Here is a 57,671-nt window from a genome sequence, read left to right as displayed (position 1 = left end):
CACAAATATTTATGGCATCTCTCCAGGAGCTGCTGCAACCATGTTTCTTGTTGTACGCTTAATTGATGCGATAAGTGACCCATTGGTCGGCTCATTAGTCGATCGGACAAATACAAGGTTTGGCCGATTTAGACCGTATTTGTTGTTTTGGGCAATTCCGTTTGCAGGATTAGCTTTTCTTTGTTTTACGACACCGGATTTCACTGAAGGTGGAAAATTAATTTATGCTTATGTAACCTATATCGGGCTATCGATTGTTTATACTTTCGTTAATGTTCCGTATGCAGCATTGACACCGGCACTCACAAAAAATAGTAATGAAATCGTTAGTTTAACATCAGTACGTATGATCTTTGCGAATCTAGGGGGCGTCATTGTCGCTTATTTTGTACCATTTCTATCAAACTACTTTGGTGAAATAGCAAGTCCTACTAGAAGTTGGCAATTAACAATGGGAATCATCGGGCTAGTGGGTGCCTTATTACTACTCTTTTGCTTTTTTAGTACAAAAGAACGAGTGAAACCAGTAAACAATGATGCAAAAATTAAGTTCACTGATATCTTTGAGCAATTTGCAAAAAACCGACCACTAGTCGTCTTAAGTATTTTCTTTGTTCTCATTTTCGGTGTGAACTCTATAAGTAACTCAATTGGTGTTTATTATGTCACGTATAACCTTGGTAGAGAAGATCTTGTTGGGCTATATGCATTGTTAGGCTCTTTACCTGCTTTTCTATGTATTCCATTAATTCCATGGCTCAATAGAAAACTTGGAAAGAAAGCCTTGCTTAATCTCTCTCTTATCCTAAGTATTGTGGGAACGCTTTCGCTATTGCTGATTCCCCCAACCATGATCGAATTGATTTTAATTTCAAGAGTAGTAACAGCGATTGGAACATTAACTGCTGGAGCATTTATGTGGGCGCTTATTCCTGAAACGATTGAATACGGTGAGTATGTAACAGGAAAGAGATTAAGCGGTCTTATTTACTCACTCATAGGTTTCTTCTTTAAATGCGGAATGGCATTAGGAGGAGCGATTCCAGGTCTCGTACTGTCCCAATTTGGATTTGTTGCAAACCAAGCACAATCCTCACAAGCTTTGTTTGGGATATTAATTGGTACCGCTTTAATACCAGCAATTGTCTTAGCGTTAGCTTTAGTTAACATTAATTTTTATAATATTGATGATAAAAAACTTTCTCAAATACGAGCAGCACTAAAAGAACGAGCGGCTTAAAATGGAAGCGATTTATTGAAATTTGAATATCATTCCCTAACAGCCCATAGATAAACAGTTTTAACTGTAATCTATGGGTTTGTTAATTATACTCCTACTCCCTCTTTTGTACCTCAAACAAATAAACTACGATTAAGAAGCAATCAATTATCATGTTATGGGAAATGCAGATTTATGAAAAATAGTTGTTTACATATTTTTTTGCATTTGGTAAACTTTTTAATACAAAGGAAACATTCGACACTATACAGCATATAATTCATTAAAGTAAAAGCAAACTAAAAAACAAATCCTATAAACAAAGGACTTTAAGTAAATTTTTTTACACAAAAAGTTTCCCTAAGGCAAAATAAATTCCCTTAGGAAACAATAAAGCTAAGGAGGAGTAGTAAGTGAGTTTTTTAAAAAATATTGGAGTACTTCCAATTCTAATTGTTTTAATGCGTGTTCTTTTTGGAATAGGTTGGTTATTAGCAGGGGTAACGAAACTTATCGAAAAGTCTTGGTTTAAAGAACCAGGGTTATTTTTAAATGAATACTTAATAGATTCATTACAAAATCATAATGTCCCGACCTTTTATAAAATCTTCATAGAGAATGTGGTTTTAGAGCATGTGATGATTTTCAACTATGTTATACCAATTACTCAAATTATTCTGGGACTATTTCTTATAGTAGGTTTATTCACCATACCATCAATTCTTGTTTGTCTCTTTATGCACATTAACTTTATCCTTTCTGGAAATATGAATGTAATTAGCCTTATTCTTTACACAAATGCATTTACATTAATTATTTTCAGAAAAAATATATATCACTTTAGTCTTGATAAGTTTATTAGTTTAGATACTTTATTCACAATTAATCTAAACAAAAGAGAAAAAAACGTCTCTTCCCCTTCTAAACAAAAGCTTACTAGTAACTCCTAATCGTCTTATTGATTAAACATGTCTAATAACATTATAGTAATCCAATAAAGCAATCCAAAAATGTTCACAAACAAAAAAACATATAACAGACCTCTTCTAATCTTCAATATTATGACTCCCTTACTAATTAATTTTAACAATTTCATTGCAAAGCCATTTGTTTTTTATTTTATCAGCTTAGTACTTTTTATAGACATGAACAATAAAAAGGGGTGCCTCAAAAGGTCTTGTTTTTGACCTTTTAAGACACCCCTGACTGTGGGAAACTGCCCTCTTTGACTCTTATATTAGCATTTAGGGAAACTACATCCCACAATGATTAATAAAATAAACAGGACTACAATTAATATGAAGCCATGCCCACGAGTTGGAGCTGTATAACCATATCCATAAACAGGGGCAGCGGAATATGGCATAGGTGTATCCATTACTCCTGCCACCATGCTAGGAGGGATATTTGGTGGTACATTTGCTCCAGCCATCATATTAGGGGGGATATTTGCGTTACCATACATATCTCAACACTTCCTTTTCGGTTAGTATATTTACACTACATTATACTCACCTAGTTGAAATATGGACCTGTCAACCCAATAAATGGGTGGGTGTCCCGGTTCATTACAGTTGGCAAGGAATTAGTCATTATGGTTATCCAGATAAAACTGATAAACAAAACTCGAGATGGAACAATGATTATGGTGTATGACATTTTTTTGCTTCTTATAGAAATTACGATGACTTTGTAAAGTTAATATCAGCAACGTTGCAGGGGAAATTCTTGTGATTAAATTAGCTAAGTATGCAGGCTGCATACTTCCTGGCGATCTTTCCGAATTTAAAAATTCTATCATCTGTTCAGCTGTCACGATCCCAACCCCATGTCCAAAAAACGATCCATCGCTCAACACGACGGCGTTTACTCCTCGATACCATGGCGTATTGGGATGATAATCAGGGTTATTAAAATACACAACATCCCCAGGCAAAAAACGATTCGAGTTGAAGATGTGTAATTGTAAGTCAGGATCAGTATGCCAACTATATAAATAAAGGTTTTGAAAAATAGAATCAAAATGACGTCTCCCGACACTTTTTAAGATGGCCTGGTAAAAGATAATGATGATGGCCGTCGCGCATTCAAATCCATAAAGAGATCCGTTTCGGTAAATATCGACAATGGCATCAGATGGTCGCACACCAGGCCTTAACAAAAAGCCTCCAGCATTTGTTAAATCCCAGTATGTAGGATTACAATATGCGCTTTCAAAGATCGTAAATGTCACTTGACTCTCATTCATCTCTTTTGCACTTTCCATAATGTTTTTTCTAATGTTTATTTCAAATCTAAATTCATTCACGGAAGGATAGGAAAACATTTCAGGCGAATTGAGCATTTGTTGAATAGTAACTCTTTCTACCCTTCCGAAGTCCATTGTACTGTCTAGTGAAAATGGCCTTCCAGCTACATATATCATATCATTCCCCATTTCAATTAATTCGAAGAGATGGTTTCTTCGAAATATATGGATCTATATTTAAATTCATATGATAAGGAAGGGGAATACTTGCTACTCGTTTTACGATAGGTTCGGGCTATAGAGGAATACGTGGGAGAAAGGTATCCCCGTATAAAGTTGCTTCGGAGGTGTCTCAAAAGATCAAAAACAGACCTTTTGAGACTAACAGGTTCAACAGAGCAAAGAGTTGATTAAGCTAATACCCTTCATAAAGCTGATGAAGGGCAAACTAGTCCAAAGAAGCATGGGAGAAGGTCTTCATAAAGCCGATGACGACCCAATCAGCCTAACTAAGCAGGTGAAAGAGTTTTCAATAAGTCGTTGACGACCCAATTAGACAAAAAAGCATGGGAAAAAGTACTCATACAAACCAATGTATATGATTCTTCATCCATTGCCTGACTTATATGAGGTAAAACCCTTTTAATCATTAGTCAACCGCAAACAATATTCTCAATTGGAAAGGGAATAATTGATATCATCATCAACGAATACACCATAGATTCGCTAGACCAGGCTTAGGTTTTTTAGGAGGTCTTGTTACTGGTGCACTATTGGCCCCGGGACCTGGATTTGGTTACTATTACCTACAATATCCAAATTATGATATCCCATACTCTCCTTACTAAAACGAATAGATAACAGGAAAAACGGAGCTCCAATTTTTTGGAACTCCGTTTTTGCTTGAACTGAGTTTTTACGTTTGGATATAGCAGTCCCCTAGAGAAAACTCCAAGGGGCCTACTTTATCTATCTAAAAATTATAACTACTTGTGAGTTATTTCTTACTATTAATAAAGAATGTATCTGGAGGCATGATTAAAATCTTATCTTCCATCCCTGGATGGGATTTAAGAAAATTAAATACTGCTTTTCTGTAGGCACGATTGGATAATTCCAATTCTTCTGCCTTAATGGAGTGAGGCTCGTTATTAAAATATGTCTTAGGACCCATCAACCTAGCAACATCGCTGATAAAATTCCCACCATTTCTTCCATTTCTATAAGCAGGCTTCATATCATTATAATCAAGAATTATCTCAGCAACTTTGGAGGCAGGGACTGGTTTAACATAATAAGGATCAACACCCAAGTAGCCTTCCGGATCGGACACAGCGTAGAATGCGTCCTTCGGGGAGAAATCACTGTTCCACAGCAGCGGGTTGTGACCTCTTCTCCAACTTTGACTGTCGTTCAGACCCCAGAATGTTACGCGGTCGATACTAGCTGCGTAATTTTTATAGATTCTGAAGTATTCGGCGTAAACCTCGGCCTGGATCACTTCAATCTCAGAGCCATTGGTTATACCGCGATCAATCCAGTAATTTCTCTGTTCCTCTGTGCCTGTCGCACCGATTATATGTTCAATTCCACGATCCCTCAAATCCATGTAACCCGAAGATGAACCAGTAGGCTCAGCGTTCCAAGGAAACCAGCCGAATAGATCAAGTTCACTAATGATCAGATCGACTCCAGCGTCCAGGAGATTAAGGATGCCGTTTTCCACGCTGGAAGGCGGGGTATCCATAATGTAGTTGTGTGACTGCATACCGACACCCTCGATTAACTGGCGAGGATCGTTTGGATACTCATTCTTGTACCGCTTGTTGAGTTCTTTAACCATCATCGCGGTCAGCTTCGACTTGCCATCCTCATACATATTAAAGTCGTTGTAGAACAACTTAGCGTCAGTATATTTACGGGCAAACACGAAGGCATCATAGATGTAGTCGCTCGGATCTTCACCTTCTACCATACCGTTGCTGTAAGATTTATACCAGCCACTCTGGTTTCCTTCGCGAAGATAATCTTTCCAATTGGCGCCTTCTGGAATGCTTGGCACTTCATCAATGAATGCCTCGTTGACGACGTCCCAAGTTGTGACTACACCAGGATAATTTGTGTCGAAGTGCTCGACTACGGTTTTGATATAGCGCTCCATGTTTTCTCTGGCCTTTTCTCTCGTGTAGTTGCCACTAGTGCCACCGTTGACCCAGTTAGGAGACTGACTGTGCCATACCAACACGTGTCCGTGCACCACGATGCCGTTTTCTTGTGCTTCTCTAACTAACTGGTCAGAGATGTGGTTAGATCCCTCGTAAATATTAAAAGTACCCTCCTGTCCGGCGTCTCCAGAGGAAAGGAGGCTGGGCTTCATGTGATTTTCTGCGGTGAGTGCGTTGAAATGGGTAGATGTTAACAAGCCGCGAGTGTTACTCGGATCTAAGTTGCCACGGCTGCTATAAATGTTGCCTATTTCGAAGTAATCCTCATAGGTTTTCCATAGTGACTCAGAACCGTTTCGGACTCTCAGTGCTGCAATACGTTTGTTAAAAGCATTGATTGCATCGTTGATTTCGTCCGGCGTGGCGTTTTGACTCTCCATTAGTTCCTTTACTTTATCGTATTCCATTTTGGCTAATCGATAAGTGGCTGGGGTATAAACATTCTCATCAAGCGCCTCGAACTCATCGATGACCGTTTGCAAAGCGGTATCATCGGTGTTAGCCAAGGCCTGCATCGTAAAAGTGCCCGCCAGAAGAGCAGCCATCAAACAAATAAAAAATAACTTTTTCATGTTTTTTTATCCTTTCTCCTAACATATTTGTACACTTCTTGAAACCCACACTAAATCCTACTTTTCCAGCTATTAGTCTCTCTTTTAAATATTCGACTTAAATAGTTTGGACTTACGTTACACTATTCTACTTTTTACTTAGACTGTCTGAAGAGTATCGCCTCCCTTCTATATCACCACTTAGCTAATAGGTTCCCTTTGATACAAGCCTTGTTGCTAAGTTATAAATGAGAGATCATACCGGAGTAATCATCTTGATTGGCATTACCTGTTGGGGCCTCTACTTCAGGCCCCATTTAACAAAACTTAAACTCTATCAAAATCATCTGGATCCGCAAACATACGTTGATCCTGATTCAGGGCATTAATTTTGTCCATGTCCTCTTGTGAAAGTTCAAAATCAAAAACATCTGCATTTTCAGCAATTCGGTGAGACTTTACCGACTTTGGAATCGTTACTACTCCCGTTTGTATATCCCAGCGGATAATGACTTGGGCAGTTGATTTATTGTATTTATTTGCAATTTCAATCAAAGTTGGCTCATTAAGAAGTTCACCTTGCATTAATGGAGACCATGCTTCAAGCTGGATGCCGTGCTTTTTACAAAAGCCATGCAATTCTCGTTGATTAAATCGCGGATGATATTCCACCTGATTGACCATCGGTTTGATTTCACAGTTTGCGATGATCTCTTCAAGGTGATGATTTTTAAAATTACTTACACCAATGGCACGAACACGTCCATCCTTATACAGTTTCTCAAGTGCTTTCCATGTTTCTACATATTTGCCTTGAGAAGGAAGGGGCCAGTGAATTAAATAAAGGTCTAAATAGTCTAAACCTAGCTTCTCCATACTCTCATCAAAAGCTGCAAGAGTAGCTTCATAGCCATGATTTGCGTTCCAAACTTTTGTGGTGATAAATAATTCTTCTCTAGGGACATTTGATTCAGCAATTGCTTTACCGACTCCTGCTTCATTTCCATAAATGGCTGCAGTATCAATGCTTCTGTAGCCAATTTCTAGAGCCGTCTTTACTGAATTCACAACTTCTTCCCCGTCTTTAACCTTAAAAACACCAAAGCCCAACCATGGCATCTTTACACCGTTATGTAATGTGGTTGTATTTTGTATGCTATCCATATTGTTTATCTCTCCCTATATAAAAATTTTCAACATAGAATTATAGATTCACGTAATTTCTCCATTTATGAATAGGCTTCCAATTTAAGAGTTTCTTAGCCATTTCATTATTTAATAGAGGGTCAAAACCTGTTAAATCTTTTCTAAAGTCTTTTACATCAGGAAAGCATATTTCCATTAATTGTTTGCTCTCAATATCCATACTTGTCTCATCCGCCCCAATATTAAGGGCAACAGAACCAAGTCCGTCTGCTTCAACGGCTAAGCGATAAGCAGTCGCAGCATCTCGTGTATCAATATAACTCCATAAAATAGGTTTTCGCTGTTCAGGATTATGGATGAATTCAGGAAAATTCTTATACATTTCAGGAGATATGACATTTCCCAATCTGAAAGATACCACCTGCATCCCCGTTCTGCGGTGGATCATATCAGCGGTTTTCTCATTTACAATCTTAGATAAACCATAGCTTTCTTCTGGTAATTGCGGGTGGTCCTCATCTATTGGCACATATTGAGGTTTTAAATTTTGCTTTGAAAAACATATACCATATGAGGACTCACTTGAAGATGTTACCGCTTTCTTAATTCCTAAATTTCCTGCAGCTTCTAAGATGTTATAAGTGGACATGACATTATTTTGAAAGGTTACTTCGTTAGGATGTGAATATGCTACCGGAATAGCTGCAAGATGGACAACTGCATCAGCACCTGCTAATACCCCATAGACTTCACCTAAATTCGTTAAGTCTGTAATGACTGTCCTGCAAAGTGCTTCTTTTGGATGCTTAATATCTGCATTAATGACTTCATAACCATGTTCTAAAAATTCTTTTATCACTGCTGAACCAAGTAAACCACTTCCACCTGTTATTACTACCGTTTTCATTTTCAACCCTCCAAATTTTAATTAGTCATGACAAGACTCTCCACAATCCCTAAATAATGAGAATCAAGTTATTTTCTTACTTAGTTCATCCAACGAACTAAGTATATGTTAATAATTTAAAATTTTCAAGTAATTTCTAACTAATGGTACAAAGTAACTATTTATAAAGACGGATGGGTTGCAGCAAATGAAGCTGGGAAAGAAGTAGCTTTAAAAGTTGAGTACGAAACTTTGCTTGCAGATGTAGAAGGAGTAAACTCTTATGTTTCAACTGCTAACTTTGTAGCTGAAGAAGCTGGTACTTACACTCTTAAAGATTCAATTGATATGGCAGCAGGTAAAAGCCATGTAGTGTTTTCTGGAGATGCTGAAAGTGAAGAAATTGAAGTACAAGAGCAGGTAGAAGCTTATATTACTGGAGTTGAAGTTAAGAATTATAAGGTTACTTCACAAGGTGCAAACTTCAGAGCTGCTGGAGACATCTACTTTACTATGAGTGAAGGTGAAAATCAATTCGCTCACAGTTTCAGCAATGTTGTATTAAATAATGGAAATAAGCTATACAAACACTGTTGAAGTAGAAGCAGAGGGTCTAACCTATATTATTACCGTTACTAGAACAAGCCGGTCTTTGAACTAATAATTTTCAATGATAAAAAAAAACCCCCTCACAACTTTAACAGCTGTGAGGGGTTGCTTATGAGGTACATAGGAAACGCTCCTCCATTTACTCGTTATAAATAGCCTTAATTTTCTCACGTTAATTTATACATTCTAGTTCTTCCCATAAAAACTGTTTATATAAGTAGTTTTCTATGCTTCCATTGAAAGTAATTTTTCTTACTGTCTAACCTTAATTTTTGGGTACTAAAAAAACCTCATTTACTTATGATACGGTTCACCGTAATGTATCTAAATGAGGTTTTTGATTCGCTCTTTAAAATAAGGTATATTTGATACGCAGAAATAAACAATTATCAAACTTAAGGTCGTGATTAACATACGTATTAATAAATATATTAGTGAAGCTGGAAAAGCATCAAGGCGAGGTGCGGACAAATTAATTACTGAAGGAAGAGTCACAATTAATGGAAAACGTGCACAAATAGGCGATCAAGTCGAGCCTGGGGATGATGTCCTAGTAAACGGGTCACCGGTTCGGGTAGCTAGAAATAATGTCTATATTGCCTTAAATAAACCTGTAGGTATTACAAGTACAACAGAAAAGAAAGTAAAGGGAAATATTATTGATTTAGTCAATCATCCATTAAGAGTTTTTAATATAGGGCGACTAGATAAAGATTCAGAAGGCTTAATACTGCTAACAAATGATGGGGATATCGTTAATGAGATTTTACGTGCTGAAAATAAGCATGAAAAGGAATATATCGTTTCAGTAGATAAGCCGATCACTCCTGAATTTCTAAAGAATATGTCTGAGGGTGTAAAGATATTAGGTACAAAAACACTGCCTTGTGAAGTGAGACCGTTATCGAAATTTGATTTTCAAATTATTTTAACACAGGGGTTAAATCGCCAAATTCGTCGCATGTGCGAAGAGTTAGGCTACGAAGTCTATAGACTGCAAAGAACTCGGATTATGAATATCCATTTAGGGAATCTCCCCCCTGGACAATGGAGAGATTTATCAAAGAAAGAGCGCACACAGTTATTTAGAGAACTAAACTATGAACCAAAGGAATGGTAAAAAGGAGATCTGTGAGGATTGAAGTTGCTTTGCAGATAGAGGGCTATGCGTACCAATCTGCAAGCCCTTCTCTCTCTTTTTTTGGAAAAAGTATTAGTAATAAATCAATCCTTCTCAATTTTAAAGTACCTCATTTACTTATGGTACGGTTCTCCCCGATTAATTCGAAAAGCCCGATAAACCTGCTCCAGCAACACTAGCTTCATCAACTGATGGGGAAACGTCATTTTTGAAAACGACAAACTCTCATTTGCTCTTTTCAACACACCTTCACTTAATCCTAACGATCCACCGATAACAAAGGCTATCTTACTCTTTCCATACGTAGCTAGCTTATCAAGGTTATCTGCGAGCTGTTCTGATGTCATCATTTTCCCATCTATAGCTAGAGCAATTACGTGTGTATCAGGATGAATTTTTGCTAAAATCCGTTCTCCTTCTTTTTCCTTTATTTGCTTCATTTCTGCATCACTAGCTTGTTCTGGAGCTTTTTCATCTGCTACCTCTATCGCTTCTATTTTTGCGTAACCACCCAACCGCTTTGTGTATTCATCTATCCCCATCTTTAAATATTTCTCTTTTAATTTCCCAACCGTAACAACTTGGATATTCACAATGTGTATAACCTCCTAATAATTATCCACAGTAGTTATCCACATATCAACATAGTGGATAAACAATTATGTATCCACACTGTAGATGGCTGCGCTATCACAAAAACTGCAACTTGTGGATAATGGCTCATTACTTGTTTCTACTTTTTCAACAACTGGTGCCATTTCCTCCTCATCTACTACCATATCAATTGCCACTTCAATGTGTTCATTGCAAGCATAGTACATATATAACGTCCTTTCGTTTTGCATTTTCCATTATAGCATACCCTGTTTTTAAGCTGTGGATAAATGAAATAGAAAAAGAGCAGTGAGAAATGGAGTTCTCAATTGCTCTAACAAGACACTTACTGACGACTGCATGACTGTGCAGTCGGTCTCAAAAGGAAAACCGCTCTTTTGACAATCATAGTGCGAACATGGCGCCATAAAGAAAATAGGTCAAAGACCGACCTTTCACCATGAATAGTGCGAACATGGGGGGCACTGGCTTCGTTCGCTGCGCGCCTTCCTGCGAAGATCACTCAAAAGGCTTAAAACATGGCAGCGACTCCGCTCAGTGCTTCGCCATAAAGAAAAAAGGTCATAGACCGACCTTTTTTCTTGAATAGTGCGAACATGAGTTGCACTGGCTCCACTCGCCGTGCGCCTTTTGAGAAGACCGCTCAAAAGGCTTAAAACATTACGGCGGCTCCGCTCAGTGCTTCGCCATAAAGAAAATAGGTCAAAGACCGACCTTTTTTCTTTATGGCTTAAAAACTTTGTTGTTCTGCTAGTTGTACTTTGATGACTTCGCGGTTTCCGTTTCGGTAAACGGTGACGTCGACTTCATCGCCTATTTTCTTTTCTGTGTAAAGGAATTTTCGTAAGGCGTGTCCGTCTCCTATTTCCTCTCCGTCAATTTCTACAATGACGTCATACTCTTGCAGTCCTGCACGATCTGCTGGTGATGTTGGTGCAATACTTGTAATGACGACTCCACCTTTAATGTCTTCAGGAAGCTTTAATGTTTCTTGCCAATAGGCACTTGGAATTTCATTTAGTGATCGAATTCCAACCCCTAGCTGTGGTCGGCGTACTTCACCAATACTTTCTAAATCTTCTATAACTGGAAGAGCAATCGCTGTTGGAATTGCAAAGCCGATCCCTTCAACAGAGCTTTGCGCAATCTTCATTGAGTTGATACCGATAACCTGCCCCTCAATATTCACTAATGCACCGCCACTATTTCCTGGATTGATCGCTGCATCTGTTTGCAGTACCTCTGCGTACCAATCGATTTGGCCATTTCCAGTTAAGTCTACTGGAATACTACGCTCTGTTGCGCTAATAATTCCTTGTGTTACTGTACTAGAAAAACGAAGGCCTAATGGATTTCCAATTGCTAGAGCTGGTTCTCCTACACGTAACGTCTCTGAGCTACCGAACTCTGCTGTCGTTTCTACATTTTCACCATCAATTTCAAGAACAGCTAAATCTGTGATAACATCGGTTCCTAGTAATTTTGCTGGTACTCTAGTGCCATCTGCTAGGCTTACTTCAATTTCATTCGCACGTTCAATGACGTGGTGATTTGTCACAACATATGCTTTATCTCCACTCTTCTTATAGATCACACCTGAACCTGTTCCTTCGTTCGCCTCAGATGAAGAAAAGAAGTTGGATTGTTGCATGTTAATCACCCCAACAACGGCATCAGATACTCTGTCTACCGCCTGTGTGACGTTACTATTTACATCAAGACTCACCGATTGCAGTCCCTCTTGCGGTGTTTGTGAATCAAATACAGCTACCGACTCAGGCTCGGTGTTCAAATTATATGGTAATAGTCCAAAGTTAGATAAAATAGGAATCGAAAATAATACACACAACCCCCCAATGATGGATCCAATAAACGCTGCAATGATAGGAACTCCACGATTCCGATTGCGTCTACTTACTTGTTCTGTTACATGATCATCATAGTAACCCATTTTGTAACACCACCCTTTTTTCCTAATTAATTAGTCATATTTACTTCTTATTATAATAAGAATTTGCCTAAAAAATAGGGACTTAAACGTTTTTCATAAATTTTTTACACTTCTTCTATAATTCCCAACAAAATTGACGCATAGTCGTCGAAACTACTGCAGTACTCATCTTTTTTACAAAAAACAACAGAGAAAGAGGCCACTGAAAAAAAGGTAAAACCCATACCTTTTTCAGTGGCCTCTATAATGAATTCTGTTTTTCTCTACACTACTGCTAATGCAGTTGGGTTTTGTGGGTCCGTGTCATATAGCTCAAATTGCTCTCCTATGGCCATTCCTTGCTCTTTTAATACTTGTTCAACCGAGAGACGAGCTAAATCTTTCATATTATTATCAAGGCTTAAGTGGGCCAAATAAATACGGCTTGTATTGTCTCCAATCACATCTGATAGAGCAAGTGCTGCATCCTCATTTGACACGTGTCCTACGTCGCTTAAAATACGACGTTTAACACTCCACGGATACCGTCCCATTCGAAGCATATTCATGTCATGATTCGATTCAAAAATAAAAATATCTGCTTTATCAATTGTCCCTTTGATCCGGTCGCTTACATAGCCCATATCTGTTGCAAGAACGAGCTTTCTCCCTTCATGGTGAAACGTGAAAAACATCGGTTCTGCCGCATCATGCGAGACACCAAAAGACTCAACATCAATGTTGCCAAACGTCTTCACTTCTCCTGTTGCAAACGTGAATTTTTGATCAGTAGCAATCGTCCCAAGCTGACCTTCCATCGCTTTCCACGTTTTTTCATTCGCGTAAATAGGAAGCTTATGCTTTCTAGCAAAAATTCCTACCCCTTTAATATGGTCTGAATGTTCATGACTTACGAGAATTCCATTTAACTCTTTAGGATCGCGATTAATCCTTTGAAAGAGCTCGTCCATTTTCTTTCCACTTAAACCTGCATCTATAAGTAAACGCTGCTCTTCTGTCTCTACATAGACAGCATTGCCTGTACTGCCGCTTGCCAGTACACTAAAGCGTAATGTCATTTATATCATTCCCCTCACCAAAACTTATGTGAGCTGCTGTACAGACCCACCTATGGCATGAACTAAATATGTTTCTTCATCGACTGTAACACGCCACATTGGCGCAAACACTTGAACATCACCTGTTGGGCTAAAAAAGCTATAATAACCAAATTGGACATTCGTAATCGTTTGATTCGGTCGCACTAGTTGGTCATTTAATAGAACTTCAATCGCTTTTAAGCTTGAAAGCATTTCACGTTCTTCTCCGTCTTGTTCTTCAAACTGGAAATAGCGCTGCTGGTAGCTGACAATTTGCAGGTGTTCATCAAGCTGAAGAATAAGTGGTTCATCATCCAATGTGTAAGCAGTCTTATCTCCAAACACTTGGTACAAAAATACACGATTTTTCTCTGAATCAAATCCACCAAGACGGTACTCGTCTCCCTCAAATACATATGTTGATAAAAATGTACTCAGTTCTGATGAAAAATCCTCCCGAGATAATGCAAAAGGCTCTTCTAACTCTGATAAGATTGTGTGTTTATCAATTAATTCGAGTTCTTGTGCATCAAGACCTGGAACTTCTTCTTGCGATAAGTCGGCATGTTTTCCAACAACAAGTAGTCCCGAAGAATCTTCTTCTGGTAAATCTACTTCTATTTTGACATTATTTTCTCGTAATACTTCTTGAATGGTTGCTTCTGTTATCATACTAATCTGATTCATATTATGTGTTTCAATCAATTGCCACGATAAGAACACATTCAGAAGCAAGAAGGTGATAATGAAAATAGTTTTTGTTCTACTCCAATCCATTAGCGTCACCTTCTTCCTTATCAAAGGTTACCTTTTGCCATCTGTTGCCGTAGTAAATAAACCAATGCGGCTCAATCGTCACAAACGAGGTACTTCTTGTGACCATCTCATATCCAACTGTTACCTTTGTTAATCTTCTTTCATCAAAGAATTCTTGCTTCTTTAATTGGTCAAGTACTTCCTCCCCAGAAGGTAACTGTATTTGCTCTCTTGCATCAATCGGAAACGAATCCAACTCGAATAAGGGCCTCGTGTAATTAACGATTTGCGTCCCTGAACGGCTAATGTGTAACGCCATATCTCCTTGTCCTTCAAACGTAACAACAGGTAACCCGTTCACATGCATCCGATATGTTACCTCATCGCGGATATCTGATGTGTTCCAGCTAGAGAGGAAATAATCATTCGTCCAACCCCCATGGCCATTAATAAACTCGTAACTACTTTGAACAATATGCTTTGTACTTCGCTCTTGTGTTTCAACGAATACAGGATTGAAATACTCCATAAATAGGCCGTTATTTTGCATTGTGATGATTCGATTTCCATCCGTATATGAATCTTCTCCATCTGTTTGCTGATAAAATTTTACTGAACCTGGATCTGTAAAGAGAGATTGTTTATAAAATTCAGCAGACAAAGCTGAAGTAGCAAAAGATAATCTTTCAGCTATTACAGGCTCAGATGGTACATAAACTTTCTCATTAAGACGATCCGCATACTCTGACTCATCCAATACAGTCGATACTTTAATAAATTCGTCAAACTTTCCAACATATGCTTCTTCAAACTCTCGAGCTAATAAGCTAGTTTCAAATTCTACTAAGCGCTCTTCTTCACTTGATAGAATTTGCATATGAATTTTATCGTTTTCTTCTACAAAAAGAAACAAGCGATCAACTTCAATAGCCGGAAAGACGACTTCTTCTTCATTTAAACCAAATACGTTTTGAAAGACTGCTATTGGAATACCATCAGGAAAAATAAACTCAACTCCACTGTTTGTTTCTCGTGTTGGGAAATTGTCAGTTGAAAGCATATTTACTTCATAAAAGTTTGCTGTAAATAGCTTATTATATAGCTGTTCAAACTCATTTGCATCTTTTGGAATCATGGCATACTCTTCGTCACGATGAACAATGATTTGTTCAGGTAAGATTACTTCTGAAATCATCCGCTCTTCCCGTTCTTCATTCATAGAGTCAGGAACGTATCTTGATACGGTATCGTCAAGAAGGGCTATCTCTGGCTGAAAAGTATAGAGCTGCCAAGTCAAAATAATACTTATCCCAATCAATCCAATTAAAATGGTTGATTTTATATGTTCATAGTTCATCGTCCACCCTCCTTCATTGCATAATATGGCAATGTAAAGAAGATTGTTGTTCCTTTACCATACTCACTTTCAGCCCAAATTTCTCCTTTATGGGCATGAATAAGCTCCTTAGCAATCGCCAACCCAAGGCCTGTTCCACCAACACTCCTTGCTCTTGCTTTATCAACACGATAAAAGCGGTCAAATATTTTCGCCTGACTCTCTCTTGGAATTCCCATCCCTTGGTCGGAAATACTAATTTGCAATTGATGTCCTTGATGAAGCATAGCAATTGTAATATTGCCCCCCTCTGGTGAGTACTTCATCGCATTTGAAATAACATTATCAATAACTTGTGTCATCTTATCTGCCGCCATTTTAGCATACGTAGGTTTTGCTGGTATTTTTCTAGTAAAGGTGATTTCCTTTTCTTCAGCAATCATCTCGAATCGATCGATAATATCATGAAGGAACAATCCAACATCAACAGATTGGAACTTCAATTTATAATCTTTAGTATCAATTTTAGAAAGCTGCAGCAAATCATTCACTAGTCGAATCATTCGCTCTGTTTCATTTTGAGTTACACTTAAAAAACGCGGTCCTAGTTCTTTATCAGACATCGCACCATCTTCTAGAGCTTCTAAATAACTCTTCATTGTTGTCAGCGGGGTTCGTAATTCATGAGAAACATTCGCTACAAATTCACGACGTTCATGCTCAATTTTCTCTTGCTCAGTGACATCATGTAAAACAGTAATAAGACCATTAATTGGTCCATCCTTTTCTTGAATGACCGAGAAGTTCGCTTCAAGCAAATACTCTTCTTCAGACGTACTAAAGTCAAGAAGAACAGAATCCGAGTGTTCATATAAATCATATAGTGCAAATGTATCCGATAAACGAAGAACATCTGGCAGCAACTGACCCATAACAGCATGACTAGAGACAGTTAATAGTTCTTCAGCTCTTTTGTTCATTAATATAATTCTGCCATTTTGATCGGTTGCAATTACACCGTCAGTCATATGTGTCAACACAGACTTTAACCGTTTCTGCTCGCGATCCCTCGTTAAGGTTGCATCTTGAAGCTTCATCGTTAGATCATTAAAAGATGAAGCTAACTGACCAATCTCATCAGCGCTATAAACTTTTACTTGTTTTGTAAAATCACCTCTGCCCATTCGCATTGTTTGCTTTCTCATATCCATGATTGGTGATGTAATGGTCCTTGCAACAAGAATAACCAACACTGAAGAAATAATTAAGGCAATAAAAGTCCCACTAAGTAAAATGCTATTAATCTGTCCAATTTGGCTATAAATATCTTCCATCGATGCCTCAATATATAGAGCACCAATAGACCCCTCGTCCGTTTTTATAGGCACAGCAAGTACACGCATCCTGTGACCTGTTACCGGATCACGCAGCACATCTTCAAACTTATTTCCGAGTAATGCCCGCTTTACTCGAACCTCTGTACTTTGCTGGCCAACAATATGGCGATTTGATAGATTAGATGTACTTATAACGACACGATTCTGATCAATTACCTGAACCTCTGACTGATCAATTGTAAATGTATCACGAAGCAGACTGTTAATATTGGATGTCAATGCACTACGATCGTCTTTGTTTTTCGTCATTTCCTGGGCAAGGTTGAATGATAATAAGTTGGCGCGATCATCTAGCATTTCAAAATAGTTCGACACAAGTTGACTTTCTAACTGCCTCGTAAAGTACACACCAATAATTTGAATAGCAATAAATATAATCAATACATAGATAATGATTAATTTAAACTGGATCGACTTAAAAAAGCCAACTTTTCGATCCATTTATGATTGCTCCTTTGGTTCAGGTGATGATAAATAATACCCTACCCCTCGTCTTGTAATAATCCAAATAGGATAACTAGGGTTGTCCTCTACTTTTTCACGCAGTCTACGAACCGTTACGTCGACTGTCCGCACATCTCCAAAATAATCATAGCCCCATACTGCTTGCAATAGATGCTCTCGTGTCATGACTTGTTCAAGATGTTTTGCTAAATAATGAATCAATTCAAACTCACGATGAGTTAAATCAATAGCTTCGCCGCGTTTCTTTACTTGGTATGCTTCTGGATAAATTATTAAGTCTCCAACGGCTATTTCCTTTTGATTTGATGCTTCTTCTCCACTTGTCTTATGACGGCGCAAGTTCGCCTTCACACGAGCTAACAATTCTCTCGTGCTAAATGGCTTCGTCACATAATCGTCTGCCCCAAGTTCTAGTCCTAATACTTTGTCTATCTCTGAGTCCTTAGCTGTTAACATAATAATTGGAATATCGAATTTCTTCCGGACCTCTCTGCACACTTCCATTCCGTCTTTATGCGGAAGCATAATATCTAGTAAGATTAAATCAGGTTCTTCTTTATTAACAAGGTCAATGGCCTCTAAACCATCGTAGGCACAAATGACATCATATCCTTCTTTTTCAAGATTGAACTTTAATATATCTGCTATTGGCCTTTCATCATCTACAACTAAAATACGTTTATCCATTATGCAGATCTCTCCCGTCCATTGTAGTCTACTACTCATTCTAACATATGTAAGTACCCTGCGTTGATAGGAACGACTGGTAATCCAGCTATTTTCACACAAAATCACTTACAAAAAAACGCCCCTCAAAAGAGGAACGTCTCTTACTTATCGATTTAGAAAATCCATTGGATTTTTTAATTGACCATTTTGATAGACTTCAAAGTGTAAATGGATTCCAGTGGAGTTCCCTGTTTGCCCCATCACACCAATTTTTTGTCCTTTAGAAACTGTTTGCCCAACGCTCACATCAATTGAAGCTAAATGAGCATACAACGTTTCCATTCCATTATTGTGGTTGATTCGAACAAGATTCCCATAACCACCTTGAGTCCCAGCAAATGTAACTGTACCGTTATCACTAGCTAATATATTGTAATTGCTAGGTCTTGCAATATCAATTCCACGATGGAACCTGCCCCAGCGATTTCCTTGATAACTTGAAATATAGCCACCAACTGCAGGCCAACCCAGTGTTCCTGACCCACGCGACGGAATCACTTTTGTTCCTTTTGTAACTACTTTCTTCACAGGCTCTTTTGTAACTTCCTCAGAAAGAACACTTCTCTTTGTTAGGCTGCCGTTTTCTTCTGTTACTTCATATTCAATCACTTGCACACCGGCTTGACCTTCTTGCGTTACTTTTTGGTCGCCTTTAAACATCGAGTCATCCTCTCGCACTTCTGTCTCAAAAGGAATCTCTTCTTCTTTTTTTGTTACATAAGTTGATAGAACTTTGACAACTGGTTTATAAGCTTGTACTTTTATCTCATCACCAACACGTATGACACTATCTCTATCTAACTCTGAGTTTAGCTCTAGAAGCTCTGAAGTAGTAAGGTTATGATCACTTGCTATCGTACCTAGTACGTCGCCCTCCTTAACGGTATATGGCTGCTCTTCTAGTACACCTTTGTTAAACTTTTTAATAGCGTCTTTAACAGAAACAACTTCCTCTGGAAAAACCAATACTTCTTCCTCAGTAATTTCCTCTGTAAGAGTCACACTCGTAATTTGCTTTTCACCAACATCTAATTGACCATCTTCTTTTTCGGCATCTAAAAATTGCTCATACTTTTCTTCATCCACATATTGTGTAATAAGCAATTGTAATAGTTCTTCTACTTCTTCAAGACTCGCTACATAGACAATTGGCTTTTCATTTATTACTAAGGCAATAGCCTCTGCTTGAACAATTGATTCATCTTCTAGTTTCGTTAACACTTCTTCATCTTCGTCTTCTTTATTAAAAACAAACTCTGGAATCACTCGAACATTTTCCCCAACAGCCAGCGATAGTTCAGGGAATTTTTCTTCATGCTTCTCTTCTAGTTCATTAATATATTCATAGATTGGATCATCGTTTTCGATAATACCAAGATGTTGATCATCGACATAAACATGATAGATAGTATGAACAGATCGTTCGTCCGCTTTAATCTGACTTGTAAATGCAAAAGAAACCATTATCGCTAATAAAAAAGCTAAACATGTTTGAAGATATTTTTTTCTGGGTATTTGAAATTGTAGTTGTTCTTGTTCGCTTTGATTTTCCTGAACTAACATTTTTTCCTCCTACTAAAAAACAAAACCTCTATGTAATAGAATGATATTTTTTGACAAGATTCGGCAACCTTTTTAATTCTAGCACAATCTAATAACAAAGGAACCAAAAAATGAACATGAAAACGGATTGTAATATCCTTGTCATATTTTTGGTTATTTAAGGCAATTAAGTCACAAAACAAAATAAAATCCGCATGGAATATTCCACACGGATTAAAGTGCCGGCCAGAGGACTTGAACCCCCAACCTACTGATTACAAGTCAGTTGCTCTACCAATTGAGCTAGGCCGGCAAAATAAAAATGGTGGCTCAGGACGGAATCGAACCGCCGACACATGGATTTTCAGTCCATTGCTCTACCGACTGAGCTACTGAGCCACAAAGAATATGAAATTAAATGGCGGTCCGGACGGGACTCGAACCCGCGACCTCCTGCGTGACAGGCAGGCATTCTAACCAACTGAACTACCGGACCAATTTTTTTGTAAGTGATGGTGACCCGTACGGGATTCGAACCCGTGTTACCGCCGTGAAAGGGCGGTGTCTTAACCGCTTGACCAACGGGCCACTTTTTTAAAAAAGTGGTGAGCCATGAAGGACTCGAACCTTCGACCCTCTGATTAAAAGTCAGATGCTCTACCAACTGAGCTAATGGCTCTTGCTGTTTATTCAATGAAATTATTCACGTCTTTTTCAGACGATGAATTGCTTCGTGGTCTTACCTGTTCCTTCCTCTACTAGCTATGCTTTGTAGCAAGCTGTGTCGGAACAACTCGTAGTATTTCAAGTAGCCTCGCTCGTAACTGAGCTAATGGCTCTTGCTGTTTATTCATTGTCGCTCGTCCGTTTCTCTCAGCGACAAGATTTATAATACCATAGCATTTTTTTGAGTGCAAGTATTTTGCTGAAAAAATTTAAAGTATTTTTTGTCGTAATTTCTTGGTAGGAATTTTGACAATAATGGAAGGGTGCAGTTGTGGTGTGCACCCTTGATTTATTTAAAAAAACCGATCTTTATTATAATCAGTGCGAACATACTTTGCGATGGCTTCACTCGCCGTGCGCCTTTTAGGAGAAACCCGCTCCTAAAAGGCTTAAAACATTACGGCGGCTCTGGTCATCGCTTCGTTTAATAAAAAAGGAAAGACCACCCTTTTTTATTAAACTTATGCAAATACCCCACGTACTAGGTTTGTTTGATTGCGGTCTGGTCCTACTGAGAAGACCGTTAAAGGAATACCTGTTAGTTGTGATACACGCTCAATATAGTGACGTGCATTAGCAGGGAGTTCGCTTAGTGATTTTACGCCAGTAATATCTTCTTCCCAACCTGGAAGCTCTTCGTATACAGGCTCACACTCTGCAAGAATTTTTAAGCTTGCCGGGAACTCTTCCATTACTTCTCCACGATATTTATAAGCTGTACAAATTTTTAATGTTTTAATACCTGTTAACACATCAATCGAGTTTAGAGATAAATCTGTGATCCCACTTACGCGACGGGCGTGGCGAACAACTACGCTATCAAACCATCCAACACGACGCGGACGTCCAGTTGTTGTGCCGTACTCATTTCCAACTTCACGAATGGTATCACCAATTTCATCATGTAATTCTGTTGGGAATGGGCCGTCACCTACACGTGTGGTATATGCTTTTGAAACACCAACAACATGATTGATTTTAGAAGGTCCTACTCCAGAACCAATTGTTACTCCACCAGCGATTGGGTTTGAAGATGTAACAAATGGGTATGTACCTTGGTCGATATCAAGCATTACCCCTTGAGCACCTTCAAATAAAACACGACGTCCTTCGTCTAAAGCATCATTTAAAACAACAGATGTGTCACATACATACTGAGCAACTTGCTGACCATACTCAAAGTATTCATCAAGGATCTCTTCTTTTGTGAATCCATCTACTTCATAATACTTTTCAAAAAGACGGTTTTTCTCTTCAAGGTTGCGCTCTAATTTCTCTTCAAATACTTCTTTATCTAATAAATCAGCGATTCGAATTCCAATACGAGCAGCTTTGTCCATATAAGCTGGACCAATTCCTTTTTTCGTTGTACCAATCTTATTTGCACCTTTACGCTCTTCCTCAACAATATCTAGCTTAAGATGATACGGAAGAATCACGTGAGCGCGGTTACTAATGCGAAGATTGCTTGTATCAACATTACGCTCATGTAAATAAGCCAATTCCTCAACAAGTGCTTTTGGATCAATAACCATTCCGTTACCGATCACACAAGCTTTATCTTTATAGAAAATCCCAGATGGAATTAAATGAAGTTTGTATTTTTTTCCGCCGAAAACGATCGTATGTCCTGCGTTATTACCACCTTGGTAACGAGCAACCACTTCCGCTTTCTCTGAAAGATAATCGGTAATCTTTCCTTTTCCTTCATCGCCCCATTGTGTACCTACAACAACAACTGATGACATGTGATGCACCTCCACCTTCACTACTGTATCTACATAATTATTTTAACTATTTCCAAAGCCACTGATAAGTATACCAACTTGAAAAACATGCGTCAATGCAAAACACGAACGTTCAAAATTAGTTTTTATTTATTTGTTCGCTTTAGTTAAAACAGCAAGAATGCTTGTGTTATTAAACTTACCTTTTATTTCGTTCTAGCAAATTAGCGTTTAAAAAAAGATTGTTAACTAATTAGACAAGTAGTTCCGTTTTCGTGGAGAAACACTGCACAAACGAATTTGCATAGTAATTCGCATACCTTATCTTGTTGATATCTCAACGTTTTATAAAAATATAACATAGAAAATAGCACCCCAAATGACATCTTGACAATGGCAATTGCCATCGTGTAAAAGAGGGTGATAGTTGTTTGATACGTGATTTAGTCTGTTTCGAGTAAAAATTAAGGATTTTTATGTTTATGTGGTAAATCATAGTTGAACTAGCGATGGAGTTATGAGGTATGAAGAGCGCCAATAAGCGGAAATTTTTCTGTTACACTGCAGACTAGAGACGGTTTGGGCTATATAAGCGGAGGTTTTCCGATTAAGCAATGCAAAATTACCCATTTTCACGTTTTTCGAGTCAATAGTCGGAATCTTTCCGTCTATTTAAACTATTTTCAGTGCCATTTCCTAATTAAGAGAAATCCCTCCGCTTATTTATCAAATTCGCTTTAGCGTCAACGTCTAATGAACTGGCAATCGAGAGCTTTAGATTAATAAGTACATTACATTAAAGAAAAAAAGCTTGAGGGCTGTAATTCTCTCAAGCTTTTTTGTGGTGTCTTGTATTGTTATTTATGTTACAAAATCGCGATGGCTCCTCTCGCCGTGCGCCTTTTAGGAGAAACCCACTCCTAAAAGGCTTAAAACATTACGGCGGCTCCGCTCATCGCTTCGATTTATAAGAAACAGGGAAGTTCGCCCTGTTTCTTATAAATCTTTAAGCTCCTGGTGGCATGTTGCTCTCATCATGTCGTCGTTCTAAATTAACGAACTTGTTGTATTCCTTTACAAAGGCCAGTTCTACTGTCCCAACTGGACCATTACGTTGCTTTGCGATAATAATTTCAATAATGTTTTGGTTCTCAGTTTCCTTGTCATAGTAATCGTCACGATACAAGAACGCAACGATATCAGCATCCTGCTCAATACTTCCTGATTCACGAATATCTGACATCATTGGACGTTTATCTTGGCGTGATTCTACCCCACGAGATAGCTGAGAAAGGGCAATAACAGGAACCTCAAGCTCACGAGCAATCTGCTTTAGCGTACGGGAGATCTCTGATACTTCCTGCTGCCTGTTTTCACCTGATTTGCCGTTTCCTTGAATAAGTTGCAAGTAGTCAATCATAATCATCCCTAAACCATGTTCCTGCTTTAATCTACGGCACTTTGCACGAATATCGTTAACTTTTACCCCAGGTGTATCATCAATGTATATACCAGCTTTAGCAAGGCTACCCATTGCCATCGTTAACTTTTGCCAGTCTTCAGAGGTTAGCGCCCCTGTTCTCATTCGTTGGGCATCGATATTCCCCTCTGCACAGAGCATACGTTGAACAAGCTGGCTCGCTCCCATCTCCAAACTAAAGATGGCTACATTCTCTCCTGCTCTTGTTGCAACATTTTGTGAAATATTAAGCGCAAAAGCCGTTTTACCAACTGATGGACGAGCGGCAACAATAATTAAATCATTACGCTGGAACCCTGCTGTCATTCGATCTAACTCTACGAAGCCAGTTGGAATTCCTGTAATTTCACCTGAATGATTTTGCAACTCTTCAATCTTATCGTACGTTTCTATTAATACATCTTTAATTGATATAAACGCACTCGTATTTTTTCGTTGTGAAACATCTAAAATTGTTTTTTCTGCCTCTGTTAAAATCGTATCGACTTCTTCTTCACTCGCATACCCATCTGCAGCAATATTTGTTGCTACCTTTATCAACCTGCGTAATACAGACTTCTCTTCAACAATTCTACTATAATAATCAACATTTGCTGCTGTTGGAACTGCATTCGCTAGATCACCTAAATAAGCAACTCCGCCAATCTCTTCTAACCACTTTCGATCTTGTAACTCCGCCGTTACGGTAACGAGGTCGACAGGTTCTCCCTTTTCAGCCAAATCAAGCATAACTTGATAAACCCGCTGATGAGACGCGCGGTAAAAGTCATCTGGTAATAATCGTTCTGAAGCGGTAACGAGCGCTTCATCTGCTAAGAAAATAGCACCTAAGACTGCTTGCTCAGCTTCAATGTTCTGTGGTGGTGTACGGTCTGCAAACAAGTCACTCATGCTCTCTCTCCTCTCCTAGATTACGATTAGCATTGCATAGAGGGTGTCCATCCTAGGACACCCTCATCAATCAAACATTTATTTTTCTTCAACAACATGAACTTTCACTGTTGCTATGACATCCGGATGGATCTTAATTGGTACATTTGTGTATCCTAATGCACGAATTGGATCATCAAGCATAATCTTACGCTTGTCGACCTTTTTCTTCATCTTCTTTAATGTTTCAGCAATTTGCTTTGTTGAAATGGCACCGAACAGGCGGCCGCCTTCACCTGACTTCGCTTTAATTTCAATCGTTAATGCTTCTAATTCTTCTTTATACGCTTTTGCTTGGTCGAGCTCCTCGTCCGCTTTTTTCTGCTGACTCTTTTTCTGCGCTTCTAAGTTTTTTAAGTTTCCTTGAGTTGCTTCAACAGCTAGTTGGTTTGGAATCAGGTAGTTTCTTGCGTAACCTTCCGACACATTTTTTGTTTCCCCTTTTTTCCCTTTTCCTTTCACATCTGCTAAAAAGATAACTTTCATTATGATTTTCCCCCTTCTAAGTAATCATCTATAGCATGTTGTAATTGTTCTTTTGCCTCATTCATTGTCATGCCTTCAAGCTGAGTTGCAGCGTTAGTCAAATGACCTCCGCCATTCATTCCTTCCATAATTACCTGGACATTTACTTCCCCTAATGAACGAGCACTAATGCTAATAATGCCATCTTTTCGTTTTGAAATGACGAATGATGCAACGATTCCTTTCATCGTAAGTAACGTATCTGCAGCTTGAGCTATAAGAATTTGGCTATATGTCTCTTCTTCATTAGCTGTAGCAATGGCAAGACCGTCATGATAAAACTCGGCACTTTCTACTAATTTAGCACGCTTTACATAATGGTCCAAGTCCTCTTTTAAAAGTCTTTGAACTAAAGCTGTATCTGCACCATTTGAACGTAAAAAAGATGCTGCATCAAATGTACGTGCTCCTGTTCTAACGGCAAAACTTTTCGTATCAACAATAATTCCAGCTAATAGAGCCGTCGCCTCTAACCGATCCATTTTCAACTTTTTCGGTTGATATTCTAACAGCTCAGTTACCAATTCAGCTGTTGAAGATGCATATGGCTCCATATAGACAAGGACTGGATCTTTAATAAACTCCTCACCCCGACGATGGTGATCGAGGACAATAATTCGTTCAACCTTATTTAGCAAAGCTTCTTCTATAACAAGTGAAGGTTTATGCGTATCAACAACAATTAGTAGAGTGTCAGATGTAATCTGTTCAAGTGCCTCAGCTGGCGTTATGAACTTTGACCATAAGTCATCATGACTTTCCACTTCTTCCATGAGCTTTTGGACATCATGATTAATATCATTAGGGTCTAAGACAATATATCCTTCCGTTTCATTTACCTCAGCTATTTTTTGGACACCGATAGATGCACCTATCGCATCCATGTCAGGATTTTTGTGACCCATAATAAACACTTGCTCACTTTCTAAAACGAAGTCACGTAACGCATGCGAAATGACACGTGCTCTAACTCTTGTCCGTTTTTCAAGTGCATTGGATTTCCCACCATAAAATGTAACTTTTCCATTCTTTCTCTTAATGGCAACCTGATCGCCGCCTCGTCCTAATGCTAAGTCTAAACTAGATTGAGCTAATAACCCTAGTTCCCTTGATGAATCTTCACCCGTACCTACTCCAATACTTAATGTAATAGGTACTTTTTCTTTCCCAGTTATTTCTCGGATTTGATCGAGAATATCAAAGCGATTCTTCTCAACCTCTTTTAATGCCTTAACATTCATAATAGCAATAAACTTATCCGATGCTGTTCTTCTTAAAAAGATTTGTTTTTCATTCGCCCAATTATTAAGCGTCAATGTAACTTGACTCACTAAACGACTACGGAGTTGATCCTCCATGCCTTGCGTTACTTCATCATAATTATCAAGTAAAATAAAAGCTACAACTGTTTGTGTTTCTTCAAAACGTTCTTGTACCTCTTCTTTCTCGGTAACATCTAAAAAATAAATAAGTCGTTCATCCGCTTCAATTGACACATGAAAAACCAAATCTCCAATTTTTATTGTATCACTATTAATCCCATCATCTAATAATGTTCGGAGCTCTTCACTTATCTCCTCAATTTGCTTTCCAATAACATCTGTCGTAATAACAGAAGTGACATATGGATTAGCCCATTGAATTTTCCTCTCTTCGTTAAAAAGCAAAATTCCAATAGGCATCTTTGTAACGGCATCTTCACCCGCTTTTGATACTCGGTAAGACAGGGTTAAAATATACTTTTCTAAGTCGCGTTCAAAATAAATTCTAGCTTGAACAGCATAAATAGCAACTACACCTAATATGAAAAAACCAATTATCCCAATTTGCCATTGGTACCATGTTAAGACACTAACAAACAAAAAAGCCACGGCAAATAGAATAATGATATGGTAGCCGTGCCACCGTTTCAATAAAAACTTTGGCATATTGTCAGCTCCTATTTTTTCTGGCCTGAAATACGCTTTCGTAAATCAAAGCCTAAATCAATAATTCCAATGATTCGAATGATATAAAGTAATGGCGGCAACAGAATAGCAGCAACAAGAATAACAATCGGGACGACTGTTGTCACCTTTTTTTGATAGAAGTAATAGAAAATAACAGCCAGCCCTTGGACAGCAATGATAATTTCAAGCAATGGGAACAGGTTCCAAATCACCATAAACATCGTTGTCCCTTCTTCTGCTCCAATCATCGCTAAAATTAATATAATCAAGTAATACCATAGGAATGCTTTAGGGAAACTCCACTCACGAAAAGGCGGCAACGGATTAACCTGGTGGCCTAATCTTTTCAAAAGAAAATAGCTAAGCAGCTTCGTAATTAAAGCAAGAGTGACCCCCATTCCTACAATCATAACAGGAGCCAAATAGACAAGGTTATTAATTAATTCATATGCTTGCTCAAGCTGATCAGTAGTTTGTCCAAACGAACCTAATGTTGATTGAGCTAATTCCATTTGTTCTCTCGTTAAATCAATTGCCATTTGCATTGGATTTTCACCAAGTATTAAGACAAGCACTAAGAACATAAGTAATGCATTAGCCGTATAAACCAAGCTAGCCCCAATTAGCACGCCAAACCCTGATAGTTTACGACGGTAGAGCTCACCTACGATAATTCCCCCACTACCGAAAATGAGAGTGCTTGGAACTGTCACCAATCCTCCAATAACAAACGCTAAAAAGAAGGCTACAACCCAAAATAACAATCCAGCCTTTAATCCTCTTCGATATGTGTAGACAACAAACGGCAATGGCAAAGCCCACACCGTTATCATACCCAAAAGAGGGACATAAGTAGTTATAGCCAAAAGTATTGCAAACACAGAAGCAAGCAAAGCTCCTTCTGTTAACACTCTTGTGTTTTTCATACTGACACCTCGTCTTCAACTAATAACAGTCAATCCACTAACTCAATAGTCCTTGATCTATTTTAGCGTACTTACTCTTAAAATTAAAGCTCCGACTCAGATCATGCTAGAACGATACATCAAATCATGGCAGAACTTTGTCGAATGCACTCAATTATAAAATTAAAAAAGCATGACAGAAAAAGACTTCTGTCATGCTTTTTAAATAATTAGTTCACTTCATTGACATAAGGCAATAAAGCGATTTGACGAGCACGCTTAATAGCGATTGTCAATTGACGTTGGTACTTCGCTGAAGTTCCAGTTACACGACGAGGTAAGATTTTACCACGCTCTGAAATGAAACGTTTTAGAAGATCCGTATCTTTGTAATCGATTTTCGTAATTTTGTTTACAGTGAAGAAACAAACCTTACGACGCTTTGGACGACCACGACGAGCCATGAGACAGCACTCCTTTCAGATTATTATTTATCAAACACATTATTTTCCTACGAACAGTAAGAGAGGTCGTTAGAATGGCAAATCATCATCCGAGATATCAATCGGCTTCCCGTCATTTGCAAATGGATCCTCATTAAATCCACCAGATGAACGGTTTTGATTATTGTTCTGCTGCCTACCTCCAAAGTCATTCCCACTAGGAGCAGATCCACCACCAAAGTAATCATTTCCTTGTCCTTGATTGGAGTTAGAATTAGCTCCACGAGGCTCAAGGAATTGAACACTTTCCGCCATAACTTCTGTGATGAAAACGCGTTTTCCTTCATTGTTGTCATAGCTACGTGTTTGGATTCGGCCATCTACACCTGCTAAGCTACCTTTTTTTAAATAGTTAGCAACATTTTCTGCTTGCTTGCGCCAAATAACACAGTTAATAAAATCTGCTTCGCGCTCACCTTGTTGATTAGAAAATGGACGATTTACTGCCAATGTAAAGTTAGCAACTGCAACTCCATTTGGTGTGTAACGTAGTTCTGGGTCGCGTGTTAAACGCCCAACTAGTACGACTCGGTTCAGCATCCGAACCCCTCCCACTTCTTAAATAAATTATTCTTCGTCTTTTGTAATAAGAACACGAATAACGTTATCGTTGATCTTAATAAGACGGTTGAATTCTGCAATCGCTTCTGAGTTAGCTTGTACATTTAACAATACGTAGAAACCTTCACGAAAATCGTTGATTTCATATGCTAAACGACGCTTACCCATCTCGTTAACCTTTTCAACTTCAGCACCATTTGTAGTTAAAACGTTATTGAAACGCTCGATAACTTCTTTAGTAGCTGCTTCTTCTAGGTTTGGAGCGATGATGTACATAATTTCGTACTTACGCATTCCGGTCCACCTCCTTTTGGTCTAGCGGCTCCATAATTGGAGCAAGGAGCATTAACTCAAAATAATATGAGTCATTGCACTCGCATTTCTCGATTATAACAGACTGAATTTCCCACTGCAAGCTGTTTTTGAATAGATGTTGTATTTTGTCAATTAAAATGTAGAATCGACTCGAAACTTCTTAGTCATTATACTATCTGTGGCTCAAAGCCCTCAAGTTGCTTGTTATATTTTATACAAAGCATTTTAGAAGTGAGTACAACGGTCAAAGTTCGTATAAGGAGTCCGGTATAGATTACAAATAGGAGTTTCATTCGCACATTATTGGTATTCAGCTAACATCGCATTATGAAAACAAAGGTAAGGATCCGATACTAGATAAGCGAATCGGATCCTGGTTCCGCTAAAATGTTGAACAGCTGCTATAAGAGGACTAAAAGGGTCCCTGGTTCCGTTAACTGTACGAAATCTATCAATTTAAAGGTGGAAATTACCCAATAACGGAACCAGGATCCGAAAGCATAGTTCAAACCTAGGTTTTCTGAGAAATAGCGGAATGAGGTTCCGTGTTCCCTTGAAAATAGGGTTCCTAAACGGAAAAACTCTAACTGTCTCAAAACCCTCCCTTAGCTCCCCCCCGATGGCAATGGCTTCTCTCACCGTGCGCTTTTTGAGAAGGGCGCTCAAAAAGCTTAAGAGCTTTACGGCGGCTTCGCTCATTGCTTCAAGCAACAAGAAAAAGGCCTAAGTTCGTGGCCTTTTTCAACTCCCTCGAGCTCCCCCCCGATGGCAATGGCTCCTCTCGCCGTGCGCTTTTTGAGAAGGGCGCTCAAAAAGCTTAAGAGCTTTACGGCGGCTCCGCTCATTGCTTTGAGCAACAAGAAAAAGGCCTAAGTTCGTGGCCTTTTTCTTGTTGCTCTTATACATTAAATCTAAAGTGGACTACATCTCCGTCTTGGACGACGTATTCTTTCCCTTCTAGTCGTACTTTTCCTCTTTCTTTAGCGACGGCCATTGTTCCAGCGTCGACTAAATCATCATAGGATACGACCTCTGCACGGATAAAGCCGCGTTCGAAGTCAGTATGGATAATTCCTGCTGCTTGAGGGGCTTTTGTTCCTTTTCTGAAAGTCCATGCTCGTACTTCTTGGACACCTGCTGTGAAATATGTTTGTAACCCTAGTAAGTCATAAGCTGCACGGATTAATTGATCAAGCCCAGACTCTTTGATTCCTAATTCTTCAAGGAACATTTCCTTTTCTTCGCCTTCTAGCTCGGCAATTTCTGATTCAATTTTGGCACAAACAAGAATAACTTGACTGCCTTCTGCTAAAGCAAACTCTTTTACTTGTTTTACATAATCATTATCTTCTGGTGAAAGCAAGTCTTCTTCACTTACATTGGCTACATATAGAACCGGCTTGCTTGTAAGAAGATGGAGTTGTTTTACAATTTTTTGTTGTTCATCTGTGAAATCAATGCTGCGTGCTGGCTTTTCTTCTTCAAATGCATTGCGAAGAAGTTCTAGTACTTCTAACTCAGCGACCGCTTCTTTATCTTTTGTTTTTGCTAATTTAGCTACACGTGTAATACGCTTCTCAATCGATTCAAAGTCAGCCAAAATTAGTTCAAGGTTAATGACTTCAATGTCACGAATCGGATTAACTCCTCCGGAAACATGAGTAATGTTATCGTCGGCAAAACAACGAACAACATGTGAGATTGCATCAACTTGGCGAATGTGCGAAAGAAACTTATTTCCTAACCCTTCCCCTTTACTTGCCCCTTCCACAATTCCAGCAATATCGGTAAATTCAAAAGCAGTAGGAATTGTTTTTTTCGGTTCTACAAGTTCTGTTAGCTTTTGCAAGCGGTGGTCAGGTACCTCTACGATTCCCACATTCGGGTCAATCGTACAGAAAGGGTAATTTGCTGATTCGGCTCCAGCTTGTGTAATTGCATTAAATAAAGTCGACTTTCCCACATTTGGCAAACCGACGATTCCAGTTGTTAAAGCCAAAATACTCACTTCCTTCTTCTATTATATGAACGTAAATAACAACAATAAGAGCAAAACTTTGTGTGAATAAAAAATAAAAAACCTTCTCAACCATACCAATTATAGTGATTACACAATAAAAAGACAAGGCAATATAGGGACGTGACCTATTTATCGCCTTGCTCTTTAAGACCCTTGCTCTATTACTTTTTTTAGTTTCTTAGCAAAATCCTTTCGAGGAAGCATGACACTATGCTCACAACCGAGGCACTTAATACGGACATCCATCCCCATCCGAATGATCTTCCAACGATTTTCCCCACAAGGATGCTGCTTTTTCATCTCTACAACATCATGGAGAGCAAACTCTTTATTAACCATACAGGATGCCTCCTTTTTCAAACAGCCTTTTATTGGTTGTTATTATACACGAAAAAGGCTTCCTGAGTCGAGAATCCTAAATCATTTTCAATATTAACGGATCCTCATTCCGCTAAAAGAGAGAAAAACAATCCTAAAGAGGCGAAGTGGATCCTGGTTCCTTTATAGCCATAAAATCGCTGGAAATATAGGTCGAAATAGGAGAATAACGGAATGAGGATCCTAAACCTCACTTAAAACAAAGGTTTTAAAGGAAATAGTGGAATGAGGATCCGTCAAAACAGCAAAGCGGATCCTCATTCCGCTATTTAAAATTTAATGGGTTTATCCTCGGGTTTGCTCATTAATTCTTTAAAGGGTAGCCTGAGTTAAAAAAGTCGATAATATTATAAAAACGCAATGGGGTAACTCCATTGCGTTCCTCCCTATTAATAATAGAACTAAATTGCGAATTTCCTATGATTCAACGAAACTCTCCTTCTTCCTTCCCTACTTTGACTGCAGAGCCCTGTGGTTCATAATCGGATACAACAAAATGGAAGCCAAAACAAATAAGTTTAACACGCCATAGAGTGGGTAAAGAACAGAAATAAGAGTTGAAAAACCAAATGTCGTCAGTGGTGCCATAATTGCGATTAACAAAAGAGCAATTAACCAAGCTGGCCCTTTTACCCAAGCCCTCATCCTTGATAGTAATCCAAATACACCAGCTGCTGCCGTTGTATAAATAGCAAGCCATAATAAAGCTGACATAATTAACATCATAAAATATGGGTAATGTTTCAAAATTGCAAATAGCGGGATTTCATACAACATAATATCGCTAGCTACTTGAAGCAATGACTCGTTATACAAAAATGAAATCGAACCTAAGATAATTCCGCTCCCTAATGAAGCAATCCACATCTCTCCCTTATGCTTTATTTCGTGACCAATCGCACCTAAAACAGCAATTAGAGGCAAAATATTTAGTGCTGTAAACGTTAAAGCAGACGGCCAATTATGCTGTGCGTCTATTTTAAATTCAATAGGAAATCCTTTTAAATATTGAAAAGCTAGCAAGATAGCAATTAAAAAAACGATGAGAATAGGAATGATGAATGCATTCATCGATGTCATTCCCTTCGTATCCCACAAGAAAAGTATGACCACCATTCCTCCTATGATAAGAGTACCTAGCCAGTAAGGGATATGAATAACTTCTAACGTCGCCCCACCGCCAGCGAGCATGATAACCGTTGTTGAAAATAAATAAATGATAATCATGACGTCATACATTTGAGAGAGACGTTTTCCCATCAACACTTGCAGGACAGGTAAATAATGTTTGGACTTATTTTCATAGCTAATATTTAAGATCACTTTCACTGAAATAATAAAAAGAACGGCAAAAAGAATAATTGCTAGTCCACTTTCAGCACCAAAAAATTCCCATAGCTCTCTTCCTGAAGCATATCCAGCTCCTATCATTGTACCTATTATTAAAAACATCCACTTTAACCCATTTCCCCACATATGAAATCCTCTCCTCGCCCTCTACTAAGTGCTATATAAAAGTGTTTGATCATAAACACATCAATTAAGATAATGTGAACTGTTATGTATAGAAAGGAAAAAAGTTCCGTATACTGTTACTACTATGGCAAAGGAGGCGAGGTTATGAGTACAAACCATCGTCTGTTTGGAAAAAAAAGTTCTCCCATCCGTGTTCATATGGAAGATGCAACAGCGGTTAAGCAATTATCTGATCAACTTTTTAATATGACGGAAATTCATAGTAAGCGTGACCTCGTCGTTGTTTGTATCGGTACTGATCGTTCTACAGGTGATTCACTAGGTCCGTTAATTGGAACAAAATTAGAAACTGCTCACTTGAGGAGATTCCATGTTTATGGAACATTAGAAAATCCAGTGCATGCTGTAAATCTAGAAAACCGTTTAGCAGAAATAAAAGAAAACCATTCCAGACCTTTTATTTTAGCCATTGATGCTTGTCTTGGCAGGATGAATAGTGTCGGAAAAATCTCATTAGCAGAAGGCCCTGTACAACCAGGTGCTGCTGTTCAAAAGAAGCTCCCTTCTATTGGTGATATCCACATGACAGGTATTGTCAACATCGGGGGGATGATGGAGTATTTTGTTTTGCAAAACACAAGGCTGCACACCGTGATGCAAATGGCAGAGACAATGGCAGAGACGATTGTAGCAACTGACCAACGTCTTCCTGAACAAGTTGCTTCTACATCTCTTTTGCAATCATTACGTTTAAAGCCACAAATCTTATTGCGCTCCAAAAATGAAACGCCACTGTAGAAATTCATCTACAGTGGCGTTTCACTTTATTATTAACCAAAAAAATACATAGCGGTGACAAGCATTGCTACAACTACAATGCTAGGTAGTAGATTTGCTACCCTTATTTGCAAAACCCCTAATATATTCAAACCAATTGCAATAATCATGACTCCTCCAGTAGCTGTCATTTCAACAATGAAGTTGTCCATTAGTAGAGTCGGTACAAATTGGTTGATTTGTGTTGCAAGTAGCGCAATTCCACCTTGATAAAGCACAACTGGAATAGCTGAGAAGATCACACCTATTCCTAATGTCGAGGTGAAAATAAGAGCCGAGAACCCATCAAGCAGCGACTTCGTATAAAGAACAGAATGATCACCACGTAAACCGCTATCTAATGCACCGAGAATCGCCATCGCACCAACAACGTAAATTAATGTGGCTGTGACAAAAGCTTTCGCAACTGCCCCATCTTCTTTCGCCCCTACTTTCGTCTCAATCCAAGCACCTACTCGATTTAAGCGTTCCTCTATATCTATTTTCTCTCCAATAACTCCACCAATAACGAGACTACCAATGACAATAAGAAACTGTTCGCTTTTAAGAGCCATTCCAATTCCTAAAACGACTACAGCAAGAGCAATTCCCTGCATTGTCGTTGTTTTCATTTTTTCTGGTATGTTTCGAACTAATAAACCTACAACTGCAGCTACCACAATGGCAAGACCATTGACAAGCGTTCCCGTTAAAACCATGCCCTCTTCTCCTCGTTTACAAAAATGCCATTCTAATCTCTTCTATTGCTTCCAAAAGTGTATCCACTTCTTTTATCGTGTTATACGGACCAAAGCTTACACGAATAAGTCCTTTCTCACTAGTTTGTAATGCTTGGTGAGTTTTTGGTGCGCAGTGCATTCCTGCTCGAACAGCAATTTGATAATGCTCATCTAAGATCATCGCAGCTTCATGGCTTTCAACCCCATCTATTTCGAATGGAATGACCGCAACCCTCTTTGACAAATCAGATGGTCCATAACTACTTACTCCTGAAATGCCCGCAAGTCCTTTTAAGAAATGATCCATGAGCTCTTTTTCATGTTTCCATATATCCTCTATTCCCATCTCAACAACTGCATCGATTCCGGCTGATAGACCAGCAATACCTGGTGTATTTAATGTACCAGCCTCGTACCGATTAGGCCAACTATGTGGTTGGTGAAGGAGCTCAGATTGATTTCCTGTCCCTCCTACCACTAATGGAGATAAATTATAGTCATCTTTTGATATTAAAACTCCAGTCCCTTGTGGCCCTAATAACGATTTATGTCCAGCAAAGGCTAGTAAATCAATCGCGTCTTTTTCTATATCAATAGGAATCGTTCCAGCTGTTTGAGAAGCGTCTAGCAAAACGACAATCTCTCGCTCTTTCGCAATCTTTGACACGTCACTTATTGAAATAACAGCACCAGTTACATTCGATGCATGAGAAATAGCAAACATACACGTCTTCTCAGTGCAAGCTTTTTCAAACTCTTCAACAGCAATGATCCCCTCTTCATTTGGCTCAACATATGTAATAGCAATCCCTTTTTCTGATGCTAGCTTTTCAAGTGGCCTTATAATGGAATTATGTTCAAACATCGTTGCTACAACATGGTCTCCTTCTTGAAAGGGGAAGCCAAGTATTGCCTGATTAAGAGCCATCGTTGCATTTTGGTAAAACCAAACATGCTTTTTATTTGGCGCACCAAACATCGTCGCTATTTTCTTTCTCGCTTGTTCGATAACTTCTCTCGCTTGTTCAGCGAGCTTATGCCCACCACGACCGGGATTTGCACTATAACTAGCAACAGCTTCATGCATGGCTATAGCCACTTGTTCTGGCTTAGGGTATGATGATGCGGCATGATCAAAATATATCATTTGCTTTTGTCCTTTCCTCCATTAATCAAGTGAACGCACTCACAATAACACACTTTGTCATTTAATCATACAAAAAGAAGGCGACCAGATAAGTCACCTTCTTCTACGATAATACAAGAAGCACCAATTTTCCACTTTCTTGTATTCATGTAGAACTGTTATAAACGGTTCTCAGAATCTAACAATTGAACAATCCGCTCCAAATCTTCTTCTGAAAAATAATCAATTTCTATTTTCCCTTTTTTCTTACCTGGTTTAATAGCAACTGAAGTTCCTAAACGAGTTCTAAGTACATCTTGTCTCTCTTTTAGAAAAGGAGTAAGCGTCACTTTTTTACGACTTGTTTCACGTGGAACTCTCTCGTTGATTTGATTGACTAACTCTTCAACTTCACGGACACTTAACTTATCTTGCAATATTTTCTCAAGAAGGGCTGACAACTTCTGCTTATCTTTTAAGCCCAATAAAGCTCGTCCATGCCCCATTGAAAGTTTGCCATCTGAAATAAACTCTTGAACTAATTTAGGAAGATTCAACAAACGTAAGTGATTAGCAATATGAGGTCGACTCTTCCCTAGACGAGCTGCAAGCTGTTCTTGAGTCATCGATAAATGATCCATTAACTTCTCATAGGCAGTTGCTTCCTCAATAGGATTTAAATCTTCACGTTGAAGATTTTCAATTAGAGCTAGCTCCATCATTTTTTGCTCATCTAACTCTTTAATAACAACAGGAACTTCCTTTAAGCCAGCTTTCTGTGCTGCACGAAAGCGCCTTTCACCAACGACAATTTCATAGCCTTTTATACTTTTCCTCGCAATAATCGGCTGCAAAATACCATGCTCAGCAATAGATTCTGAAAGCTCTACTATTGCCTGTTCTGTGAAAGTTTTCCGAGGTTGATAAGGATTCGGACGCAATTGCGATACTGCAATTTGTTCAACTTTATCTTGGATCTCCTCGTTCGGTTCAGGAAAAAACGCTTGTAACCCTTTACCTAACCCTTTCGCCACTCGCCACCACTTCCTTTGCTAGATCTACATACACTTCTGCACCTCGTGACTTAGCATCATACGTTATAATTGGTTGTCCATGACTTGGCGCTTCACCTAAGCGAACATTTCTAGGGATAATCGTATCAAACACCTTTTCACGAAAGTACTTTTTCACTTCATCGATAACTTGTATTCCAAGGTTCGTTCGTGCATCCAACATCGTTAATAGGACGCCTTCAATTTCAAGGTCTGTGTTTAGATGTTTTTGAACAAGACGAACTGTATTTAGTAATTGACTCAAACCTTCTAGTGCGTAGTATTCACACTGAACAGGTATTAAAACTGAATCTGACGCTGTTAAAGCGTTAATTGTCAACAATCCTAAGGAAGGTGGACAATCAATGAAAATATAATCATAGTTTTCTGCTACTGTTGATAGAGCTCGTTTCAAACGAACTTCTCGTGAAATCGTTGGAACAAGTTCAATCTCTGCACCTGATAATTGAATGGTAGAAGGTAAAACATCTAAGCGTTCCACAGATGTTGATTTGATTACATCAACCGCTTCAACATCTTCGACAAGAATGTCATAGACACACTCATCGACATCACCTTTTTCAACACCTACCCCACTTGTTGCATTCCCTTGTGGATCAATGTCAACAAGCAAAACTCTTTTACCAATATGCGCTAAACAAGCACTTAAATTGACAGCCGTCGTCGTTTTGCCGACGCCACCTTTTTGATTTGCTACAGCAATGATTTTGGCCACGCTGTCACCTACTTTCCATCCATAACTCGAACTCTTTTATTTTAACACAATTTGTCGCAATCTTTTTTATAAAAATATCGAAAAAACAAAGAGGATCTACCAAAAGGTCATTTCTTGACCTTTTGGTAGATCCTTAGAAGCAATAAACTAAGCCGTCGCATGCTTTTATTGAATAATATTTCATACCGAAAACTTGCTTTGCACATACAAATTTAACTCATGTTTCCTCATAATAAGGTACGCGATGAATATACCATTGCAAATAGAATGATAGATTATTATTTTTTAGGGATTCGTATTGTAAATTGATAAAATTCATCATGCTCTTCTTCATCTGTATCTACATGTAACCCACTCTTCACTACCATATCAACTGACTGCCGAATGGTATTCATCGCAATACGCATATCTTTTGAGTACGATTTGCGTGTTGGTTTCTTTTTCTGATTGGGTTGACCTTCTAGATGAAACTTTACTCTTTCTTCTGTCTGCTTTACATTCAATTGTTTTTCCAAAATTTCTTCTAACAATTTAACTTGTAATTCTTCGTTTTTTAATGATAGCAATGCACGTGCGTGACGTTCAGAAATCTGGCGTTCCAGTATTGCATTTTGGACAGCTTCTGGTAGATTCAACAAGCGCAATTTATTAGCAACCGTTGACTGACCTTTTCCGAGACGCTGAGCTAAGCTCTCTTGTGTTAAGCCATGCAAGTCTATTAGTTTTGCATAAGCAATCGCCTCTTCAATTGCTGTTAATCCTTCTCTTTGAAGGTTCTCAATTAATGCAACAGATGCAGTTTGAGAATCATTGAATTCTTTAACGAGCGCAGGGATTTTCTCCCATCCGAGCTTTGTTACAGCTCGCCATCTACGTTCGCCTGCAATGATTTCAAACTTACCGTCCCTCTCCCGTACCACAATCGGTTGAATTACACCATGTGTTCGGATCGTTTGAGCCAGTTCAGCAATTCGTTCTTCATCAAATACTGTTCGCGGCTGAAAACGATTTGGTACTATATCTGAAACAGTTATTTCCCTAACCTCTTCATTGCTGCTTCCTTCATTTGCTTCTTCGTTTCCACTAACTTCAACCTCTGCCTGCTTGTCACTAAAGCCAAAAAGGCGTGAAAACGGTTGCCTCATCGCCTGACACCACCTTCTGATAGTAACCGTCTAAGATTTAATTCGACATTCACGTGCTTTAGTCCTTCTTTTAGCCATACTTCATTTATAGCCTGCACACCATACATCGTCAAGTGAACGTTCTGTTCCAAAAAAAAGGTAACCCTACTAAACTAATAACATTATACTATTTTACTAGACTTCTAACAAAGTCTCATTATCGAAATTATTACTGCACTAAGTATAGCCTTAGGGCTATGTTCCACGTGGAACATAGCTTATAAAGGCAATTTATTTGGTGTCCCTGGCTTTCTTGGGTATTTCTTAGGAGTTGGTTTCACTTTTGACATTTGAATAATGTGGCGCTCACTCTCTTCAATTGGTAATAAGAATGAATCATCTGCTTTTACTTTTCCACCTAGTACTTTTATTGCTTTTTCAGCATCCTTTAATTCTTCAGATGCCCCTGCACCCTTTAATGCAATAAAGTCACCTTTTTCTTTTACTAAAGGCAAACATAGCTCAGAAAGTACGGAAAGCCTAGCAACTGCACGTGCAGTTGCTATATCATACTGTTCTCGATGCTGCGGGTTTTGACCAAACGTTTCTGCTCGATCATGGTAAAACGAAACCTTTTCTAACCCGAGTTCATTTGCTAAATGCTCTAAAAACCCAATCCGCTTTTTGAGTGAATCAACAATACTAACATGTACTTCTGGATAGATTATTTTCAGGGGAATACTCGGAAACCCCGCACCTGCACCTACATCAATTAATTTCTTTCCATCCTCAAAATCATAATAAAAACTCGCTGTAATTGAATCGTAAAAATGTTTTAAATACACATCATCTTCTTCTGTGATGGCAGTTAAGTTCATTTTTTCGTTCCACTCAACTAACAGTTGATAATACAACTCGAACTGTTGCTCTTGTTTAGCTGAAAGCTCAATGCCTTTTTCCTTCAATAAAGAACTGAATTGTTTTTTACTCATGACGACTCTCCATATTTACTTATTGGGTTTTCGCTAACCTTCCTTGTTCTAGGTACACAAGGAGAATGGAAATATCAGCAGGATTCACACCTGATACCCTTGATGCCTGCCCTACTGAAAGCGGACGGACTTCGGCTAACTTCTGTCTAGCTTCTGTTGCTAAACCATTGATAGCAGAGTAATCTAGATCCTCAGGAATCTTTTTGTTCTCCATTTTCTTCGAGCGCTCTACTTGCTGAAGCTGTTTGCCAATGTATCCTTCATACTTCACTTGAATTTCCACTTGCTCTGTAACATCCTCAGATAAAGGTTCTTCAGGAGGTTCAATTACTTTCGCCACATCTGGATAAGTTAGTTCCGGTCTTTTTAGCAGCATTGTAGCACGGACTGCCTCTTGCATTGGGGCCGAACCAACTTGTTCAAGTACCTCTTTTACTTGTTCAGAAGGTTTCACGATAATTCCTTCTAAACGTTTCTTTTCTTCAGCTATTTGTTCTTTCTTCTTCAGGAAACGACCATAACGCTCTTTTGAAATCAAACCAATTTCGTATCCCTTCTCTGTCAAACGTAAGTCCGCGTTATCATGACGGAGAAGCAAGCGATACTCTGCACGCGAAGTAAGCAAACGATACGGCTCACTTGTGCCCTTTGTTACAAGGTCATCAATGAGTACTCCAATGTACGCTTCAGAACGGTCAAGGATGATTCCTTCTTTTCCTTGTGCTTTTCTTGCAGCATTGATTCCTGCCATAATACCTTGTCCTGCAGCTTCCTCATAACCAGAAGTTCCATTAATTTGCCCTGCTGTGAATAAACCAGGTACCTTCTTCGTTTCAAGTGTTGGCCATAGTTGCGTTGGAACCATTGCATCATATTCAATCGCATAACCAGGGCGCATCATTCTTACATTTTGGAGACCAGGAACCGTTTTTAAAATTTCTAACTGCACATCCTCAGGTAAGCTCGTCGATAAGCCTTGAACATACACTTCCGAAGTATTTCTTCCTTCTGGCTCCAGAAAAATTTGGTGACGCGGTTTGTCATTGAAACGAACAATTTTATCTTCAATTGATGGACAATAGCGCGGTCCTGTTCCTTCAATCATACCTGAATACATAGGAGATCTGCTTAAATTGTTGTTAATAATTTGATGAGTATCTTCACTTGTATATGTTAACCAACAAGGAAGCTGATCTGTAATATATTTTGTCGTTTCATATGAAAATGCACGCGGTTTATCATCGCCTGGTTGGATTTCCGTTTGATCATAATCAATCGTACTTCCATTCACTCGAGGCGGAGTCCCTGTTTTAAAACGAACCATCTCAAATCCAAGCTCTTTTAAATGATATGACAACTGCACAGATGGCTGCATGTTATTAGGTCCACTTTCATAACTTAGATCACCAATGATAATTTTCCCTCTTAAGTAAGTTCCTGTCGTAATAACGACTGCTTTCGCCTTGTACTCAGCACCAGTATTTGTTATAACTCCTTTACAAACACCATCTTCAATAATTAGTCGTTCAACCATTCCTTGACGTAATAAAAGATTTTCATTTTCCTCTATTGTTTTCTTCATTTCATGTTGGTAAAGGTATTTATCTGCTTGTGCACGTAATGCACGCACAGCCGGTCCTTTTCCTGTATTGAGCATTCGCATTTGAATATGGGTCTTATCAATATTCCTTCCCATTTCACCACCTAATGCATCAATTTCCCTTACAACAATACCTTTTGCAGGACCACCAACCGATGGATTACAAGGCATATATGCAACTGCATCTAAGTTCAGTGTTAACATTAACGTTTTTGCTCCCATTCTTGCTGCTGCAAGTCCAGCTTCGACCCCTGCATGCCCTGCACCAACAACAATGACATCAAATTGACCACCTTGATAATTCACAAAGCTAACCTCCTTAGTGAAAATGCTCAGTTGTCCTGGCACCTTTCATTTTGAATTAAATATAAATTTATACTTAAGCATTGCATTTCACTTACTAACTCAAACATACCCAGCTATTTCCCCAAACAAAACTGGGAGAACAGTTGATCAATTAGACTCTCTTGAACACTGTCACCAATTATTTCACCAAGCAGTTCCCATGTTCTTGTTACATCTATTTGAACGAGATCAATCGGAACGCCCATTTCAATTGCACCAACTGCATCTTCAATTGTCGACTTCGCTTGTTCTAATAAAGCAATATGCCTTGTATTGGATACATACGTAACATCATCACCTTCAATTTCACCTTCGAAAAACAAATCAGCAATTGCTTGTTCAAGCTGATCGACTCCCTCATCGCGAAGGAGCGAGGTAGTAACTAACGGACGGTCTGCTGCTAACTTTTTCACCTTCTCTAGATCAATCTTTTGCTCAACATCCGTCTTATTAACAATGACAATAACGTTCATTTTTTCTACAGCTTCAAACAATGCTTCATCTTCGGAAGATAATTCCTCTCCATAGTTTAACACTAATAGAATGAGATCTGCTTTTTTCAACACTTCTCTCGAACGTTCAACACCGATACGTTCAACAATATCTTCTGTTTCACGAATTCCAGCTGTATCAACGAGCCTTAACGGAACACCTTTTACATTTACATACTCTTCAATAATATCTCTTGTTGTTCCTGCTACATCTGTTACAATCGCCTTATTTTCATGAACAAGACTATTTAACAATGATGATTTCCCTACATTCGGACGACCGATAATAACTGTAGATAGACCTTCACGTAAGATCTTTCCTTGCTTGGCCGTTCCGAGCAACTTATCAATTTCATTTATAACAAAAGTAGCTTTTTCTTGTAACATGCCATGCGTCATCGTCTCAGCATCGTATTCAGGATAATCAATATTGACTTCGACATGTGCAACAGTCTCTAACAGAGCTTGACGCAAAACGCCAATTTTTTTCGACAAACGTCCATCTACTTGTTTTAGTGCGACATTCATCGCGCGATCTGTTTTTGCACGGATTAAGTCAATAACCCCTTCAGCTTGAGATAAATCTATTCTTCCATTTAAGAAAGCTCGCTTGGTGAATTCCCCTGGTTCAGCAAGTCTAGCTCCGTGCCTTAGTGCCAATTGCAGAACTCGATTAACAGAAAGCAACCCACCATGACAATTAATTTCAACTACATCCTCACGAGTAAATGTTCTTGGTGCTCGCATAACCGAGACCATCGCTTCTTCTACCCGCTCATTTGACGATGAATCAACGATATGTCCATAAACAATTGTATGACTTGGAACATTAGAAAGCTTATCTTTTCCACTATACAGTTTGTCAGCTATTTGAATAGCGTCATCACCACTTAAACGAACTATTCCAATAGCGCCTTCCCCAAGCGCAGTTGATATTGCTGCTATTGTATCAAACTCCATTACCTCTCACCTCATTTGTCACGATCTTGTTCTAATTTTTATTAGTATCGACTTACTTTTCAATTCATATAGCCTATAAAGGACGGTTCTTTTATTTTAAATAAAAACTTTATTATATAAGAAGATATAGCAAATAAAAAGAGATAAGCTACCTTCCATTATACTCTCTATACAAAAATCCTCTACCATGAAAGAGAGGCTGTTGAAAAAGGATGAGCTTCTCCTTTTTCAACAGCCTCGAGGATTTCTACTTTTATTGAGGCTTAATGACAATATGTCGGTTTGCCCCTTTTCCTTCTGATTCTGTTACAACACCAGGAACGGATTTAAGCCTTTCATGAACGATTTTCCGCTCAAGGGCATTCATTGCCTCTAAAGGTAATGATTTTCTCGTATCCTTTGCTTTTTTTGCTACACGGTCAGCAAGCTGTTCGAGTGTCTGCTTTCGTCGTTCACGATAATTTCCAATATCAAGTTCCAAGCGTGTGTATGATTGATCTTGTCGATTCCCAACAAGGTTTGTTAAGTACTCGAGAGCCTCTAACGTTTGTCCTCGTTTCCCTATTAATCGACCTGCCTCATTAGAATCTGCTAATTCAAGCAACACACGATCTTTTGAAGATTTTTTCGTAATGACGGTCTCATGACCCATTAATCGAACAGTCTCCTCTAAGAAGCTTTGCGCTACTTCAACCGGATCAGGTAGAACATGGGCTTCAATTTTTGCAGGCTTCGAACCTATAATACCTAAAAAACCTTTTTGAGGCTCCTCTATTACACGGTATGAAAGTTTCTCTCTTGTTGTCTGCAATTCATTCATTGCATTTGCAATGGCCTCATCAACTGTCTTCCCTATCACGGTTATATGCGTCACTTCTTTTTACCTCCCTTTTTTGCCTTACTCGGTTGTTGCGCAGCTGCATTTTCTTCTGCCTTTTTCCCGACATTTGGCCCAGTGATAAAATAAGTTTGAGCGATCATAAAGATGTTACCGACTACCCAATAAAGTGTAAGTGCCGTTGGGAAGAAAATAGCAAATACGAAGATCATAATCGGCATAACATATAATAAAATTTTCATTTGCGGGTTATCTGTTACCATCATCATCTTTTGTTGGATAAATGTTGTGATCCCCGCAACGATTGGTAGAATGAAAAATGGATCAGGTGTCCCTAATTCAAACCATAAAAATGGTTGGTTACCAATTTCCCCCGTACGCATAATCGCATGATAAAACGCAAGTAAAATCGGCATTTGAATAAATAACGGCAAACAACCAGCTAATGGGTTAACCCCATGTTCTTGGAACATTGCCATCATTTCTTGTTGTAACTTTTGTTGAGTCTTTTGGTCTTTCGCACTATATTTCTCACGAAGCTTCTGCATCTCTGGTTGGATCGCTTGCATCGCTTTTGCACTCTTTGTTTGTTTAATCATTAAAGGCAAAATCAAAATACGTAAAAGAATCGTAACGACAATAATAGAAAGTCCATAGCTTCCATTAAAAATATCTGCAAAATAAATGATTAACCATGATAAAGGATAAACCAAATATGAATCCCAAAAACCAGTACTATCTTTTGTAATTGGTTCTTCAATATTGAAACACCCTGTCATTAAAACAAGAAGCCCAATCATCATGGCCACCAAGCCAAATTTTTTCAGCACGAGTTCTCCTCCTTGTCCCTCTTACATCATATATATATGAAAAGCCTACTCTAACAGAATAAACTCACTTTAAAAGATCGATCTATGTTTGCTTTACTTTTTTAAGCACTCTCGCCTTCCTCATTACATGAAGCAAGCTTTGTTCGACTTCCGTAAAGCTCATGGAGGCAGCTGGCTTTCTAGCGATCACAACATAATCAGTATTTTTTTCAATAGACTCTTCTTTCAAGCGAAATACTTCTCGAATATAGCGCTTTACTTGATTGCGTGTGACAGCATTGCCAACCTTCTTACTGACAGATAATCCAAGTCTAAATGGACCTTGTCCTTCCTTTGGCAATTTATATAGAACAAACTGCCGATTTGCAACGGATTGTCCATTTTTAAATACCTTTGAGAATTCTTCATTCGTTTTAACCCGTTGCTCTTTTCTCAAGAAATACACTCCTTAACAAATAAGAACTCTTTCATTCCTATCTACTAAATACGCACTATAACAGAAGAAAAAGACCACTGACATTCAGTGGCCTATGCAGATAAAACTTTTCTTCCTTTACGACGACGACGAGCTAATACTTTACGGCCATTTTTTGTGCTCATACGTGCACGGAAACCGTGTACCTTTTTACGCTTACGGTTATTCGGTTGGAATGTTGGTTTTCCCATTTATTACACCTCCCTGAGGATTAACTATATCTTAAAGACATTCTTGTAAATTATAAGGAACGAGCAGGTGCTTTGTCAAGAGTAAGAACGAAAAGGACGATCTTTCCTTTTCGTTCTTACTCTTGGCGGTGTGCGGAGCCGCTGCTTTGTCTTTAGCCTAAAGGAGCGCTCTTCTCCTTTAGGCGTGCAACGCGCGGAGCCACCGCCATCATGTTCGCTCGCTCTTTTGGAAAAAGACGCCTTTACCTTCTCTTTACTCTTAGCAGTTCACGGAGCCGCTGCTTTGTCTTTAGCCTAAAGGAGCGCTCTTCTCCTTTAGGCGTGCAGCGCGTGGAGCCACCGCAATCTATGTTCACTCTCTTCATAGCAGAAAGGCCGCCCTTGTCCTTTTTCTATCTACTCTTAGCGGTGTGCGGAGCCACCGTCTGGGTTTAAGCTTTTTGAGTGTTCTTCTCAAAAAGCGCACGGCGTGTAAAGTCACCACAACCTTTCTACTCTCTCAACAACAAAGGACGGCCGTCCTTTTCGTTCTTACTCTTGCTCTCTTCATGACAAATAGGACCGCCCTTCTCCTTTTCGCTTCTGCTTCTTATCTGCAGAGTACCCACACCATCATATTCACTCTTTCCATACAATGGATCGACCTTTTCCCTTTTGCCCTCACTTAAAATTCATGTCTCGACTCTAAATACCACTCTTTTTAATTTACGGATCCTCCAGAAGTCATTTCAACAATATATATTATAGAAAAAAATAATTTTTCTCTCTTTCGACAAAAACTCCACCTAGTTTTCCACATCTTCTAGAGCAATCTATTATCAATATGTAACTTTATCCCCCCCTCCTCATAACTCTTTCTAAAAAAATTCTATACCATTCCAAATAAAACAACATATTAAACAGCTTTTCATCATACTCTAATAAAAAACCCCGATTCTATTAACACCATGTGCAAAAGTTCCCCAAATCACACCTGTGGATAAACACTTTCTGACACCTTTCGACTTCTCCATGAATTTATCGACAAGTTACACACATATCTTGTGTTGTGGATAAAAACAGAACACAAGATACTGTGTTGTGTGGATAAATGTAACAAACCATTGCGGTTAAGGTATTTTTTTGCTATGATTGAATTGTTTTCACTCGTGGACAAGTAAAACTATATATTTTTTGTCCACAACCTGTGGGTAACTTTGTGGACATTTACTGATCGCTGTTAATTTAGTTGTCCACAAACTGTTTAGAACTCGCATTTTGACGTTTTTCTACTATATTATAATTTTTACACATTTACGTGTGAATGTATATTTATTCGACCACATCCACCAACTTGTACAAAAGTTCGACAAGTTGGTGGTCGTTCGTTCGTTATTCAGAAAAGAAGGAGGGGGAACTTTTGGAGAACATCCATGACCTATGGGAACAGGCCCTTGCTGAAATTGAAAAAAAAGTGAGTAAGCCTAGTTTTGAAACATGGCTAAAAGCCACAAAAGCCAATGATATTCAAAACGATATGATCATCATTACTGCACCTAATGAATTTGCACGTGACTGGCTTGAAGATCATTATGCAGAGTTAACCTCTGACACAATTGAACAAATCACCGGCACACGTCTCAAACCTAAATTCGTCATTCCTCAACACGAAATGGAAGATGATTTTATCCCTGAGCCAATACCAAGAAAGCAAGCAAAGGAAGAAGCCAATACTGCTAATACATCCAAAACGATGTTAAACGATAAATATATGTTTGATACATTTGTCATTGGGTCTGGTAACCGTTTTGCCCATGCGGCTTCTCTCGCTGTAGCGGAGGCTCCGGCTAAAGCATACAATCCACTTTTTATCTATGGTGGTGTCGGACTCGGAAAGACCCATTTGATGCACGCAATTGGTCATTATGTAATGGATAACAATCCAAATGCAAAAGTGGTTTATTTGTCATCAGAAAAATTCACAAATGAATTCATTAACTCGATCCGTGACAACAAAGCCGTTAATTTTCGAAATAAATATCGAAATGTAGATGTACTTCTTATTGATGATATTCAATTCCTAGCTGGGAAAGAACAAACTCAAGAAGAATTCTTCCATACCTTTAATGCTTTACATGAAGAATCGAAACAAATTGTCATCTCAAGTGACAGACCTCCTAAGGAGATCCCTACACTAGAAGATAGATTACGTTCACGATTTGAATGGGGCTTGATTACGGATATTACACCTCCTGATCTTGAAACGAGAATTGCTATCTTACGAAAAAAGGCTAAAGCTGAAAACCTTGATATTCCTAATGAAGTCATGCTTTACATTGCCAATCAAATAGATACGAATATTAGAGAGTTAGAAGGAGCGTTAATTCGCGTCGTTGCTTATTCTTCTCTTATTAATCAAGATATGAATGCAGATTTAGCTGCAGAAGCATTAAAGGATATTATTCCTAATTCGAAACCAAAAATATTAACGATAACTGATATTCAGAAGTTAGTTGGGGAGCATTATCATGTGAAGCTAGAGGACTTTAAAGCAAAAAAGCGAACAAAGTCGGTTGCTTTCCCAAGGCAAATTGCCATGTATTTATCAAGAGAACTAACAGATGCTTCATTGCCTAAAATCGGTAGTGAATTTGGAGGGCGCGATCATACAACCGTCATCCACGCACATGAAAAGATTTCTACATTGCTTGCTAGCGACCAAGAATTACAAGAAAAAATCCAAGAGTTAATGGATTTATTAAGAAATTAATTAGTATTAGGGATCATAGAACTTGTGAACACTGTGAATAAAACAAACCAGCCTATCAACACGTTATTAACATGTGGACAGGCTGGTATTTTACTTAAAAATCAAGTTATCCACAAATTCACAGTCCCTATTACTATTATTACTATTCTTTTAAAAACATAAATATATTAATTAAGGAGTTTTAATATGCGGTTTTCTATTAATCGTGATCGTTTCGTTCATGATGTTCAAAATGTAGCAAAAGCTGTTTCTTCGAGAACAACAATTCCTATATTAACAGGAATAAAAATTGTAGCTGGTAATGAAGGTCTAACTCTTACCGGTAGTGATTCGGATGTATCAATAGAAGTATTTATTCCTAAAGAAGAAGATGGATCTGAAATTGTTCAAATTGAAGAGAAAGGGAGCATTGTCCTACAAGCTCGTTTTTTCGCTGAAATTGTTAAAAAGTTACCTGGTACGAATGTTGAATTAATTGTTCAAGATCAATTTGCCACAACAATCCGCTCAGGTTCTTCTGTCTTTAACTTAAATGGACTTGATCCAGAAGAGTATCCACGATTGCCGCAACTTGAGGAGGATTTATTATTCCGTTTGCCTCAAGACATGCTAAAAAACATGATTCGACAAACTGTATTCGCAGTGTCCACTCAGGAAACACGCCCGGTGTTGACAGGTGTAAACTTGGAGACTGAAGAAGGTGAGTTGATCTGTACTGCAACAGATAGTCATCGTTTAGCTATGAGAAAAGCAACGATTGAGAAAAATGATGAATCATTGTCGTTTTCAAATGTGGTCATTCCTGGAAAGAGTTTAAATGAATTAAGTAAAATTATTGATGATACGAATGAACTGATTGATGTTGTTGTCACTGAAAATCAAATTCTTTTCAAATTGAAAAACTTACTATTTTTCTCAAGGTTGCTTGAAGGAAAATATCCAGTTACTAAAAGTATGATTCCTACTCAATCAAAAACATCGTTAAAATTAAAAACAAAACCATTTTTACAAACATTAGAACGAGCATTGCTACTTTCAAGAGAAGGAAAGAATAACGTCATTAACTTAAAAACGTTAGATGGGGGCAATGTTGAGATTACTTCCATTTCTCCTGAAGTAGGAAAGGTAACAGAGAATATTGAAACGGAGATGCAGGGAGAAGATATGCGAATTTCTTTTAACGGGAAAAATATCATTGATGCGTTAAAAGTTATTGATAGCGAAGATGTAAATATTACTTTTACAGGTGCGATGAGTCCGTTTGTTATTCGTCCGATTGAACATGACCATTATTTACATCTGTTTTCACCAGTCCGCACATATTAATCCATAAGAGGGATTGGCAAAAATCCTGCACGTTTAGTACAATAAAAGAAGAATAACAAAATGAACGAGAAAAAAGACAGCAACTCACGTATGAATTGCTGTCTTCGATTTGCTACATGACTAGCTAAGAATGATCTTAATACAGAAAGAGTGATAAACATGGATTCAATCGTCATTTCAACAGCTTACATAACACTGGGGCAAATGCTGAAAGAAGCGGGAATCATTGATACAGGTGGTATGGCTAAATGGTATCTTTCTGAGTATGTTGTCTTTGTAAACGACGAAGAAGAAAATCGCCGTGGGAAAAAGTTAGTACCAGGCGACATCGTAACACTTGAAGATGGAACGAAATTTCAAATTGTTGCGAAATAGGGGGAATCGCTTTTGTATATAAAGCAACTTACTCTCAGACAATTCCGCAACTATAAAAAAGTAGAATTATCGTTTCATAAACAAGTAAATGTCTTTCTAGGGGAGAATGCACAAGGGAAAACCAATATCCTTGAATCAATTTTTGTGTTAGCTCTTGCTAAATCTCATCGAACTTCTAAAGATAAAGAGTTAATTGGATGGGGCGAAGAATTTGCGCGAATTCATGGAGAGATAGCTAAAAAAACAAGCTCGTTAGACATTGAACTAATCCTATCGGTAAAGGGAAAGAAAGGGAAAATCAACGGGCTTGAACAGAAAAAGCTAAGTGAGTATGTTGGTGCGGCGAATGTTGTCATGTTTGCACCTGAAGATTTGAACCTTGTCAAAGGGAGTCCGCAAGTCCGTAGAAGGTTTTTGGATATGGAGCTAGGGCAAATTAGTCGTGTTTACTTACACCATTTAGGCATGTACCAAAAAGTGTTGAAGCAGCGGAACCACTTATTAAAAACATTGCAATTTGGTAAAGGTTCTAAAGAAATGTTAGATATCTTAACTGATCAAATGATTGTGTTAGCTGCAGAAGTGACGATAAGAAGATATGGGTTTATTAAGCGCCTGCAAACTTGGGCAGAGCAAATTCATCATGATGTCAGTAGAGGAAAAGAAAAATTAGAGATTCGGTATCTCTCATCCACAGACGTATCAGAAGACAAAGATTTGTCGAAAATAAAGGATGGATACTATCAAACATATCAAGAGTTGCGCGAACGGGAAATTCAACGAGGAGTGACCTTGTTTGGACCTCATCGTGATGACCTTGCTTTTTCTATTAATGAGCGAGATGTTCAAACGTATGGATCTCAAGGTCAACAACGAACGACCGCGCTTGCCCTTAAATTAGCCGAAATTGAATTGATTTATTCAGAAATTGGTGAATATCCTATTCTTCTTTTGGATGATGTCTTATCTGAATTAGATGATTATAGACAGTCGCATCTTCTTCGAACGATTCAAGGTCGTGTACAAACGTTTGTTACCACAACAAATGTGAGTGGAATTGATGAACAAACATTGAATCAAGCAGCGATTTTCCATGTTTCAGAAGGAACGATCACTAAGTAAATGAGGCGGTGACACATTTGTTTATACACTTAGGTGGAGATGTCATAATTAGGTCTAAAGATATTATTGCGATATTAAATTGTGATGTTAAAGAACAATCACAAATTACAAGTACGTATCTAAAAGAAGAAGAAAAGAGAAAAAAGAAAATTGTAATTTCAACTGATTATATTAAGTCAATCGTTCTAACCAATGAGGAAGTATATTATTCCCCGGTATCCTCTTTAACTTTAAATCGAAGAGCTCAAGGCAAAGCATTAATGGATCTCCACCATGAGCATGATGAAGACAGTGAGACGTCATAGATTTTAATTAAATCCAATGTTAAAATAGAGTGTTCATAAGAATTAGGCAATGGCTCCACTGATAGATGTAAGGTCATTGTTTGCAGGATGTAAAAAGGCAATTATGTCCTCTTTAGATCGATAATGAAGAATGAAGGTGAACAAAGTGACGAATGAACAACATTCAACACAACAGTCTTATGATGAAAGTCAAATACAGGTCTTAGAGGGCTTAGAAGCTGTTCGTAAGCGCCCTGGAATGTATATTGGTTCGACAAGTGCACGTGGATTACACCATCTTGTATGGGAAATCGTTGATAATAGTATTGATGAAGCAATGGCTGGTTACTGCGATACGATCAAAGTAACAATTGAAGAAGATAATAGTATTACCGTAGAAGATAACGGGCGTGGAATTCCAGTTGGTATTCATGAAAAGATGGGCCGACCTGCTGTTGAAGTTATCATGACGGTTCTCCATGCGGGAGGAAAATTTGGCGGCGGTGGATACAAAGTATCTGGTGGACTACATGGTGTAGGTGCTTCCGTTGTTAATGCTCTTTCAACAATTCTCGAAGTAAATGTACACCGCGAAGGGAAGGTTCATTATCAAAAGTACGAAAAAGGTGTTCCTGCAGCTGATTTAGAAGTGATTGGCGAAACAGAAAAAAGAGGAACTGTCATCCATTTCAAACCTGACGCTGAGATCTTTCAGGAAACAACGACTTATGACTTTGATACACTTGCTACGCGGTTACGTGAATTAGCATTCTTAAATAAAGGATTAACAATTGTTATAGAGGACAAGCGTGAGGACGGGAAAGAAGCAAAATATCACTATGAAGGTGGAATTGCTTCATTCGTTGAACATTTGAACCGTTCAAAAGAAGTATTACATGAAGAGCCGATCCATATTGAGAGTGAAAAGGATGGGCTAAATGTAGAAGTAGCTGTTCAATATAATGATAGCTATACGAGCAATATATACTCGTTTGCTAATAACATAAATACACACGAGGGTGGAACTCATGAGTCTGGGTTCAAAACGGGTTTAACTCGTGTTATTAACGATTATGCTAGAAAGAATAGTCTCTTTAAGGAAACGGACCCTAACTTAACTGGTGATGATGTTCGTGAAGGGCTAACAGCGATCATTTCTGTTAAAATCCCAGATCCTCAATTTGAAGGACAGACGAAAACGAAATTAGGAAATAGTGAAGCAAGAACGATTACAGATTCATTGTTTAGCGAACATTTCTCACGTTTTCTTATTGAACATCCACAAGTAGCTAGAAAAATTGTAGAGAAGGGCTTAATGGCATCTAGAGCTAGAGAAGCTGCAAAGAAAGCGCGGGAACTGACAAGACGAAAGAGTGCTCTTGAAGTTAGTTCTCTACCTGGGAAACTTGCAGATTGTTCTTCAAAAGATGCCTCAATTAGTGAGATTTATATTGTTGAGGGTGACTCAGCCGGAGGGTCAGCAAAACAAGGACGAGATCGTCACTTCCAGGCTATTTTGCCTTTACGTGGAAAAATTATTAACGTAGAAAAGGCTAGATTGGATAAGATACTTGCAAATAATGAGATTCGTGCAATGATTACGGCTTTTGGTACGGGAATTGGCGATGACTTTGATATTGAAAAAGCTCGCTACCATAAGATTATTATCATGACTGATGCCGATGTTGATGGTGCCCATATACGAACATTGATCTTAACGTTCTTCTATCGTTATATGCGTCCGTTAATTGAAAATGGCTATGTTTATATTGCACAACCGCCTCTTTATCAAATAAAGCAAGGTAAAGAAGTGAGTTATGTTTATACAGATAAGGAATTAGAAGAAGCGCTAAAAGAAATTCCTAATAAAGATAAACTAGGTATTCAGCGTTATAAGGGATTAGGTGAGATGAACCCAACGCAACTTTGGGAAACTACGATGGATCCAGAACATCGGACAGTGCTTCAAGTAACATTAGAAGATGCAATGAAAGCTGATGAAATATTTGAAATTTTAATGGGTGACCGTGTAGAACCGCGCCGTGATTTTATTCAAGAAAACGCGCAGTATGTGCAAAATCTTGATATATAGGCTTGAAGATGGAGGTTTAAGTAATGGCTGAGCAAGATCAATCTAGAGTGTTAGAAAGAAATATTAGTCAGGAAATGAAAGCATCCTTTATGGACTATGCGATGAGCGTTATCGTCAGCCGTGCCCTTCCTGATGTTCGTGATGGGTTGAAACCAGTACATCGTCGAATTTTATTTGCAATGAATGAATTAGGAATTACTTCCGATAAAGCTTATAAAAAGTCTGCGCGTATTGTTGGTGAAGTAATTGGTAAGTACCATCCACATGGTGACTCTGCCGTATATGAAACGATGGTTCGTATGGCACAAGACTTCAGCTTCCGCTATATGTTAGTTGATGGGCACGGAAACTTTGGTTCTGTAGACGGAGACTCTGCAGCAGCAATGCGTTATACGGAAGCGAAGATGTCAAAGATCTCCATGGAGCTTGTCCGTGATATAAACAAAGATACGATAGATTATCAAGATAACTACGACGGTAGTGAACGTGAACCGATCGTTCTTCCTGCAAGATTCCCTAATCTATTAGTTAACGGCGCATCTGGAATTGCTGTAGGGATGGCAACAAATATCCCTCCTCACCAATTGGGTGAAGTCATTGATGGTGTATTGGCCCTGTCAAAAGATCGTGACATTAGCATCCCTGAATTAATGGAGTATATTCCAGGTCCCGATTTCCCAACAGGAGCAGAGATTCTAGGGCGATCGGGAATTCGTAAAGCTTATCAAACTGGAAGAGGTTCGATTACATTACGCGCTAAATCTAGTATTGAAGAGCATAACGGTAAGCCGCGAATTATTTTTACTGAAATTCCGTACCAAGTGAATAAAGCTCGTTTAATTGAAAAGATTGCTGAGCTAGTTCGTGACAAGAAGATTGAGGGTATAACTGATTTACGTGATGAGTCCGACCGTACAGGGATGCGGATTGTAGTAGAACTAAGACGTGACGTAAATGCCAATGTATTACTCAATAATCTTTTTAAGCAAACGGCACTACAATCTAGCTTTGGAATCAATCTATTAGCATTAGTGGGCGGCCAGCCAAAAGTTTTAAACTTAAAAGAATGTCTTGAACATTATCTAGATCACCAAATTGAAGTCATCCGTCGTCGTACAGCTTTTGAACTTCGTAAAGCAGAAGCGCGTGCTCATATTTTAGAAGGGTTACGTGTAGCACTAGATCATCTTGATGAAGTCATTAGCCTGATCCGTGCATCACAAACAACGGAAATTGCTAGAAATGGCTTAATGGAACGTTTTGAACTTAGCTATGAGCAAGCTCAAGCGATTCTAGATATGCGACTTCAACGTCTAACAGGTTTAGAGCGTGACAAGATTGAGGGTGAATATCAAGATTTAGTTGCCCGGATTGCTGAATTAAAGGCAATTTTAGCTGATGAAGAAAAGGTACTAGAGATTATTCGTGAAGAGCTAACTGAAGTAAAGGATAAGTTTAATGATGAGCGTCGCACGGTAATTTCAATGAGTGAAGATAGCTTTGAAGATGAAGATCTAATACCACGTTCTAATATTGCCATTACGATTTCCCATAATGGATATATTAAACGTCTTCCAATTTCCACATACCGTAATCAAAGGCGTGGTGGAAAAGGAATTCAAGCGATGGGGACAAATGATAACGACTTTGTTCAACACTTGTTTACAACGAGTTCTCACCACACGATCCTTTTCTTTACAAACAAAGGAAAAGTGTATCGTCTAAAAGGATACGAAATCCCGGAGCTTGGGCGTACAGCAAAAGGGATTCCAATTATAAATCTCTTACAAATTGAACAAGGTGAGTACATTAGTACAGTCATACCTATTGAAGAGTTTACTGAGGATGCTTATTTATTCTTCTTAACCAAATATGGGGTTGCTAAACGTACTGAACTTTCTTCTTTTGCTAATATTAGAAAAGGTGGATTGTTCGCTATTAACCTCCGAGAAGATGATGAGCTCCATGGTGTTCGACTAACTGATGGAGAGCAAGAATTAATCATTGGTACAAAACAAGGGATGTCAATCAGATTCCCTGAAAATGATGTTCGTCTAATGGGTCGAACGGCAGCTGGAGTAAAAGGTATTTCCCTTTCTGAAGATGATCATGTTGTTGGAATGGATATTATCGAAGAAGGCCATGAAGTATTGATCGTTACAGAGAAGGGTTATGGAAAACGAACTCCAATTGAAGAATACCGTATCCAAAATCGCGGTGGTAAAGGAATAAAAACATGTAACATTACTGAGCGTAATGGGACTCTTGTCTCTTTGAAAGTCGTTTCTTCTGAGCATGATATTATGATTATTACGGCAAGTGGGGTTATTATCCGAATGAATGTTGATGGCATTTCAACTACTGGCCGTAATACGCAAGGCGTAACGTTAATCAGAGTAAATGAAGGCGAAGAGGTAGCTACGGTTGCTAGAGTTGACATTGACGATGAGGACGTTGAAGAAGACGTTGAAGAAACGGAATCAAGTGACGGCAATGAGGCAGTTGAAGAAGAGCAAGAAAATGTAGCTGAGGCAACGGAAGAAGAGGAAGAATAATATAATTGAGACTGTTAGGGAGCTCCCTGGCAGTCTTTTTATGTTAAAAAGGTCTCTTACCAAATCCGTAAATCTTCCTTTTCTTGGGTCTTTTTGTCGCGTATAATATTACTAGAGCTTGCAGCAGAAAGAGGGTTCCTACATGAAGGTGAAACCAAATCAATTAAAAAAAGGTTGTATTCTATTAAAAGATGTTCAGGGATTAACTGATTTGCCAATGATAAGAAAAAATACTGTGTTAACTGAAGAACATATTGAACTTCTTAAAGTATTTTTAATAGAGTCAGTAGAAGTAGAGTCGTTATTAACTAGTGGTGAGACGTTTAAGCCTATAGCGTTAGATAAGGAAACAGTTGAAACTTCGCAGGAACCTAAAACAGAAAAAGATTTCCTTCACGAATATTTGGAAGCGGTGAAACAATACAAGCAATTGTTTTTAAACTGGCAAGCTGGCGAAAAAGTTAGAATCGTTAAAGTTCGAGAAATATTTATACCCCTATTTGAGAGGATTATTAAGGAACCGGAAAACCTTCTTAAGCTCCATCATTACAGTAACAAAGAGGATTATTTTTATCATCATAGCGTGTATGTAGGCATTTTATCAGTATATCTTGGCTACAGGTTAAAGTACTCAAAAGGGGAGTATTTGCAGATTGGATTTAGTGGAGTTCTCGCAGATTCCGGAATGGCTAAAATTTCACCAGCAATTCTAAAGAAACCAGGTCCCTTAACATCTGTTGAATATGAAGAAGTAAAAAAACACCCTATTCATAGTTATAAAATGTTAAAAGGTGTTATGGGAATTTCAGATTCAGTCTTATTAGCAGTCTTGCAGCATCATGAAAGACCAGATGAAAGTGGGTACCCTTTAGGTGCAGGTGCAAAGAAACTGCACATGTTTAGTAAAGTTATTGCTGTTGCAGATGTATATCATGCAATGACATCGGAACGTTATTACCGTTCTAAGCGATCGCCATTCCAAGTAATAGAGGATATTTCAAAAGAGCAATTTGGTAAGTTTGATATCAAAGTTGTGCAAACATTAATTCAAAGTTTAGTTTTAGTAGCGGTTGGAAGTCAGGTTCGCTTAAGTAATGGGCAAGAAGCAGAAATTATATTTTTTGAACAAGAATCATCGACAAGGCCTATGGTTAAACTGATTGCGACTGGAGAGATTGTACAATTAACAAAAATACCTACTATCTATATTGAGGAAATTATAAATACATAAAAATAATAGTTGCATTAAACTTTAAGACTGTGGTATATTATTTCTTGTCGCCAAAACGATTTGAAAAATTAATAAAAAAACAATTTGACTTAGTAATTTGTTTTTGTTATGATAATCAAGTCGCTATAAACGACACGTTAGTTCTTTGAAAACTGAACAAAAGCCAAGCGAAAAAAGAGATACATGATATCTCAGGGATTTTTAAGAAAATCCCGTCATTTATTTAATTTT

The 57,671-nt window shown here is 38.4% G+C and carries 51 protein-coding genes and 5 tRNA genes (1 of these 56 running past the window's edge); 13 read left to right on the top strand and 43 right to left on the bottom strand.

The window, feature by feature from the left end; genetic code table 11:
• Nucleotides 1-1,240, top strand: partial view of a glycoside-pentoside-hexuronide (GPH):cation symporter gene (locus MF646_RS10305; RefSeq protein WP_250096413.1) — the 3' portion only. 137 nt of this gene lie to the left of the window's left edge; 1,240 of the gene's 1,377 nt are visible here — the last part of the coding sequence; its start codon lies beyond the left edge, outside the window; the stop codon is at nt 1,238-1,240.
• Between the two features lie 392 nt (nt 1,241-1,632).
• Entirely contained in the window at nt 1,633-2,169 is a 537-nt protein-coding gene (locus MF646_RS10300) for a TQO small subunit DoxD (protein ID WP_250096412.1), read from the top strand.
• A 287-nt stretch (nt 2,170-2,456) separates the two neighbouring features.
• Here MF646_RS10300 and MF646_RS23275 read toward each other — a convergent pair whose 3' ends face one another.
• From MF646_RS23275 to MF646_RS10275, 5 genes are all read right to left on the bottom strand, one after another.
• Nucleotides 2,457-2,684: a YjcZ family sporulation protein gene (locus MF646_RS23275; protein ID WP_275980275.1), complete on the bottom strand. Its 228-nt coding sequence runs from the start codon at nt 2,682-2,684 to the stop codon at nt 2,457-2,459.
• A gap of 120 nt (nt 2,685-2,804) precedes the next feature.
• Nucleotides 2,805-3,644, bottom strand: coding sequence for a protein-glutamine gamma-glutamyltransferase (locus tag MF646_RS10290; RefSeq protein ID WP_250096411.1), 840 nt, complete (start codon nt 3,642-3,644; stop codon nt 2,805-2,807).
• A gap of 820 nt (nt 3,645-4,464) precedes the next feature.
• The gene (locus MF646_RS10285; protein WP_250096410.1) at nt 4,465-6,264 is read right to left on the bottom strand and encodes an endo-1,4-beta-xylanase; all 1,800 of its coding nucleotides are present in this window, start codon (nt 6,262-6,264) and stop codon (nt 4,465-4,467) included.
• Nucleotides 6,265-6,570: 306 nt separating this feature from the next.
• Nucleotides 6,571-7,407 carry an aldo/keto reductase gene (locus tag MF646_RS10280; protein WP_250096409.1) on the bottom strand — a complete coding sequence of 279 codons (837 nt, stop codon included), beginning with the start codon at nt 7,405-7,407 and terminating at the stop codon, nt 6,571-6,573.
• A 40-nt stretch (nt 7,408-7,447) separates the two neighbouring features.
• Nucleotides 7,448-8,296 (bottom strand): NAD-dependent epimerase/dehydratase family protein, encoded by an 849-nt coding sequence (locus MF646_RS10275; protein WP_250096408.1) that lies wholly within the window; start codon nt 8,294-8,296, stop codon nt 7,448-7,450.
• A gap of 231 nt (nt 8,297-8,527) precedes the next feature.
• Between MF646_RS10275 and MF646_RS10270 the strand changes: the two genes are divergently transcribed.
• A complete protein-coding gene (locus MF646_RS10270; RefSeq protein WP_250096407.1) occupies nt 8,528-8,872 on the top strand; it encodes a hypothetical protein in 345 nt (114 codons plus the stop codon).
• Nucleotides 8,873-9,296: 424 nt separating this feature from the next.
• Nucleotides 9,297-10,004, top strand: a complete 708-nt coding sequence (rluF, locus tag MF646_RS10265; protein WP_420842497.1) for a 23S rRNA pseudouridine(2604) synthase RluF — start codon at nt 9,297-9,299, stop codon at nt 10,002-10,004.
• A 134-nt stretch (nt 10,005-10,138) separates the two neighbouring features.
• Here the strand turns inward: rluF and rlmH are convergent, their stop codons facing one another.
• The 25 genes from rlmH to MF646_RS10140 form a co-directional block, all read right to left on the bottom strand.
• Nucleotides 10,139-10,618: a 23S rRNA (pseudouridine(1915)-N(3))-methyltransferase RlmH gene (gene rlmH, locus MF646_RS10260; RefSeq protein ID WP_250096405.1), complete on the bottom strand. Its 480-nt coding sequence runs from the start codon at nt 10,616-10,618 to the stop codon at nt 10,139-10,141.
• 66 nt (nt 10,619-10,684) lie between these two features.
• Nucleotides 10,685-10,846 (bottom strand): CxxH/CxxC protein, encoded by a 162-nt coding sequence (locus MF646_RS10255; protein ID WP_250096404.1) that lies wholly within the window; start codon nt 10,844-10,846, stop codon nt 10,685-10,687.
• 524 nt (nt 10,847-11,370) lie between these two features.
• The gene (locus MF646_RS10250) at nt 11,371-12,591 is read right to left on the bottom strand and encodes a S1C family serine protease (RefSeq protein ID WP_250096403.1); all 1,221 of its coding nucleotides are present in this window, start codon (nt 12,589-12,591) and stop codon (nt 11,371-11,373) included.
• Nucleotides 12,592-12,854: 263 nt separating this feature from the next.
• Nucleotides 12,855-13,649 carry an MBL fold metallo-hydrolase gene (locus tag MF646_RS10245; RefSeq protein WP_250096402.1) on the bottom strand — a complete coding sequence of 265 codons (795 nt, stop codon included), beginning with the start codon at nt 13,647-13,649 and terminating at the stop codon, nt 12,855-12,857.
• Between the two features lie 24 nt (nt 13,650-13,673).
• Nucleotides 13,674-14,447, bottom strand: a complete 774-nt coding sequence (locus MF646_RS10240; protein WP_250096401.1) for a two-component system regulatory protein YycI — start codon at nt 14,445-14,447, stop codon at nt 13,674-13,676.
• Entirely contained in the window at nt 14,434-15,783 is a 1,350-nt protein-coding gene (locus MF646_RS10235; protein ID WP_250096400.1) for a YycH family regulatory protein, read from the bottom strand. Before MF646_RS10235 ends, MF646_RS10240 begins: the two co-directional genes overlap by 14 nt.
• Nucleotides 15,780-17,600, bottom strand: a complete 1,821-nt coding sequence (walK, locus tag MF646_RS10230; protein WP_250096399.1) for a cell wall metabolism sensor histidine kinase WalK — start codon at nt 17,598-17,600, stop codon at nt 15,780-15,782. The genes MF646_RS10235 and walK overlap by 4 nt, the downstream gene beginning before the upstream one ends.
• Nucleotides 17,601-18,311, bottom strand: a complete 711-nt coding sequence (yycF, locus tag MF646_RS10225; protein ID WP_250096398.1) for a response regulator YycF — start codon at nt 18,309-18,311, stop codon at nt 17,601-17,603.
• Between the two features lie 147 nt (nt 18,312-18,458).
• Nucleotides 18,459-19,916, bottom strand: coding sequence for a peptidoglycan DD-metalloendopeptidase family protein (locus MF646_RS10220; RefSeq protein WP_250096397.1), 1,458 nt, complete (start codon nt 19,914-19,916; stop codon nt 18,459-18,461).
• Nucleotides 19,917-20,135: 219 nt separating this feature from the next.
• Nucleotides 20,136-20,208, bottom strand: a tRNA-Thr gene (locus MF646_RS10215).
• A gap of 10 nt (nt 20,209-20,218) precedes the next feature.
• Nucleotides 20,219-20,294 (bottom strand) — tRNA-Phe (locus tag MF646_RS10210).
• A 20-nt stretch (nt 20,295-20,314) separates the two neighbouring features.
• Nucleotides 20,315-20,391 (bottom strand) — tRNA-Asp (locus MF646_RS10205).
• Nucleotides 20,392-20,408: 17 nt separating this feature from the next.
• Nucleotides 20,409-20,483, bottom strand: a tRNA-Glu gene (locus MF646_RS10200).
• A 15-nt stretch (nt 20,484-20,498) separates the two neighbouring features.
• Nucleotides 20,499-20,574, bottom strand: a tRNA-Lys gene (locus tag MF646_RS10195).
• A gap of 508 nt (nt 20,575-21,082) precedes the next feature.
• Complete coding sequence (locus MF646_RS10190) at nt 21,083-22,369, bottom strand: adenylosuccinate synthase (RefSeq protein WP_250096396.1); 1,287 nt, start codon at nt 22,367-22,369, stop codon at nt 21,083-21,085.
• A 985-nt stretch (nt 22,370-23,354) separates the two neighbouring features.
• Nucleotides 23,355-24,719 carry a replicative DNA helicase gene (dnaB, locus tag MF646_RS10185; RefSeq protein WP_250096395.1) on the bottom strand — a complete coding sequence of 455 codons (1,365 nt, stop codon included), beginning with the start codon at nt 24,717-24,719 and terminating at the stop codon, nt 23,355-23,357.
• A gap of 78 nt (nt 24,720-24,797) precedes the next feature.
• Nucleotides 24,798-25,244, bottom strand: a complete 447-nt coding sequence (gene rplI, locus MF646_RS10180) for a 50S ribosomal protein L9 (protein WP_250096394.1) — start codon at nt 25,242-25,244, stop codon at nt 24,798-24,800.
• Complete coding sequence (locus MF646_RS10175) at nt 25,244-27,211, bottom strand: DHH family phosphoesterase (protein ID WP_250096393.1); 1,968 nt, start codon at nt 27,209-27,211, stop codon at nt 25,244-25,246. Before MF646_RS10175 ends, rplI begins: the two co-directional genes overlap by 1 nt.
• 11 nt (nt 27,212-27,222) lie before the next feature.
• On the bottom strand, nt 27,223-28,158 hold the full coding sequence (locus MF646_RS10170; RefSeq protein ID WP_250096392.1) for a YybS family protein: 936 nt from the start codon (nt 28,156-28,158) through the stop codon (nt 27,223-27,225).
• 209 nt (nt 28,159-28,367) lie between these two features.
• Nucleotides 28,368-28,601 (bottom strand): 30S ribosomal protein S18, encoded by a 234-nt coding sequence (gene rpsR, locus MF646_RS10165; protein ID WP_035663316.1) that lies wholly within the window; start codon nt 28,599-28,601, stop codon nt 28,368-28,370.
• A 69-nt stretch (nt 28,602-28,670) separates the two neighbouring features.
• The gene (gene ssb / locus MF646_RS10160; protein ID WP_034628905.1) at nt 28,671-29,180 is read right to left on the bottom strand and encodes a single-stranded DNA-binding protein; all 510 of its coding nucleotides are present in this window, start codon (nt 29,178-29,180) and stop codon (nt 28,671-28,673) included.
• A gap of 27 nt (nt 29,181-29,207) precedes the next feature.
• Nucleotides 29,208-29,495 (bottom strand): 30S ribosomal protein S6, encoded by a 288-nt coding sequence (gene rpsF / locus MF646_RS10155; protein ID WP_250096391.1) that lies wholly within the window; start codon nt 29,493-29,495, stop codon nt 29,208-29,210.
• 919 nt (nt 29,496-30,414) lie between these two features.
• Nucleotides 30,415-31,515: a redox-regulated ATPase YchF gene (gene ychF, locus MF646_RS10150; protein ID WP_250096390.1), complete on the bottom strand. Its 1,101-nt coding sequence runs from the start codon at nt 31,513-31,515 to the stop codon at nt 30,415-30,417.
• Between the two features lie 165 nt (nt 31,516-31,680).
• The gene (locus MF646_RS10145; protein WP_250096389.1) at nt 31,681-31,875 is read right to left on the bottom strand and encodes a DUF951 domain-containing protein; all 195 of its coding nucleotides are present in this window, start codon (nt 31,873-31,875) and stop codon (nt 31,681-31,683) included.
• A gap of 489 nt (nt 31,876-32,364) precedes the next feature.
• On the bottom strand, nt 32,365-33,390 hold the full coding sequence (locus MF646_RS10140) for a YkvI family membrane protein (RefSeq protein ID WP_250096388.1): 1,026 nt from the start codon (nt 33,388-33,390) through the stop codon (nt 32,365-32,367).
• Between the two features lie 144 nt (nt 33,391-33,534).
• Here MF646_RS10140 and yyaC point away from each other — a divergent pair, with 144 nt between their 5' ends.
• Nucleotides 33,535-34,188 carry a spore protease YyaC gene (gene yyaC, locus MF646_RS10135; protein WP_250096387.1) on the top strand — a complete coding sequence of 218 codons (654 nt, stop codon included), beginning with the start codon at nt 33,535-33,537 and terminating at the stop codon, nt 34,186-34,188.
• 32 nt (nt 34,189-34,220) lie between these two features.
• Here yyaC and MF646_RS10130 read toward each other — a convergent pair whose 3' ends face one another.
• The 13 genes from MF646_RS10130 to rpmH all read right to left on the bottom strand — a co-directional run bounded on the left by MF646_RS10130 (nt 34,221) and on the right by rpmH (nt 45,706).
• Nucleotides 34,221-34,925 carry a DUF554 domain-containing protein gene (locus MF646_RS10130; protein WP_250096386.1) on the bottom strand — a complete coding sequence of 235 codons (705 nt, stop codon included), beginning with the start codon at nt 34,923-34,925 and terminating at the stop codon, nt 34,221-34,223.
• A 16-nt stretch (nt 34,926-34,941) separates the two neighbouring features.
• A complete protein-coding gene (locus MF646_RS10125) occupies nt 34,942-36,093 on the bottom strand; it encodes an aminotransferase class V-fold PLP-dependent enzyme (RefSeq protein ID WP_250096385.1) in 1,152 nt (383 codons plus the stop codon).
• Between the two features lie 158 nt (nt 36,094-36,251).
• Entirely contained in the window at nt 36,252-37,106 is an 855-nt protein-coding gene (locus MF646_RS10120; RefSeq protein WP_250096384.1) for a ParB/RepB/Spo0J family partition protein, read from the bottom strand.
• Entirely contained in the window at nt 37,087-37,860 is a 774-nt protein-coding gene (locus MF646_RS10115; protein WP_250096383.1) for a ParA family protein, read from the bottom strand. Before MF646_RS10115 ends, MF646_RS10120 begins: the two co-directional genes overlap by 20 nt.
• Nucleotides 37,861-38,138: 278 nt before the next feature.
• Nucleotides 38,139-39,005, bottom strand: coding sequence for a nucleoid occlusion protein (noc, locus tag MF646_RS10110; protein ID WP_250096382.1), 867 nt, complete (start codon nt 39,003-39,005; stop codon nt 38,139-38,141).
• Nucleotides 39,002-39,136 (bottom strand): hypothetical protein, encoded by a 135-nt coding sequence (locus tag MF646_RS23270; RefSeq protein ID WP_275980274.1) that lies wholly within the window; start codon nt 39,134-39,136, stop codon nt 39,002-39,004. The genes noc and MF646_RS23270 overlap by 4 nt, the downstream gene beginning before the upstream one ends.
• 126 nt (nt 39,137-39,262) lie before the next feature.
• On the bottom strand, nt 39,263-39,976 hold the full coding sequence (gene rsmG / locus MF646_RS10105; protein ID WP_250096381.1) for a 16S rRNA (guanine(527)-N(7))-methyltransferase RsmG: 714 nt from the start codon (nt 39,974-39,976) through the stop codon (nt 39,263-39,265).
• A gap of 19 nt (nt 39,977-39,995) precedes the next feature.
• Entirely contained in the window at nt 39,996-41,882 is a 1,887-nt protein-coding gene (gene mnmG / locus MF646_RS10100; protein ID WP_250096380.1) for a tRNA uridine-5-carboxymethylaminomethyl(34) synthesis enzyme MnmG, read from the bottom strand.
• A 113-nt stretch (nt 41,883-41,995) separates the two neighbouring features.
• Nucleotides 41,996-43,372, bottom strand: a complete 1,377-nt coding sequence (mnmE, locus tag MF646_RS10095; protein ID WP_250096379.1) for a tRNA uridine-5-carboxymethylaminomethyl(34) synthesis GTPase MnmE — start codon at nt 43,370-43,372, stop codon at nt 41,996-41,998.
• Between the two features lie 253 nt (nt 43,373-43,625).
• Complete coding sequence (gene jag / locus MF646_RS10090; protein ID WP_250096378.1) at nt 43,626-44,246, bottom strand: RNA-binding cell elongation regulator Jag/EloR; 621 nt, start codon at nt 44,244-44,246, stop codon at nt 43,626-43,628.
• Complete coding sequence (gene spoIIIJ, locus MF646_RS10085) at nt 44,243-45,040, bottom strand: YidC family membrane integrase SpoIIIJ (RefSeq protein ID WP_250096377.1); 798 nt, start codon at nt 45,038-45,040, stop codon at nt 44,243-44,245. The genes jag and spoIIIJ overlap by 4 nt, the downstream gene beginning before the upstream one ends.
• A gap of 82 nt (nt 45,041-45,122) precedes the next feature.
• On the bottom strand, nt 45,123-45,476 hold the full coding sequence (rnpA, locus tag MF646_RS10080) for a ribonuclease P protein component (RefSeq protein ID WP_250096376.1): 354 nt from the start codon (nt 45,474-45,476) through the stop codon (nt 45,123-45,125).
• Between the two features lie 92 nt (nt 45,477-45,568).
• The gene (rpmH, locus tag MF646_RS10075) at nt 45,569-45,706 is read right to left on the bottom strand and encodes a 50S ribosomal protein L34 (RefSeq protein WP_003323480.1); all 138 of its coding nucleotides are present in this window, start codon (nt 45,704-45,706) and stop codon (nt 45,569-45,571) included.
• Nucleotides 45,707-47,105: 1,399 nt separating this feature from the next.
• On the opposite strand from rpmH, the gene dnaA reads away from it, so the two are divergent.
• The 8 genes from dnaA (at nt 47,106) to MF646_RS10035 (ending at nt 57,440) form a co-directional block, all read left to right on the top strand.
• On the top strand, nt 47,106-48,455 hold the full coding sequence (gene dnaA, locus MF646_RS10070; RefSeq protein ID WP_250096375.1) for a chromosomal replication initiator protein DnaA: 1,350 nt from the start codon (nt 47,106-47,108) through the stop codon (nt 48,453-48,455).
• A gap of 186 nt (nt 48,456-48,641) precedes the next feature.
• Nucleotides 48,642-49,781: a DNA polymerase III subunit beta gene (gene dnaN / locus MF646_RS10065; RefSeq protein ID WP_250096374.1), complete on the top strand. Its 1,140-nt coding sequence runs from the start codon at nt 48,642-48,644 to the stop codon at nt 49,779-49,781.
• 159 nt (nt 49,782-49,940) lie between these two features.
• On the top strand, nt 49,941-50,156 hold the full coding sequence (yaaA, locus tag MF646_RS10060) for a S4 domain-containing protein YaaA (RefSeq protein WP_250096373.1): 216 nt from the start codon (nt 49,941-49,943) through the stop codon (nt 50,154-50,156).
• Between the two features lie 12 nt (nt 50,157-50,168).
• Nucleotides 50,169-51,278, top strand: a complete 1,110-nt coding sequence (recF, locus tag MF646_RS10055) for a DNA replication/repair protein RecF (RefSeq protein WP_250096372.1) — start codon at nt 50,169-50,171, stop codon at nt 51,276-51,278.
• Between the two features lie 17 nt (nt 51,279-51,295).
• The gene (gene remB, locus MF646_RS10050; protein WP_250096371.1) at nt 51,296-51,583 is read left to right on the top strand and encodes an extracellular matrix regulator RemB; all 288 of its coding nucleotides are present in this window, start codon (nt 51,296-51,298) and stop codon (nt 51,581-51,583) included.
• A 130-nt stretch (nt 51,584-51,713) separates the two neighbouring features.
• Nucleotides 51,714-53,654: a DNA topoisomerase (ATP-hydrolyzing) subunit B gene (gene gyrB / locus MF646_RS10045; protein WP_250096370.1), complete on the top strand. Its 1,941-nt coding sequence runs from the start codon at nt 51,714-51,716 to the stop codon at nt 53,652-53,654.
• Between the two features lie 23 nt (nt 53,655-53,677).
• On the top strand, nt 53,678-56,209 hold the full coding sequence (gene gyrA / locus MF646_RS10040; RefSeq protein ID WP_250096369.1) for a DNA gyrase subunit A: 2,532 nt from the start codon (nt 53,678-53,680) through the stop codon (nt 56,207-56,209).
• 142 nt (nt 56,210-56,351) lie between these two features.
• A complete protein-coding gene (locus MF646_RS10035; RefSeq protein WP_250096368.1) occupies nt 56,352-57,440 on the top strand; it encodes an HD-GYP domain-containing protein in 1,089 nt (362 codons plus the stop codon).
• Nucleotides 57,441-57,671 lie beyond the last annotated feature (231 nt).

Source organism: Halalkalibacter alkaliphilus, assembly GCF_023555415.1.
Lineage (GTDB): Bacteria > Bacillota > Bacilli > Bacillales > Bacillaceae_D > Halalkalibacter > Halalkalibacter alkaliphilus.
This window is presented reverse-complemented; position numbering and strand designations above follow the sequence as displayed.

What these genes read in the sequence shown, in the direction of transcription:
- MF646_RS10035 (WP_250096368.1), top strand. Translation starts at nt 56,352, where the DNA reads ATGAAGGTGAAACCAAATCAATTAAAAAAAGGTTGTATTCTATTAAAA.
- dnaB (WP_250096395.1), bottom strand. Translation starts at nt 24,719, where the DNA reads ATGAGTGACTTGTTTGCAGACCGTACACCACCACAGAACATTGAAGCT.
- rplI (WP_250096394.1), bottom strand. Translation starts at nt 25,244, where the DNA reads ATGAAAGTTATCTTTTTAGCAGATGTGAAAGGAAAAGGGAAAAAAGGG.
- MF646_RS23275 (WP_275980275.1), bottom strand. Translation starts at nt 2,684, where the DNA reads ATGTATGGTAACGCAAATATCCCCCCTAATATGATGGCTGGAGCAAAT.
- walK (WP_250096399.1), bottom strand. Translation starts at nt 17,600, where the DNA reads ATGGATCGAAAAGTTGGCTTTTTTAAGTCGATCCAGTTTAAATTAATC.
- gyrA (WP_250096369.1), top strand. Translation starts at nt 53,678, where the DNA reads ATGGCTGAGCAAGATCAATCTAGAGTGTTAGAAAGAAATATTAGTCAG.
- MF646_RS10245 (WP_250096402.1), bottom strand. Translation starts at nt 13,649, where the DNA reads ATGACATTACGCTTTAGTGTACTGGCAAGCGGCAGTACAGGCAATGCT.
- MF646_RS10175 (WP_250096393.1), bottom strand. Translation starts at nt 27,211, where the DNA reads ATGCCAAAGTTTTTATTGAAACGGTGGCACGGCTACCATATCATTATT.
- MF646_RS10240 (WP_250096401.1), bottom strand. Translation starts at nt 14,447, where the DNA reads ATGGATTGGAGTAGAACAAAAACTATTTTCATTATCACCTTCTTGCTT.
- MF646_RS10130 (WP_250096386.1), bottom strand. Translation starts at nt 34,925, where the DNA reads ATGGTTTTAACGGGAACGCTTGTCAATGGTCTTGCCATTGTGGTAGCT.
- MF646_RS10280 (WP_250096409.1), bottom strand. Translation starts at nt 7,407, where the DNA reads ATGGATAGCATACAAAATACAACCACATTACATAACGGTGTAAAGATG.
- dnaN (WP_250096374.1), top strand. Translation starts at nt 48,642, where the DNA reads ATGCGGTTTTCTATTAATCGTGATCGTTTCGTTCATGATGTTCAAAAT.
- MF646_RS10140 (WP_250096388.1), bottom strand. Translation starts at nt 33,390, where the DNA reads ATGTGGGGAAATGGGTTAAAGTGGATGTTTTTAATAATAGGTACAATG.
- yaaA (WP_250096373.1), top strand. Translation starts at nt 49,941, where the DNA reads ATGGATTCAATCGTCATTTCAACAGCTTACATAACACTGGGGCAAATG.
- MF646_RS10285 (WP_250096410.1), bottom strand. Translation starts at nt 6,264, where the DNA reads ATGAAAAAGTTATTTTTTATTTGTTTGATGGCTGCTCTTCTGGCGGGC.
- MF646_RS10235 (WP_250096400.1), bottom strand. Translation starts at nt 15,783, where the DNA reads ATGAACTATGAACATATAAAATCAACCATTTTAATTGGATTGATTGGG.
- mnmE (WP_250096379.1), bottom strand. Translation starts at nt 43,372, where the DNA reads ATGGAGTTTGATACAATAGCAGCAATATCAACTGCGCTTGGGGAAGGC.
- rpsF (WP_250096391.1), bottom strand. Translation starts at nt 29,495, where the DNA reads ATGCGTAAGTACGAAATTATGTACATCATCGCTCCAAACCTAGAAGAA.
- MF646_RS10250 (WP_250096403.1), bottom strand. Translation starts at nt 12,591, where the DNA reads ATGGGTTACTATGATGATCATGTAACAGAACAAGTAAGTAGACGCAAT.
- rpsR (WP_035663316.1), bottom strand. Translation starts at nt 28,601, where the DNA reads ATGGCTCGTCGTGGTCGTCCAAAGCGTCGTAAGGTTTGTTTCTTCACT.
- yycF (WP_250096398.1), bottom strand. Translation starts at nt 18,311, where the DNA reads ATGGATAAACGTATTTTAGTTGTAGATGATGAAAGGCCAATAGCAGAT.
- rpmH (WP_003323480.1), bottom strand. Translation starts at nt 45,706, where the DNA reads ATGGGAAAACCAACATTCCAACCGAATAACCGTAAGCGTAAAAAGGTA.
- MF646_RS10275 (WP_250096408.1), bottom strand. Translation starts at nt 8,296, where the DNA reads ATGAAAACGGTAGTAATAACAGGTGGAAGTGGTTTACTTGGTTCAGCA.
- MF646_RS10170 (WP_250096392.1), bottom strand. Translation starts at nt 28,158, where the DNA reads ATGAAAAACACAAGAGTGTTAACAGAAGGAGCTTTGCTTGCTTCTGTG.
- rsmG (WP_250096381.1), bottom strand. Translation starts at nt 39,976, where the DNA reads ATGAGTAAAAAACAATTCAGTTCTTTATTGAAGGAAAAAGGCATTGAG.
- gyrB (WP_250096370.1), top strand. Translation starts at nt 51,714, where the DNA reads ATGAAGGTGAACAAAGTGACGAATGAACAACATTCAACACAACAGTCT.
- MF646_RS10125 (WP_250096385.1), bottom strand. Translation starts at nt 36,093, where the DNA reads ATGATATATTTTGATCATGCCGCATCATCATACCCTAAGCCAGAACAA.
- noc (WP_250096382.1), bottom strand. Translation starts at nt 39,005, where the DNA reads ATGAGGCAACCGTTTTCACGCCTTTTTGGCTTTAGTGACAAGCAGGCA.
- MF646_RS10145 (WP_250096389.1), bottom strand. Translation starts at nt 31,875, where the DNA reads ATGGTTAATAAAGAGTTTGCTCTCCATGATGTTGTAGAGATGAAAAAG.
- MF646_RS10255 (WP_250096404.1), bottom strand. Translation starts at nt 10,846, where the DNA reads ATGTACTATGCTTGCAATGAACACATTGAAGTGGCAATTGATATGGTA.
- yyaC (WP_250096387.1), top strand. Translation starts at nt 33,535, where the DNA reads ATGAGTACAAACCATCGTCTGTTTGGAAAAAAAAGTTCTCCCATCCGT.
- MF646_RS10190 (WP_250096396.1), bottom strand. Translation starts at nt 22,369, where the DNA reads ATGTCATCAGTTGTTGTTGTAGGTACACAATGGGGCGATGAAGGAAAA.
- ssb (WP_034628905.1), bottom strand. Translation starts at nt 29,180, where the DNA reads ATGCTGAACCGAGTCGTACTAGTTGGGCGTTTAACACGCGACCCAGAA.
- MF646_RS10220 (WP_250096397.1), bottom strand. Translation starts at nt 19,916, where the DNA reads ATGTTAGTTCAGGAAAATCAAAGCGAACAAGAACAACTACAATTTCAA.
- MF646_RS10290 (WP_250096411.1), bottom strand. Translation starts at nt 3,644, where the DNA reads ATGATATATGTAGCTGGAAGGCCATTTTCACTAGACAGTACAATGGAC.